Source organism: Hyunsoonleella sp. 2307UL5-6, assembly GCF_047345485.1.
Lineage (GTDB): Bacteria > Bacteroidota > Bacteroidia > Flavobacteriales > Flavobacteriaceae > Jejuia.
Genome location: NZ_JBLFEN010000009.1, coordinates 57672 through 115342, shown reverse-complemented (window position 1 = coordinate 115342; position 57671 = coordinate 57672). Strand labels below are relative to the sequence as shown.

Annotated in this window: 54 protein-coding genes and 2 tRNA genes (2 of these 56 cut by a window edge); 22 read left to right on the top strand and 34 right to left on the bottom strand. The window is 31.9% G+C overall.

The window, feature by feature from the left end; genetic code table 11:
- From ACKGJY_RS14660 to panC, 7 genes are all read right to left on the bottom strand, one after another.
- Positions 1-3128: the 5' portion of a LamG-like jellyroll fold domain-containing protein gene (locus ACKGJY_RS14660; RefSeq protein ID WP_413974649.1), read on the bottom strand. Its footprint begins 1234 nt before the window's first position; 3128 of the gene's 4362 nt are visible here — the first part of the coding sequence; its start codon is at positions 3126-3128; its stop codon lies beyond the left edge, outside the window.
- Positions 3129-3426: 298 nt separating this feature from the next.
- Complete coding sequence (locus tag ACKGJY_RS14655) at positions 3427-4101, bottom strand: hypothetical protein (protein WP_413974648.1); 675 nt, start codon at positions 4099-4101, stop codon at positions 3427-3429.
- Between the two features lie 4 nt (positions 4102-4105).
- Positions 4106-5464 carry a DNA repair protein RadA gene (gene radA / locus ACKGJY_RS14650; protein WP_413974647.1) on the bottom strand — a complete coding sequence of 453 codons (1359 nt, stop codon included), beginning with the start codon at positions 5462-5464 and terminating at the stop codon, positions 4106-4108.
- 54 nt (positions 5465-5518) lie between these two features.
- Positions 5519-6670, bottom strand: a complete 1152-nt coding sequence (locus ACKGJY_RS14645) for an alpha/beta hydrolase (protein ID WP_413974646.1) — start codon at positions 6668-6670, stop codon at positions 5519-5521.
- A gap of 74 nt (positions 6671-6744) precedes the next feature.
- On the bottom strand, positions 6745-7704 hold the full coding sequence (locus ACKGJY_RS14640) for a lysylphosphatidylglycerol synthase transmembrane domain-containing protein (protein ID WP_413974645.1): 960 nt from the start codon (positions 7702-7704) through the stop codon (positions 6745-6747).
- A gap of 4 nt (positions 7705-7708) precedes the next feature.
- The gene (panD, locus tag ACKGJY_RS14635) at positions 7709-8059 is read right to left on the bottom strand and encodes an aspartate 1-decarboxylase (RefSeq protein ID WP_238675327.1); all 351 of its coding nucleotides are present in this window, start codon (positions 8057-8059) and stop codon (positions 7709-7711) included.
- Positions 8060-8072: 13 nt separating this feature from the next.
- Positions 8073-8924: a pantoate--beta-alanine ligase gene (gene panC / locus ACKGJY_RS14630; protein ID WP_413974644.1), complete on the bottom strand. Its 852-nt coding sequence runs from the start codon at positions 8922-8924 to the stop codon at positions 8073-8075.
- A 109-nt stretch (positions 8925-9033) separates the two neighbouring features.
- On the opposite strand from panC, the gene ACKGJY_RS14625 reads away from it, so the two are divergent.
- The 7 genes from ACKGJY_RS14625 (at position 9034) to odhB (ending at position 22440) form a co-directional block, all read left to right on the top strand.
- Positions 9034-9843, top strand: coding sequence for a glycogen/starch synthase (locus ACKGJY_RS14625; protein WP_413974643.1), 810 nt, complete (start codon positions 9034-9036; stop codon positions 9841-9843).
- A 24-nt stretch (positions 9844-9867) separates the two neighbouring features.
- Positions 9868-11616, top strand: a complete 1749-nt coding sequence (locus ACKGJY_RS14620; protein ID WP_413974642.1) for a DUF4270 domain-containing protein — start codon at positions 9868-9870, stop codon at positions 11614-11616.
- Between the two features lie 153 nt (positions 11617-11769).
- Entirely contained in the window at positions 11770-13617 is a 1848-nt protein-coding gene (glmS, locus tag ACKGJY_RS14615) for a glutamine--fructose-6-phosphate transaminase (isomerizing) (protein WP_413974641.1), read from the top strand.
- Positions 13618-13829: 212 nt separating this feature from the next.
- Positions 13830-16676 (top strand): TonB-dependent receptor, encoded by a 2847-nt coding sequence (locus ACKGJY_RS14610; protein WP_413974640.1) that lies wholly within the window; start codon positions 13830-13832, stop codon positions 16674-16676.
- Between the two features lie 10 nt (positions 16677-16686).
- A complete protein-coding gene (locus tag ACKGJY_RS14605) occupies positions 16687-18222 on the top strand; it encodes a G-D-S-L family lipolytic protein (RefSeq protein ID WP_413974639.1) in 1536 nt (511 codons plus the stop codon).
- Between the two features lie 227 nt (positions 18223-18449).
- The gene (locus tag ACKGJY_RS14600) at positions 18450-21191 is read left to right on the top strand and encodes a 2-oxoglutarate dehydrogenase E1 component (RefSeq protein ID WP_413974638.1); all 2742 of its coding nucleotides are present in this window, start codon (positions 18450-18452) and stop codon (positions 21189-21191) included.
- Positions 21192-21225: 34 nt separating this feature from the next.
- The gene (gene odhB / locus ACKGJY_RS14595; RefSeq protein ID WP_413974637.1) at positions 21226-22440 is read left to right on the top strand and encodes a 2-oxoglutarate dehydrogenase complex dihydrolipoyllysine-residue succinyltransferase; all 1215 of its coding nucleotides are present in this window, start codon (positions 21226-21228) and stop codon (positions 22438-22440) included.
- A gap of 56 nt (positions 22441-22496) precedes the next feature.
- Here odhB and ACKGJY_RS14590 read toward each other — a convergent pair whose 3' ends face one another.
- The 8 genes from ACKGJY_RS14590 to ACKGJY_RS14555 all read right to left on the bottom strand — a co-directional run bounded on the left by ACKGJY_RS14590 (position 22497) and on the right by ACKGJY_RS14555 (position 27450).
- On the bottom strand, positions 22497-22937 hold the full coding sequence (locus ACKGJY_RS14590; protein WP_413974636.1) for a LexA family protein: 441 nt from the start codon (positions 22935-22937) through the stop codon (positions 22497-22499).
- A gap of 145 nt (positions 22938-23082) precedes the next feature.
- A complete protein-coding gene (locus ACKGJY_RS14585) occupies positions 23083-23562 on the bottom strand; it encodes an ExbD/TolR family protein (protein WP_413974635.1) in 480 nt (159 codons plus the stop codon).
- Positions 23563-23577: 15 nt separating this feature from the next.
- On the bottom strand, positions 23578-24186 hold the full coding sequence (locus tag ACKGJY_RS14580) for an ExbD/TolR family protein (RefSeq protein ID WP_413974634.1): 609 nt from the start codon (positions 24184-24186) through the stop codon (positions 23578-23580).
- Between the two features lies 1 nt (position 24187).
- Entirely contained in the window at positions 24188-24622 is a 435-nt protein-coding gene (locus ACKGJY_RS14575) for a hypothetical protein (RefSeq protein WP_413974633.1), read from the bottom strand.
- A gap of 21 nt (positions 24623-24643) precedes the next feature.
- A complete protein-coding gene (locus ACKGJY_RS14570; RefSeq protein WP_413974632.1) occupies positions 24644-25414 on the bottom strand; it encodes a MotA/TolQ/ExbB proton channel family protein in 771 nt (256 codons plus the stop codon).
- A gap of 74 nt (positions 25415-25488) precedes the next feature.
- Positions 25489-25576 (bottom strand) — tRNA-Ser (locus ACKGJY_RS14565).
- A 75-nt stretch (positions 25577-25651) separates the two neighbouring features.
- Positions 25652-26686, bottom strand: a complete 1035-nt coding sequence (locus ACKGJY_RS14560; protein WP_413974631.1) for an asparaginase — start codon at positions 26684-26686, stop codon at positions 25652-25654.
- Positions 26683-27450 carry a TatD family hydrolase gene (locus ACKGJY_RS14555; protein WP_413974630.1) on the bottom strand — a complete coding sequence of 256 codons (768 nt, stop codon included), beginning with the start codon at positions 27448-27450 and terminating at the stop codon, positions 26683-26685. Before ACKGJY_RS14555 ends, ACKGJY_RS14560 begins: the two co-directional genes overlap by 4 nt.
- Before the next feature lie 72 nt (positions 27451-27522).
- On the opposite strand from ACKGJY_RS14555, the gene ACKGJY_RS14550 reads away from it, so the two are divergent.
- Positions 27523-27966, top strand: a complete 444-nt coding sequence (locus ACKGJY_RS14550) for a TIGR02281 family clan AA aspartic protease (RefSeq protein WP_413974629.1) — start codon at positions 27523-27525, stop codon at positions 27964-27966.
- A gap of 50 nt (positions 27967-28016) precedes the next feature.
- Positions 28017-28646, top strand: coding sequence for a response regulator (locus ACKGJY_RS14545; RefSeq protein WP_413974628.1), 630 nt, complete (start codon positions 28017-28019; stop codon positions 28644-28646).
- A 493-nt stretch (positions 28647-29139) separates the two neighbouring features.
- Here the strand turns inward: ACKGJY_RS14545 and ACKGJY_RS14540 are convergent, their stop codons facing one another.
- The 4 genes from ACKGJY_RS14540 to ACKGJY_RS14525 all read right to left on the bottom strand — a co-directional run bounded on the left by ACKGJY_RS14540 (position 29140) and on the right by ACKGJY_RS14525 (position 32921).
- Positions 29140-29415, bottom strand: a complete 276-nt coding sequence (locus ACKGJY_RS14540; protein WP_413974627.1) for a F0F1 ATP synthase subunit epsilon — start codon at positions 29413-29415, stop codon at positions 29140-29142.
- 103 nt (positions 29416-29518) lie between these two features.
- Complete coding sequence (gene atpD / locus ACKGJY_RS14535) at positions 29519-31027, bottom strand: F0F1 ATP synthase subunit beta (protein WP_413974626.1); 1509 nt, start codon at positions 31025-31027, stop codon at positions 29519-29521.
- A 165-nt stretch (positions 31028-31192) separates the two neighbouring features.
- On the bottom strand, positions 31193-31834 hold the full coding sequence (locus ACKGJY_RS14530; RefSeq protein ID WP_413974625.1) for a 50S ribosomal protein L25/general stress protein Ctc: 642 nt from the start codon (positions 31832-31834) through the stop codon (positions 31193-31195).
- 145 nt (positions 31835-31979) lie between these two features.
- Positions 31980-32921: a ribose-phosphate pyrophosphokinase gene (locus tag ACKGJY_RS14525; protein ID WP_413974624.1), complete on the bottom strand. Its 942-nt coding sequence runs from the start codon at positions 32919-32921 to the stop codon at positions 31980-31982.
- Positions 32922-33065: 144 nt separating this feature from the next.
- Here ACKGJY_RS14525 and ACKGJY_RS14520 point away from each other — a divergent pair.
- Positions 33066-33147, top strand: a tRNA-Leu gene (locus ACKGJY_RS14520).
- A 96-nt stretch (positions 33148-33243) separates the two neighbouring features.
- The gene (locus ACKGJY_RS14515) at positions 33244-33582 is read left to right on the top strand and encodes a hypothetical protein (protein WP_413974623.1); all 339 of its coding nucleotides are present in this window, start codon (positions 33244-33246) and stop codon (positions 33580-33582) included.
- Positions 33583-33789: 207 nt separating this feature from the next.
- Here the strand turns inward: ACKGJY_RS14515 and ACKGJY_RS14510 are convergent, their stop codons facing one another.
- The 9 genes from ACKGJY_RS14510 to ACKGJY_RS14470 form a co-directional block, all read right to left on the bottom strand.
- The gene (locus ACKGJY_RS14510) at positions 33790-34521 is read right to left on the bottom strand and encodes a transglutaminase-like domain-containing protein (protein ID WP_413974622.1); all 732 of its coding nucleotides are present in this window, start codon (positions 34519-34521) and stop codon (positions 33790-33792) included.
- A gap of 35 nt (positions 34522-34556) precedes the next feature.
- On the bottom strand, positions 34557-35153 hold the full coding sequence (locus ACKGJY_RS14505; RefSeq protein WP_413974621.1) for a hypothetical protein: 597 nt from the start codon (positions 35151-35153) through the stop codon (positions 34557-34559).
- 2 nt (positions 35154-35155) lie between these two features.
- The gene (locus ACKGJY_RS14500) at positions 35156-35602 is read right to left on the bottom strand and encodes a carboxypeptidase-like regulatory domain-containing protein (protein ID WP_413974620.1); all 447 of its coding nucleotides are present in this window, start codon (positions 35600-35602) and stop codon (positions 35156-35158) included.
- A gap of 489 nt (positions 35603-36091) precedes the next feature.
- Entirely contained in the window at positions 36092-37180 is a 1089-nt protein-coding gene (locus ACKGJY_RS14495) for a DUF6371 domain-containing protein (protein ID WP_413974619.1), read from the bottom strand.
- 229 nt (positions 37181-37409) lie between these two features.
- A complete protein-coding gene (locus ACKGJY_RS14490) occupies positions 37410-38741 on the bottom strand; it encodes a DUF3987 domain-containing protein (protein WP_413974618.1) in 1332 nt (443 codons plus the stop codon).
- 73 nt (positions 38742-38814) lie between these two features.
- Positions 38815-39108, bottom strand: coding sequence for a helix-turn-helix domain-containing protein (locus ACKGJY_RS14485; RefSeq protein WP_413974617.1), 294 nt, complete (start codon positions 39106-39108; stop codon positions 38815-38817).
- Between the two features lie 77 nt (positions 39109-39185).
- Positions 39186-40196, bottom strand: a complete 1011-nt coding sequence (locus ACKGJY_RS14480; RefSeq protein ID WP_413974616.1) for a hypothetical protein — start codon at positions 40194-40196, stop codon at positions 39186-39188.
- Positions 40193-41473, bottom strand: a complete 1281-nt coding sequence (locus ACKGJY_RS14475) for a tyrosine-type recombinase/integrase (RefSeq protein ID WP_413974615.1) — start codon at positions 41471-41473, stop codon at positions 40193-40195. Before ACKGJY_RS14475 ends, ACKGJY_RS14480 begins: the two co-directional genes overlap by 4 nt.
- A 239-nt stretch (positions 41474-41712) precedes the next feature.
- Complete coding sequence (locus ACKGJY_RS14470) at positions 41713-42861, bottom strand: formylglycine-generating enzyme family protein (RefSeq protein WP_413974614.1); 1149 nt, start codon at positions 42859-42861, stop codon at positions 41713-41715.
- 134 nt (positions 42862-42995) lie between these two features.
- Here ACKGJY_RS14470 and ACKGJY_RS14465 point away from each other — a divergent pair, with 134 nt between their 5' ends.
- The 4 genes from ACKGJY_RS14465 to ACKGJY_RS14450 are packed head-to-tail and all read left to right on the top strand — an operon-like array spanning position 42996 to position 46008.
- A complete protein-coding gene (locus ACKGJY_RS14465) occupies positions 42996-43853 on the top strand; it encodes a YicC/YloC family endoribonuclease (protein ID WP_413974613.1) in 858 nt (285 codons plus the stop codon).
- A gap of 44 nt (positions 43854-43897) precedes the next feature.
- Entirely contained in the window at positions 43898-44482 is a 585-nt protein-coding gene (gmk, locus tag ACKGJY_RS14460) for a guanylate kinase (RefSeq protein ID WP_413974612.1), read from the top strand.
- 7 nt (positions 44483-44489) lie between these two features.
- Positions 44490-45068: a nicotinate (nicotinamide) nucleotide adenylyltransferase gene (gene nadD / locus ACKGJY_RS14455; protein ID WP_413974611.1), complete on the top strand. Its 579-nt coding sequence runs from the start codon at positions 44490-44492 to the stop codon at positions 45066-45068.
- A gap of 40 nt (positions 45069-45108) precedes the next feature.
- Positions 45109-46008 carry a sugar phosphate isomerase/epimerase family protein gene (locus tag ACKGJY_RS14450; RefSeq protein WP_413974610.1) on the top strand — a complete coding sequence of 300 codons (900 nt, stop codon included), beginning with the start codon at positions 45109-45111 and terminating at the stop codon, positions 46006-46008.
- Positions 46009-46088: 80 nt separating this feature from the next.
- On the opposite strand, the gene lysM is transcribed toward ACKGJY_RS14450, so the two are convergent.
- Together lysM and ACKGJY_RS14440 are read right to left on the bottom strand one after the other, a co-directional pair.
- Positions 46089-46574, bottom strand: a complete 486-nt coding sequence (lysM, locus tag ACKGJY_RS14445; RefSeq protein ID WP_413974609.1) for a peptidoglycan-binding protein LysM — start codon at positions 46572-46574, stop codon at positions 46089-46091.
- 165 nt (positions 46575-46739) lie between these two features.
- Entirely contained in the window at positions 46740-47681 is a 942-nt protein-coding gene (locus tag ACKGJY_RS14440) for a nicotinic acid mononucleotide adenyltransferase (RefSeq protein WP_413974608.1), read from the bottom strand.
- A gap of 129 nt (positions 47682-47810) precedes the next feature.
- Between ACKGJY_RS14440 and ACKGJY_RS14435 the strand changes: the two genes are divergently transcribed.
- Entirely contained in the window at positions 47811-48812 is a 1002-nt protein-coding gene (locus ACKGJY_RS14435) for an NAD(P)H-dependent glycerol-3-phosphate dehydrogenase (RefSeq protein WP_413974607.1), read from the top strand.
- 313 nt (positions 48813-49125) lie between these two features.
- On the opposite strand, the gene ACKGJY_RS14430 is transcribed toward ACKGJY_RS14435, so the two are convergent.
- Entirely contained in the window at positions 49126-49521 is a 396-nt protein-coding gene (locus ACKGJY_RS14430; RefSeq protein ID WP_413974606.1) for a hypothetical protein, read from the bottom strand.
- An 83-nt stretch (positions 49522-49604) separates the two neighbouring features.
- Here ACKGJY_RS14430 and ACKGJY_RS14425 point away from each other — a divergent pair, with 83 nt between their 5' ends.
- The 4 genes from ACKGJY_RS14425 (at position 49605) to ACKGJY_RS14410 (ending at position 53540) form a co-directional block, all read left to right on the top strand.
- Positions 49605-50330, top strand: coding sequence for a hypothetical protein (locus tag ACKGJY_RS14425; RefSeq protein ID WP_413974605.1), 726 nt, complete (start codon positions 49605-49607; stop codon positions 50328-50330).
- A gap of 362 nt (positions 50331-50692) precedes the next feature.
- On the top strand, positions 50693-51577 hold the full coding sequence (locus ACKGJY_RS14420) for a sce7726 family protein (protein WP_413974604.1): 885 nt from the start codon (positions 50693-50695) through the stop codon (positions 51575-51577).
- Complete coding sequence (locus tag ACKGJY_RS14415; RefSeq protein ID WP_413974603.1) at positions 51559-52494, top strand: sce7725 family protein; 936 nt, start codon at positions 51559-51561, stop codon at positions 52492-52494. The genes ACKGJY_RS14420 and ACKGJY_RS14415 overlap by 19 nt, the downstream gene beginning before the upstream one ends.
- A gap of 2 nt (positions 52495-52496) precedes the next feature.
- Complete coding sequence (locus tag ACKGJY_RS14410; RefSeq protein ID WP_413974602.1) at positions 52497-53540, top strand: RES domain-containing protein; 1044 nt, start codon at positions 52497-52499, stop codon at positions 53538-53540.
- A 220-nt stretch (positions 53541-53760) separates the two neighbouring features.
- On the opposite strand, the gene pheS is transcribed toward ACKGJY_RS14410, so the two are convergent.
- Both pheS and ACKGJY_RS14400 read right to left on the bottom strand, forming a co-directional pair.
- The gene (gene pheS / locus ACKGJY_RS14405) at positions 53761-54780 is read right to left on the bottom strand and encodes a phenylalanine--tRNA ligase subunit alpha (RefSeq protein ID WP_413974601.1); all 1020 of its coding nucleotides are present in this window, start codon (positions 54778-54780) and stop codon (positions 53761-53763) included.
- Between the two features lie 316 nt (positions 54781-55096).
- A complete protein-coding gene (locus ACKGJY_RS14400; protein WP_413974600.1) occupies positions 55097-55453 on the bottom strand; it encodes a hypothetical protein in 357 nt (118 codons plus the stop codon).
- A 119-nt stretch (positions 55454-55572) separates the two neighbouring features.
- On the opposite strand from ACKGJY_RS14400, the gene ACKGJY_RS14395 reads away from it, so the two are divergent.
- Positions 55573-56091 carry a CvpA family protein gene (locus tag ACKGJY_RS14395; protein WP_413974599.1) on the top strand — a complete coding sequence of 173 codons (519 nt, stop codon included), beginning with the start codon at positions 55573-55575 and terminating at the stop codon, positions 56089-56091.
- On the opposite strand, the gene ACKGJY_RS14390 is transcribed toward ACKGJY_RS14395, so the two are convergent.
- Positions 56088-57014, bottom strand: a complete 927-nt coding sequence (locus ACKGJY_RS14390; RefSeq protein ID WP_413974598.1) for a LysR family transcriptional regulator — start codon at positions 57012-57014, stop codon at positions 56088-56090. The genes ACKGJY_RS14395 and ACKGJY_RS14390 overlap by 4 nt on opposite strands.
- Before the next feature lie 88 nt (positions 57015-57102).
- Between ACKGJY_RS14390 and ACKGJY_RS14385 the strand changes: the two genes are divergently transcribed.
- Positions 57103-57671 carry the 5' portion of a sodium-dependent bicarbonate transport family permease gene (locus ACKGJY_RS14385; protein ID WP_413974597.1) on the top strand. Its footprint extends 400 nt past the window's final position, so 569 of the gene's 969 nt are visible here — the first part of the coding sequence; the start codon lies at positions 57103-57105; its stop codon lies beyond the right edge, outside the window.

The following is a 57671-nucleotide window of genomic DNA, read 5'->3' as shown; positions in this document are numbered from 1 at the left end:
AGCAATGGAGAGCCTGTACCTTTTTGGGTGTAACCTATGCCTGGGTTTATGGCGGTACTCTTGCTAATTTGTTCCCAATCATAGTATGATAAACCGTTAATATAAGTATATAACCAAAAAGTACTAATTCTGCCATTTGCTGTATAATCTGTAGTGAAACTTATGTTTGTACCAGACTCGTCTTTGAGCATTTGCAAGTTGTAAGTTGAATTATTTGTATTATTACTAGACGAATTATTATCTCTGTAACTTGTAGCACGAAGTGTACCTATTGGAGAAGACCAATAGTTATACCAATAAGGATTAGAGGTACCTTCTTGTCTTCTTAATATCTTTCCTTGAGATGAAGTTACTAAATTACTGGTAGATGTTTGTACTAATTGTGAGTCTCCTAACAAATCTATAGTACCACTTAGGTTTAGATATTTAGAAACATTTAATTGTAAATCAATAGTTTCATTACCTACAGTAAATACAACATCATCATTATCAAACCAATCTTTTTCATCTACAATAACAGCCAATGCATGTATACCTTGTAAAACTCCGGGTTTATTGGGTTGACTTAACGACGTTGATAAGGTTACGCTATTTCGTAGATGATAAATACCCCATGTGTAATGCTCATCAGAGTTTGAGATATTTTGAGATACTTCATCTCCTGGTAAAGCCCATACGTCACCATGCAACCAAGTACTCTTATCGTGCCAATTACCATCTTGTTTTGTTTTAAATGGCATTGGAGCAGTTTGTAACTGTATTGAACTAATATGGTGTAGTGTAGCAGAATTATTATTACCAGATGCATCTGGTAATGTAGAATTTAGGATATCTGTAATAGGATAGTATAATTTTAAATTACTCCAATTTAATGAAGAAATTTGATCTGGTATAACGACACCATTTAATTGTCCGCTATTATTTTCAATTTCTTGAAACACCATTTCTTTAATTTCAGTTTCGGTTAAAACCTTATTAAAAACACGAACTTCGTCTATACTACCGTTATAATAGGCAGAACTACTCTGGTTTTCTCTACCTAACATAAATTTTTCTGATTGTGGTGTTACTTCACTATAAAAACCAACAATATCATGACCTCCAGGATACGCTAAGTTTCGTGTATGTACCCATTTGCCATCTATAAATATACTAGCATCATCATTAATAAAATCAACAGTTACTGCTATGTGTCTCCAAATGCCTTGTTTAAGTCCGTTTGATCTTGAAAAATTTGATGTTTGAGAACCTCCTACAGAAGTTTTAAATCGGCCAGAAAATTGTAGTTTAGAACCTGTTGCTTTTACCTCTACAGCATTATCTTCTCCAAATAAAAATACAGTAGATGTATCACTATCATTTAAATCGTTTTTAACCCAACCCATTAAAGTAACACCATTTGCATTACTTTCATTAAAATTAGACATTAATTCTTTACCTAACACGTAATCATCTACACCATCAAAATCTATTGTAGCGTCTCCAGGGGGGTTAATATTAAATAAATCTCTATAATCTAAATCACCTCCAAAGTTTAAATCTGTATCAGTATCTGGCAAGACTGATAAATCTGAGGGGTTATTAATTTCATCATTAACATCATAACCATCATTAATATTGATACCCTCAAAAACATCATACAAACCATCATTATCAGTATCAACTCCTGATACAGTATTAACCATTCCGTTTTCTTCTATATCTGGTGTACCATCGTTATCACTGTCTAAATCTAAGTAATCTGGTATGTTGTCTCCATCAGTATCTACAACAGTAAAACCATTTCCGTAGTTAGTGTAAAATCCTGTTAACGGATCTACTGACATTGATGGCGCATTGTAACCATTAGTTGTTTGAGCTTCGATGTTATCTGGGATACCATCATCATCAGCATCAATATCTAAAAAATCTTTATCTCCCGTTCCATCTGTATTTACAGGAATTGTGCCTGTACCCGAAGAGCCTGGTATGCCATTGGTAGTTGGAGTTATGCCTATTGCACCATCTGCTAAACCATCATTATCTAAATCGGTTCCGCCAGATTCTTTTACGTCTGGTATGCCATCATTATCACTATCTAAATCTAAATAATTTGGAATACCATCGCCATCTGCATCCATATTTTCACAATACCCTAAAGTACCAAGGCTACAAAAATCAGAATCTTTACTATTTGGAATACCATCCAAATCATGATCGCCAGAAGGATCAACGCCGTTAGATTCATCTATATCTTTTATACCATCGTTATCATCATCTAAGTCGTCTACATCACTATACCCATCTTCATCTTCGTCATCTAAAGTGAATATAAATAGCTTACCATCAGCATGATCATTTGTAGAGGCTGTTATTTGGGCTTTAGTAATAACAGATCCATTTGGTGCAATGTCATCAAGAAAAAATAGAGCTATACCTATGGTACCTCTATTTTCAACAACGCGATCGCTCAACCAATAATCTGAGTTTGGGTTAGGAGGATTTAATGCTCCGGGTGTTCCAAGTCCATTAGGTCCTCCTGCTCCAGTGCCTCCAAATCCTATTTGATTGGAAGTTGGATTTATAAAAGTCTCTCCCAAAGATTGTTCAGCACCTCCACCCTCGGGTATTCCAAAAAGTTCTAAATGTATACAATTATTGGCATTACGCTCTGTAACTGCTACCACACCACTTGATGTTGCCAAAATACCAGTACCATAAGTTAATGTTTGTCGTTGGGCAGTAGTTGTAGACTCGCTAGTGTAATTATTACAAATATTCCTTCCATTGTTACTAGAAGTAAAATAGTGATTTAAATTTAAATCTTGAAAAGCAAACAATGCGGAAGATGCCCATGTACCACTAGAACTTGTGTTTTCTATACTATTATTATTCTCTATAATGTTATTGGAATTATGCCCATTTGGTCCAAGTTGTGTCATTTCATACCCTGTTGGTAGTCCAAAATTTAAATAAACAATACCGTTTACTGTAACGCTTTGTATTGTGGCAGATTGGTTTGCAGCAGTTTGAGTATCACTCCATTGAAACGTTACCCCTGTTTGAATACTTGGGGCATTTGTTTGAGCGTTTCCTAAAAAAAAATAACAGCACGTTATAAAAAACGTTACCAGTAGTTTTAGCCTCATAATTAATAGATTTGGGGAAATCGAATTAATTCATCGTATCACCTAAATTTTTACATTGTTCAATTTTTGTACTAAATTGACAAGCAAAAGCTTATAGCATAGTTTTATACAACAATGGATAGTTTGTGAAATAATGTCTTGAGGGAAGCATATACAATTATTTCGATTATAGATAGAATGATACCTATAATAATTGCAAATTTAGATAAAACAACCGATAAAAACAATAAAATACTAGACAAAATGCATTTTTTATCGACAAAAAGGTGTTTTTATAAAAAAGTTAAATTTGTGTAATTTATAATTCTGTACAAAAATCATTATAATAATAAACTATTTCAGGAATTGTAGTTCTATTAAAATCTCCTGAATCTAACTTGTTCTTAATACCCTCGCAATCGTGAAAAAACTTCTTGACCTTTTTTTTAAAATTAGAAAATATTGCCCTTACAGTTTCGGAAAGCGTGTTTGCAGGTGAGAGCATTAAAGATTTACCATCTAAATTACGAACCAAAAAGTAATACGTTTTTTCTTCCTTGTAAGAACCTAATGGAAATCCAGTTCGTGGATTTACACCTGAAGAAACCAAATATGTATCTATCTCTATGTAAAGATTAACGGCCCCCTCTTCTAACACTTGAAGCAAACGCCGATATCTACTTCTGCTTAGCTTAACATATAAGTATGTAACGTCATCAAAATCATAATGAAATGTAATACCCTTTACCATTAAATCCGTCCAAATATCTACTTTACCATCTTTAGAAGCTTTGAATTTAATTTTATACTTTTCAGTTGAAACTACAGCAAATCCAACTAACTTACCGTAACCCCTAATGGATGTTCCATCTAAAAAATGAATAGTTGCTTTTTCATATTTTTCAAATACTTCAAAATGCCCTTTAGAGCAAAGAGCGTTACTGTAATTTAATACGAAAAGACAAAGAAATACAATGGATAGTTGCTTCTTCATTCTACTAAACAATATAATCTACAACATCCTCAATTTTAGAAATCAATTGAATTTTAATAGCTGTATTTTTAAGTGAAATTTTATTGTATTTAGATACAAAAATTGTGGAGAATCCTAATTTTTCTGCCTCTGTGATACGTTGCTCAACACGTTGTACAGGTCTAATTTCACCTGAAAGTCCAACCTCAGCAGCAAAACAAAAGTCGTTTTGCAATGCTTCATCTTCATTTGAAGATAAAATAGCCGCTACAACAGCTAAATCTATAGCGGGATCATCAACAGTTATGCCGCCCGTTATATTTAAAAACACATCCTTAGCACCTAGTCTAAAACCTGCTCTTTTTTCTAAAACGGCCAAAAGCATATTTAACCGTTTTGCATTAAAACCTGTGGCGCTGCGCTGTGGTGTGCCATAAACTGCTGTACTCACCAAGGCCTGCACTTCAATCATTAACGGTCGCATGCCTTCTAAAGTTGCTGCAATGGCATTACCTGAAAGCTCTTCGTCCTTTTTAGAAATAAGGATTTCTGACGGGTTGGAAACTTCGCGCAACCCTGAACCCTGCATTTCGTAAATCCCCAATTCATTTGTAGATCCAAATCGGTTTTTATGTGCTCTTAATATTCTAAATACGTGGTTACGGTCGCCTTCAAATTGCAGTACCGTATCAACCATATGTTCCAGGATTTTTGGACCAGCAATGTTTCCATCTTTAGTAATATGGCCTATTAAAACAACTGGCGTTGCAGTTTCTTTAGCAAATTTTATAAGCTCTGTAGTACATTCTTTTATTTGAGAAATACTGCCAGAAGACGATTCTATATAATCACTATGTAGTGTTTGAATGGAATCTACAATAACAATATCTGGCTCTAAAGCGGCTATCTGTTTAAATATATTCTGAGTTTTGGTTTCTGTAAGAATGTAGCAGTTATTGTTTTCAGGATTGATGCGTTCTGCTCGCATTTTAATTTGTTTTTGACTTTCCTCACCCGAAACATAAAGTGTTTTATAGGGTAATTTAAGTGCTATTTGAAGTAGCAAGGTGCTTTTACCAATCCCAGGTTCTCCTCCTAAAAGTGTCAAAGACCCTGGAACAATTCCCCCTCCTAATACTCTGTTAAACTCATTATCTAAAGTATCTAGTCGCGCTTCTTCAGAAACATCAATATCTTTTATTTGTAAGGGTTTAGAAACGCGTTTTGTTGTACTAGCAGCTGTTTTCCAATCACTCTTTTCAGGTTTTTGTAAAACTTCTTCAGCTATAGTATTCCATTCTTTACAAGCGTTACATTGCCCTTGCCATTTGGCATACTGTGTGCCACAATTTTGACAAAAAAATGTAGTTTTTACTTTTGCCATTCCTATTTTAACCTCTCTATAAAAGAGGGATTTATTTGATTTTTAAAAATTAAACTAATATCCAAAATCTTCTTTTATAGCATCAGCTAATTCCAAAACCATATCTTTTGTAATACCTGCTATTTCATCTAAAGTGTATGCAGACTGATAGGTTTTCATTGCCTTTTTTGGTTCCCCTGTCTCTTCATAAAAACGAGCTAAGTAGTAATTTCCCAATAATGTTTTCGGGTAGTGTTTACGTGCAAGCTTGCCTAATGGTTCATAATATTCAAATAATTCGTTTTTATTAATAGCAGCAGCTATAGCTTTAAAGTCGTTAATTAAAATTGTTTTATCAATAGCAAATAAATCTTGGATAGCCTGGTACTTTTCTTCTAAATATAGTACTGGTGAAATTTCTAATTCTAATATCTCATCTTTATATTCTTTTTTACTTATAGGCTGAAATACTTTAAATATATTTTGAAGTGCATTAGGAATGGCATGCGCAGGTGCTGAGTAATGTGTGGAATTCTCAAAACTATTAAAACTGTAAGATAAATTTTTATTTTCAATAGCAGATATATCAGCATGTAATGCTTCAGACATTTGCTTAAGAGACTTTTTATCTGACCCAGAATTTGCTAAATAATAGAATATTTTAGATTCTACTTTCGATAAACTTTCAGGAATATACTCTAACATTTGAGGTGCTAGTTCTGGACTAACTACAATATAACTTTGAAATAAGGGTTTAGATTTTAATAAATAATAATTAATAAAATTAGCCGTATTACCATGGCCTACTGCTACTTTAAAATTAACGGTTCTATAATTGGTTTCAATGTAAGGCAATAGCTCCATTCCTATAAACTCAAAAAAACTAGCCCCAGTTTCTACAGGCAAAGAGTTTTGCTCAGAATATAAACAATCGTCATACTCTGTTTCTACTTGGTTTATACCAACAATAATGGCTTCTGGCATATCTTCCCAATAGGAATAATAATCTACATTTCCTGCTACAACTTCAAACAAATAATCGCCATCTAGAATCACAAAAACAGGATAACTCTTTTCTTCATTTGAAGTATAACCTCTTGGTAATTGAATTTTTATTTGACGCTCTTCTCCAAGTTTTGAAGACTGAAACATCTCATACTTTACTTGAGCTTCAATACAATTAAAACCTAATATAAAAAGACATAGTAAGGTGATAGTTTTTTTCATTTTAAAATGATTTGAGTATTAATATGGGCAAGGTAATAAATAAACCTAGAGATTAAAAGTAGAGTTAAAAGTCTCTAAGAAGCTTTTTTTCTATTAAAAATTGGCAAATAAATAAGGGATAAGCCTCCAAAAATAATAATGAGTAAAGTTTGAGACCCCCACATAATCCATCCAAAAGCGCGACTGGGATCATCAGGAAGACTAAATAGCGAAAAGGCCAAAACGATAGCTTCAGGGTAAGAACCTATACCACCATTGGTAGCGGCAATACTAAAACTTGCAGCTATAAACCCAATTAAAATTGCAGCAAAGGGTATATTGCTTGTATCTTCTAAAGCAAAAGATGTAACATAAAACATAAGTACATACATACTCCAAATAAATAGTGTATGAAAAATAAATACCCACTTTTTCTTCATTTTAAAAATACTCATTGCGCCTTCAACTAAACCATTTACAAAGCTTTTAATTTTTAAGGCAAGTTTAGACGAGCTCTTTTTTACGAATCTTAAAAATAAAACAACTATTATAATTACAACAACTGCTACAATCGCAATTTTTGAGGGGTTAAATTTTTTGATTAAAAATCCATAAATAAAATCGAATTGGAGAAATAATGTTACAGTAATAATGCCTAGCATTACAATTAAATCAGCAATACGTTCTGCGAGTATTGTACCAAACCCTTTTTCAAATGGCACACTTTCATAATTTGTTAATATTGATGCTCTTGCAACCTCTCCGGCTCTGGGAATTGTATAATTAATTAAATAAGTTGCAAAAACCGCCATAATACTGTTACCCAATTTTATATTGTAACCCATAGGCTCCAACTGAAATCGCCAGCGATAAGCTCTTGATAAATGACTAAGTAAACCAAAAAAGACACCTAATAAAATGTAGGAGTAATCTGTCTTTTCAAAGTATTCAATAAGTTTTTCTATTGAAATTTGGGATAATGAATACCAAACCAAAAAAACTCCCAACAATAGTGGTAGTGTAATTTTTAATAGTTTTGTTACTTTAGGATTCAACCTTTTATTTTAATAAATTTGTAGCCTCATCAGGAAATACTAAAGAAGGTTTAAATACTTTAGCTTTTTCAATATCCATAAAGGCATAAGTAATTAAAATAAGTGTATCACCAACTGAAACTTTTCTAGCAGCAGCACCATTTAATGTAATTTCACCACTTTTTCGTGGCCCAGGAATACAATAGGTTTCTAAGCGCTCACCATTATCATTATTTACAATTTGAACTTTTTCGCCTTGAATGATATTAGCAGCATCCATTAAATCTTCATCAATAGTAATACTACCAATATAATTGAGTTCTGCACCTGTGCACTTAACTCTATGAATTTTAGATTTTACGACTTGAATTTGCATGTGGTAAAGGTAATTAATTTAATGCGATATTATCAATAAGCCTAATTTCGCCAGCATATACAGCAATAAATGCTCTATACTTTTTTTTATTTGATTTTCGTTTAACAGGTTTTAAAGTATCAACATCAGCAACCAAAAAATATTCTAATTCTAATAAATTATTTGTTTTAAATTGATGCTCAACCCATTCCGAAACTTTAGTAGCACTTTTTGTGCCAAATTTTTCTCTGGCAGTTTGCAATGTTTTATAAATAAAAGGAGCAGCGTCTTTATACTCTGGTTCTAAACGCATATTTCGAGAGCTCATAGCTAAACCATTAGCTTCCCTATGAATTTTACAACCTACTATCTGTACAGGAATAAGATACTTTTCTACTAATTTTTTTATGATTTGTAATTGCTGAAAATCTTTCTCTCCAAAGTATGCTTTATGTGGTTTTACAATGTCGAAAAAACGTTTTACAATAGTGCCTACACCATCAAAATGTCCATGACGAAATTTACCTTCCATCTCAAACTCTAAGCCATCAAAATCAAACGATTTAGACACCGTATTTCCTTCATAAATATCATCTACAGTTGGTGCATAAACCATAATTTGTGTTTTGCTAACTGTTTCTAATAACCGAACATCTTTATCTAGAGTTCTTGGATACTTATCTAGATCTGATGCATTATCAAACTGTGTAGGGTTTACAAATATGCTAACAACAGCAATGTCATTTTCGTTTAACGCTTTAATTACTAATTGCAAATGCCCTTGATGAAGTGCGCCCATGGTTGGCACCATTCCAACAGATAAATTTTTAGATTTTAATGCAGAAATGGCCGCGGTAATCTTATGTTTATTAGTATAAATTTCCACGTTTACATAAAAAATTAACGGGTGCAAACTTATGATTTTACAAGGACTTTCCATAAATTTTTGTACTTTTGCGTGTTTTTATTTTTGAATCTTCAAAAACAAACCATATATGAAAGATAAGAGGATATTGTACGTATCATCTGAAGTAGTGCCTTATTTACCTGAAACTGAAATTTCTTCAATGTCGTTCGAGGCACCTAGAATGGTTAATCAACAAGGTGGGCAAATCCGAATTTTTATGCCACGATATGGCAATATTAATGAAAGAAGACATCAATTACATGAAGTTATCAGGCTCTCTGGTATAAATTTAGTAATTAATGATTTAGATATGCCACTCATCATAAAAGTAGCCTCTATACCTAAAGAGCGTATTCAAGTCTACTTTATTGATAATGATGAATACTTTAAAAGAAAAGCGACATTAACAGATGAAAATGGGGAATTATTTTCAGACAACGATGAGCGTGCTATTTTCTTTGCAAAAGGTGTTATAGAAACGGTTAAAAAATTAAATTGGGCACCAGATATCATTCACGTTCATGGATGGTTGGCTTCTTTATTACCATTATATTTAAGAGAGTATTATAAAGATGAGCCTCTTTTTAACGAAAGCAAAATAGTTACTTCGGTATACAATCAAAGTTTTAACAATACGTTAAACAAAGATATGGTCAATAAGATTAAATTTGACAATATAAACGAAGAAGCTATTAAACCGTTAGAAGAGCCTACATACCAAAACTTAATGCAAGTTGCTGTTGATTACTCTGATGCTTTAATTATGGGTTCTGAAGTTTTACCCGAAAATTTAGAAAAATATATTAAAGATTCTGATAAACCTGTATTAGAATATAAAAGTAAAGACGAATTTGGTGAAGCTTATACTCAGTTTTTTAATACTGAAGTATTAGGATAGTCGTCAAAAGGTTCTTAAAGATTTATGAAGAAGATATTTAAAGCCCTAAGTAGCGTAGTTATACTCGCAATACTAGCACTTACACTACAAAGTTGTAATGAAGAGTTTAGCTCTATTGATAGTGATGTATTAAATGAAGATAACTTTAATTTTAATACTGATCAGTTTGAAATTCCAATTAAAACTTACAATCAAAATTTATCTGGGCAACAAATAGATGGTTTACCTTCAAATTTAATAGGGTATTATAACGACCCTGTTTATGGTGCTACCACAGCAAGTATTATTGCCCAACTTTTACCAAATAGTTTTGAAACTACCGCTAATACATTTGGTACTGACCCTGTTGTAGAATCCGTTAAATTAACAATACCTTACTTTAGTACACAAATAAGTGTTGACGAAAATGGGAAGCCAGGGTACAGAATAGATTCTTTGTACACCGAGAATAACGACATTACCAATGTAAAAAGTATAAAATTAACTATTTATCAAAATAATTACTTTTTAAGAAATTTTGATGTTAACGGTGAGAGTAATCAGAATTATTATTCCAAAGCAGACGCATCTATTAATGATACTGACAACTTCTCTGAGATAGAAACAGAAGTTATAAATTTTGATGAACATACTGGTTTTCTAATTTACAATAACGAAAACTTTCAAATTAGTAACGCACCAAGAGAAACAATAACAACAACAGACGGTGTTGAAACTAGTACATTTTTACCACCTGCTATGGAGATAGATCTTCCTGAAACAGATGAGAGCAAAAACTTTTGGAAAAACTTAATTTTAGACCAAGAAGGCTTACCTACGTTAACTAACGCCAATAATTTCTTAAATCATTTTCGCGGTTTATATATAAAGGCTCAAGCAGTTAATAACGATGGAAGTATGGTAATGGTTAATTTAGCCGATTCTGGTGCCAATGTAGTTATTAATTATTCTATTGAAGATGGTACTGATGCAGATAGTGAAAGAGACACAGGAAGTTATACGTTAAATTTTTCAGGAAGTAGATTAAACACTTTTATAAACAATTATAATTCGCTTTTGCCATCAACTCCCGATACCAATACTGGAGATGCAGCACTATTTTTAAAAGGTACTGAAGGTTCAATGGCAGTTATTGAATTATTTGATGGTTTGGTAGATTGTGATGGAGATGGACAAGTAAATGATGACGCCTTAGAATGTTTCAAGAAAACATTTAGAAAAACGGATGATAATGGTGAATTTATTATTGAAAATGATCAATTTGAATTAAAGAGACTAGTTAACGAAGCTAATTTGGTTATTTATGAAGAAGATACTTTTATACCAGCTACCCAACCAGAAGTATTTAATGCACATACCTACGACAGATTATATATTTACAATTTAGAAAACAACATACCTACAGCAGATTATATTAACGATTTTTCTGCTGACGCGAACGACCCATTAAACTCAAGAAGATTTAGTTTAGGTGCGAGAATAGTAGATGATGAAGGACAAGCAAAGTATAAAATTAAAATTACAGACTTACTTAATAATATTTTAATTAGAGATACAGACAACCCCAAACTTGGTTTAGTCCTATCTAATAATGTGAATATAAATTTAAATAACGAACTACTAAACAGCGATGGTAATGTAATTGGCACTCCAGCAACTGCAGTTATTGCCCCTAGAGGCACTGTGCTATATGGCAATAATACAGATGCCACTACATCTGATGGGAATAGTAAAAAGTTACGTTTAGAAGTGTTTTTTACAGAGTCTAGATAAAACATCTTAAACACATATTTTATTTTCTATTCTAGCACCTAAAATGATTTTTATCGTGTAAATACTACGTTTATACAATAAATTATAAGAAATAAATATATATTTACATATTTGTCGCCAATTAAATAAACCCCAGAATCAAAACAAATAATTATGTGTGGAATTGTCGGATATATAGGCCATAGAGATGCTTACCCAATTGTAATAGAAGGACTTAAACGTTTAGAATATAGAGGATATGATAGTGCTGGTATTGCTTTGTTTGACGGTACAGAACTTAAAGTATCTAAAGCCAAAGGTAAGGTCTCTGATTTAGAGGAACGTGTAGAAAGCGAAATAACCAAAACAGGAAACTTAGGTATAGGCCATACACGGTGGGCAACTCACGGTGTACCAAACGATGTAAATTCTCATCCTCATGTATCAAATTCGGGAGAATTAGTTATTATTCATAATGGCATCATAGAAAACTATGAATCTTTAAAGAAAGAATTAATAAAAAGAGGGTATACCTTTAAATCTGATACAGATACCGAAGTACTCATAAATTTAATAGAAGAAATAAAAACTAATGAAGGTGTAAAACTTGGTAAAGCAGTACAAATTGCATTAAATCAAGTTATAGGTGCTTATGCCATTGCGGTGTTTGACAAAAATAAACCTGAGGAAGTAGTAGTCGCACGTTTAGGGAGCCCACTTGCTGTGGGTATTGGAGAAGACGAGTTTTTTATAGCTAGTGACGCCTCTCCTTTTATTGAGTATACTAAAAATGCTATTTATCTTGAAGATGAAGAAATGGCAATTATTAGATTTCATAAGGGTATTAAAGTAAGAAAAATTAAGGATGACTCTTTAGTAGACCCATACATTCAAGAATTAAAACTTAATTTAGAACAAATTGAAAAAGGGGGTTATGAGCATTTTATGCTCAAGGAAATTCATGAACAACCAAAAGCAATTACAGATACTTATAGAGGTAGGTTATTAAGAGATGAAGCTATAATTAAAATGGCTGGTGTTGAAGATAATATGAAAAAATTTCTTAACGCTAACCGCATAATAATAGTAGCTTGTGGTACATCATGGCATGCTGGTTTAGTTGCAGAATATATTTTTGAAGATTTAGCTAGAATTCCAGTAGAAGTAGAATACGCCTCAGAATTTAGATATAGAAACCCAGTTATTACAGAAAATGATATTTTAATTGCAATTTCTCAGTCTGGAGAAACAGCAGATACATTGGCCGCTATTAAAATGGCTAAATCTAAAGGTGCATTTGTTTTTGGTGTATGTAACGTTGTAGGTTCTTCTATAGCTAGAGAAACTGATGCTGGAGCTTATACACACGCTGGACCAGAAATTGGGGTAGCTTCAACTAAGGCTTTTACTACGCAAATCACTGTATTATCATTAATAGCACTTCGTTTAGCAAGAGCAAAAGGCACAATATCAAGTTCAGATTTTAGAAACTACTTATTAGAAATGGAAATGATACCAGCTAAAGTAGAAAAAGCTCTAAAGGCAGATGCACACATAAAAACAATATCTGAAATATATAAAGACGTACCTAACTTTTTATATTTAGGAAGAGGTTATAACTTTCCAGTTGCATTAGAGGGTGCTCTAAAGCTCAAAGAAATATCATATATACATGCAGAAGGTTACCCCGCTGCAGAAATGAAACATGGTCCTATCGCACTTATTGATGAGAATATGCCTATAGTTGTAATTGCTACTAAAGCAGAACACTATGATAAAGTGGTAAGTAACATTCAAGAAATAAAATCTAGAAAAGGAAAAATAATTGGTGTTATTACAGAAGGTGATACTATAGTTAGAGATTTAGCAGACCACGTTATTGAAGTTCCTGATACTATTGAAGCACTTAGTCCTTTATTAACAACAATTCCTCTTCAATTATTATCATATCACATTGCAGTAATGCTCGACAAAAACGTAGATCAACCTCGTAATTTGGCAAAATCTGTTACTGTAGAATAAAAATTCAACTAGAAATTAAATAGGAACTTAAATCTTGGTTTCTATTTAATTTCTAATATTCTTAATTTTTTTTCGTTTTTTTTCATAAAAACATAAAATTTAACGCATATTTTTATCAAAATATACTATGCATGCATAATTTTTTTATATTTTTAGCCTAAACTTGTTTATTAACGAAATAAACATACTCCTAAATTTAACTAATTATATAAATGAAAACAATTTTCAAGATTACTTTGATGTTGTTTTGTGCTGTAACTTATGCACAAACAACAATCACTGGAACCGTTAATGATGATAGTGGTCAACCTATTCCTGGAGCTAATATTATTATCCTAGGAACAACAACAGGTACTGTTACCAATTTTGATGGTGAATTCACCCTAACATCAAACCAAAACCCACCTTTTACGATACAGGTGAGTAGTGTTGGTTTTGAGACATTTTCGCAAGAAATAACATCAAATAACCAGAAAATAGATGTTATTCTAAATGAAGGTACTGCACTAGATGAAGTAGTTATTTCTGCATCAAGAACTCCTGAACGAATTTTTGAATCACCAGTTACTATTGAACGTTTTGGCCTTAAAGCTATAAAAAACACAGCATCAGCTGAATTTTATGATGGCTTAGAAAACCTAAAAGGTGTTGACATTAACACCAATAGTTTAACCTTTAAGTCCATTAATACTAGAGGCTTTGCAACATTCATGAACACACGTTTTATGCAACGTGTTGATGGCATGGACAACGCTGCACCAGCACTTAACTTCCCTTTAGGAAACTTATTAGGTATGGTAGAAACCGACGTGCAAAGTGTGGAATTACTCCCTGGAGCTGCTTCTGCATTATATGGCGCAAATGCCTTTAATGGCGTGTTATTTATGACAAGTAAAAGCCCTTTTGACCATACTGGTATTAGTGGCTATTTTAAAGGTGGTATAACTTCACAAGAAGTAGCTGGTAATAATGAGTATAAAGATTACGGCATTAGAGCAGCACACAAATTTAGTGATAAATTTGCTGCAAAAGTAAACTTTAGCTACTTACAAGGCACCGATTGGGCTGCTAATGACACCAGAGGTAAGGATAGAAATAGTACGTTTATAAAGCCTAATAGCACCAGAGAAAATGATATAGATTATGACGGTGTAAATATTTACGGAGATTTAGTATCTACTAATTTAAGTAATGTCAAAGGCAGTCCTTCTTTTTTAGCAAATTTGCCAAATCCTGCTTTAGCAAATTTAATACCTGATGTTAATGTAAGTAGAACTGGATATAACGAACAAGATCTAACTAATTATGATGCTAAAAGTATTAAAGCAGACTGGGGACTATTTTACCGCCCTTGGGAAAATGATTTTGAGATACAATATGTTGGAAAAATAGGGTCTGGTTCTACCATTTATCAAGGATCAAATAGATATTCAATCAATAATTTCTTTTTACAACAACATAAAATAGAAGTAAGAAATGATAATTTCTTTGTAAGGGGTTATGTTACTGCTGATAATGCAGGAGACTCTTATGATATGGTATTTACAGGTGTAAATATCAATAGACAATGGAAATCAGACGACCAATGGTTTGGTGAATATGCCGGAGCATTTATTCAAGGTACACTAGGAGGTTTAACTGCAGACCAAGCCCATGCAGCTGCAAGACAAGCAGCAGACACAGGAAGGTTTGAGCCTGGGACTCCAGAATTTCAACGCGCATTCGAAACCGTAACTAACGATTCTGATATTTTAACTGGAAGCCGATTTAGAGATGAATCTAAAATCTATCATGCTGATGCAAATTATAATTTTAGTCATTTAACCGATTTTGCTGAAATTCAAGTAGGTGGTTCTTACAGAGATTATGCTTTAAATTCATTTGGATCTATATATACCGATAGAGAAAGTAGAATTCCAACGTATACCGAAATTGGGCTTTATACACAAATTCAAAAGAAATTTTTAGAAGATGAGCGTTTAAAAGTAACTGCCTCATTACGTTATGATAAATCTGATTTATTCGATGCGTTCTTTTCACCTAGACTTTCACTAGGATATAATATTGGCGAAAATAATAATCATAACATAAGAGCATCTTTCCAAACTGGTTTTAGAAATCCTGATACTCAAGCGCTTTATATTGGTTTTAATGTTGGTCCAATAACTTTATTAGGTAGTGCATTTGATAATCCTGAACGATTTAGTAGAACCGTTAGTGGCACTGAGATATCACCAACTGGTCAAGCTGTTTTAGGAGGTAGTTCATTTACGTACAATGGAACTGGAGCTTACAACAACTCATTTACTAGAAGCTCTGTCGCAGCCTTTGCAGCATCACGAAACCCTACTGATTTACAAATTGCAAATCCAGGATTAGTAAATCCTGAACAGGTAAGTTCTGTAGAGGTTGGTTATAGAGGTAAAATAGAAAGAATAATTATTGATTTTAGTGCGTATTATAATCAATATCAAGATTTTATTACCACTGTAGATGTTGTTAATCCTTTTTATGGAGACGTGGAGTTGTCTCAAACTTTTCCAGTTGGAGGTAATCCAACACCATTAGCTTTAATTGCATTAGCTAATGAAGATTTTCAAGCTTACAGAGCCTATACAAATACAACAGAACAAGTAAATTCTTTTGGTGCTTCATTAGGCATGAGTACTAAAGTTTTTGGTGATTTTGATTTAGGAGCCAATTATACCTATGCAAAACTAGATTTTGATCGAGAGGCTAATGCAGATTTTCAAACTAACTTTAATACACCAGAACATAAATTTAAAGCAACTTTTGGAAACACAGATTTATTTAAAAACTTCGGTTTTAATCTTGCTTGGAGGTGGAGTGATAATTATGTATGGGAAGCATCATTTTTAACTGCTGACGTACCAGCATATCACGTTTTAGATGCACAGGTTAACTTTAGAGTACCAAGTTTAAAATCTTCTTTTAAAGCTGGGGCTACCAATCTACTTGGTGATGAATACTTTACTGCTGCCGGAACAGGATTTATAGGCTCTCAATACTATCTATCTTGGACAATTAATAACTTATAAAATAAAAATTATGAAATTTAAATATATATGGCTGTTTACCCTTCTTGTTGGTGTTTTATCCTGTGAAGAAAACGAAAGCCCAATTCCAGAAGAAGTTATGCTTCCAGAACTCTCTTCAGGTACTGCAGATTTTTCAAACTATGTAGCTGTAGGTGCATCATTTACAGCAGGATTTACAGATGGTGCTTTATTTAGAGCAAGTCAAGAAAATTCGTTTCCAAACATCTTATCTCAGCAATTTATAAAATTAGGAGCTGGTGAGTTTTCTCAACCTTTAATGAATGATAATATTGGAGGTTTACTCATAGGCGGCATGCCAAACGACAATTTTTTACCAAGATTATTTTTTAATGGCGCAGGTCCTGCAAGACTGCCTGCAACCCCCACAACCGAAGGAGCTGCAAGCCTAGGAGGCACATTTAAAAACATGGGCGTGCCAGGAGCTAAAAGCTTTCATTTATTGTTTGATGGTTATGGTAATCCTGCCAATTTATCGCTTGGTTTAGCTAACCCATACTATGTTCGTATGGCTTCAAGCCCATCAGCAACAATACTAGGTGACGCCATTGCGCAAAATCCAACATTTTTTACACTTTCTGAAATTGGAGGAAATGATGTATTAGGCTTTGCTACAACTGGTGGAGATGGCTCAAACCCTATAACAGACTCATCTACTTTTGATGCTTCATTTAATGCTTTAGTAAATACATTAACATCAAACGGCGCTAAAGGTGTTGTTTCCAATGTACCTTACGTTACAGACTTACCATTTTTTACAACAGTACCTAACAACGCATTAGTTTTAGATGCTGCTACCGCAGGACAGCTAACAGGTGTTTTTCAAGCTGTAAGTGGTATATTTCTTCAAGGTGCTATATTACAAGGAGTACCTCCAGCACAGGCACAAGCTCTAGCTACTCAATATGCTATTACGTTTAACGAAGGCCCAAATAGATGGATAATTGATACACCCGTAAGCGCAACAAACCCATTAGGGTTTAGACAAATGACTGAAGATGAATTACTAGTTTTAACCATAGATCAAGCCGCTTTAGCACAACAAGGATACGGCACAGTGGCATTAACGCCTGAAGTACTACAAGTACTTGGTTTACTACAACAAGGAGGCACACCAACACCACAACAAGCAGGATTGGTAATTGCTGCTGTTAATGGTATTGATGATAAAGATGTTTTAGATACAGATGAATTGACAGCTATTAGAACAGCTACTGATGCCTATAATGCAACAATGGCTGCGGTAGTAAATGCTAACGAAAATATAGCTTTAGTTGATTTAAATACAACGCTAAGCGAAATAGCTAGTAATGGAATTAATTTTGATAGCTTTAATCTTACAGCAGATTTAGTTACAGGCGGTGCTGTAAGTTTAGACGGTATACACTTAAATGCACGAGGATATGCTTTTATGGCTAATAAGTTCTTAGAAGCTATTGATGAGAATTTTGGTTCAAATTTTGTAGCATCAGGAAATGTTGCTAAGGCTGTAGATTTTCAAACAAATTATTCGGCTACCCTGCAATAATAAAGTTATCCTCTAATATACAAACACCTTCATTTTTTTGAGGGTGTTTTTTGTTTTTCTTAATTTAAACTATTGTTTCCATTTATTGTTAAAATTTTAACGTCAATTCCATAAGTTTCGTTAAAAGTTCAACAAACATTTACAAATATCTTCAAACGAGTATCTAATTTTAGTAAAAGTTGTATTTTTGAAGAATGTTTTTCAAAAAGTGATAGCTCAAAAAAACAATGGATAAATTTTCCTTTTTAAATGCTGCTCATACAGCATATTTTGCAGATTTGTACGAGCAATATTTGCAAAACCCCGATAGTGTAGAACCTAGTTGGAGGGCCTTTTTTCAAGGGTATGATTTTGGTACTGAAAATTATGGGCTTGATGGCGAAATTGTAGATGGTGTTAGTACTCAGATACCTGAACACATTCAAAAAGAATTTCAGGTAGCACGATTGATAGATGGTTACAGAAGTCGTGGGCATCTCTTTACCAAAACAAACCCTGTTAGAGATAGAAGAACTTACGACCCAAGTTTATCAATTGAAAATTTTGGTCTTTCTCAAAACGATTTAGATACTGTTTTTAATGCAGGTGAAGTTTTAGGTATAGGTGCGCAAAGTCTTCGTGTTATAATTAAACATCTTGAAAGTATTTATTGTGATTCTATTGGAGTAGAATACATGTACTTACGTAACCCAAATGTTATTAAGTGGTGGCAAGATAAATTGAATGTGAATGATAATCATCCAAATTATTCACCTGAAACAAAAAAATATATTCTTTCTAAATTAAACCAAGCAGTAACTTTTGAAAACTTTTTACAAACAAAATACGTTGGACAAAAACGATTTTCTTTAGAAGGTGGTGAATCATTAATTCCTGCCATAAGTAATACATTATACAACGCCGTAGAAAAATATGGTGTTAAAGAATGTGTACTAGGTATGGCACACCGCGGACGCCTTAGCACATTGGTTAATATTTTTAGAAAACCTTTACATGAACTTTTTAGTGAATTTGAAGGCAAAGACTTTGAAGACCAGAACATAGATGGAGATGTTAAATATCATTTAGGGCTTACTCTAGATAAAACATATCAAAATGGGAAGTCTATAAAAATGAATTTAGTACCAAACCCGTCTCACTTAGAGACTGTTGGCCCTGTTGCAGAAGGTATAACTAGAGCAAAAATTGATGATGATTATGATGGTGATGATTCTAAAATATTACCAATACTAGTTCATGGAGATGCCGCAATAGCTGGCCAAGGCATTGCTTATGAAGTTGCACAAATGAGCCAATTAAGCGGTTATAAAACAGGCGGTACTATACATATTGTTGTTAATAATCAAATAGGGTTTACTACAAATTACTTAGACGGTCGCTCAAGTACCTACTGTACAGATGTAGCTAAAGTTACTTTATCTCCTGTAATGCATGTAAATGCAGATGATGCAGAAGCTGTTGTGCATGCTGTAGAAATGGCGCTGGACTACAGAATGCGCTACAAAAAAGATGTATATATAGATTTGTTAGGCTACCGTAAATATGGTCATAATGAAGGTGATGAGCCGCGTTTTACTCAACCTAATTTATATAAAAACATATCTAAGCATCCTAACCCTTATAAAATATATTCTGATAAATTAATTGCAGAAAATACAATTGATAAATCATACTCTGCGGATATAGTTGCCGAATTTAAAAGTACTTTGGAAAGTGAATATGAAAAGGCAAAAGAAGCTGATTCTTCTAAAGTCCGTGAATTTATGCAAGAACGCTGGCAAGGTTTTACCCGAAAAGGTGTTGATGCAATGTTAGAAGATGCTGATACTAAATATCCGGAAGATCATTTAAAACAAATTTCTAAAGTTGTATCTACAGTGCCTGAAGGGCAAAAGTTTTTACGTAAAGCAGAACGTATATTACAAGGTAGAGCTAAAATGGTTTTTGAAACTGACAATTTAGATTGGGGAATGGCCGAAACCTTAGCTTATGGAAGTTTACTTGAAGAAGGTTATAATGTGCGTATTTCTGGGCAAGATGTAGAGCGTGGTACTTTTAGTCACCGACATGCTATTTTAAGAGATATTATTTCTGAAGAACGAGTTAACCTTTTAAATACAAACCCTAGCAATAAAGGTAAAATGGATATTTATAATTCATTTTTATCAGAGTATGGTGTTCTTGGTTTCGATTATGGTTATGCCATGGCTAATCCAAATACATTAACCATATGGGAGGCGCAGTTTGGAGATTTTAGTAATGGTGCTCAAATTATTTTTGATCAATACCTGTCGGCAGCTGAAGATAAATGGAAAGCACAAAATGGTATAGTAGTATTATTACCACACGGTTACGAAGGACAAGGTTCTGAGCATTCATCAGCAAGAATGGAGCGTTACCTTCAATTGTGCGGTAATGATAATATGATTGTAGCCGATTGTACTACACCAGGAAATATGTTTCATTTATTACGTAGACAAATGAAACGCGATTACAGAAAACCGTTGATTGTTTTCACCCCTAAAAGTTTATTAAGGCATCCTAAAGCTATATCACCTATAAGTGAATTAGCATCTGGTAGTTTTAAAGAGGTTATTGACGATACTATAGCGCCTAAAAATGTAGAGAAACTAGTATTTTGTACTGGTAAATTCTATTATGATTTGTTAGCCAAACGAGAAGAACTGGATACAAATAATGTTGCATTAGTAAGAATTGAGCAATTATTTCCGCTTCATTTAGAAAAAATTCAAAATGTTATCAATCGTTATCCTAATGTTAAAAAATATGTTTGGGCTCAGGAAGAACCTGAAAATATGGGTGCATGGAGTTATATGTTGCAGCGTATGAATTTAGTGAAGCTAGAAGTAAACTCTAGAGCATTTGCATCAGTGCCTGCACCTGGGTCTAGTACTAGAGACAAAAGAAGGCAGCAACGCGTTATTAATAAAGTTTTTGATATTAAATAAAATAAAATTACAATACAATTAAAATTATATACACATGATTTTAGAAATGAAAGTACCGTCTCCTGGAGAATCTATTACAGAAGTAGAGATAGCAGCTTGGTTAGTTGAAGATGGAGATTATGTTGAAAAAGATCAAGCTATTGCAGAAGTAGATAGTGATAAAGCTACGCTAGAACTTCCTGCTGAAGAAAGTGGTACTATTACATTAAAAGCAGAAGAAGGTGACGCTGTAGACGTTGGTGCGGTTGTGTGCCATATTGATACTAGTGCTACAAAGCCTGAAGGTGATACTTCTACTAAAGAAGACAAGAAAGAAGATACTTCTAAACAAGAATCTACGCCTGCACCCAAAGCTTCTGATACAAAAACTTATGCTACGGGAACTGCTAGTCCTGCTGCTAAAAAGATTTTGTCTGAAAAAGGTATGGATGCCTCATCTATTAAAGGCACTGGAAAAGACGGTAGGGTAACTAAAGAAGACGCTGTACAAGCTGTTCCATCTATGGGTACACCAACGGGTGGTGCTCGTGGTACTTCAAGAAGTAAGATGTCTATGTTACGTCGTAAAGTTGCCGAACGCTTAGTTGAAGTTAAAAATACTACGGCAATGTTAACTACATTTAATGAAGTTGACATGTCTCCAATATTTGAATTAAGAAAAGAGTATAAAGAAACATTTAAAAGTAAACATGGTATAAGCCTAGGTTTTATGAGTTTCTTTACTTTAGCTGTTGTAAAGGCTCTTAAAATGTATCCTGCAGTAAATTCTATGATTGATGGCAAAGAAATGCTTTCTTATGATTTCTGTGATATTAGTATTGCTGTTTCTGGCCCCAAAGGATTAATGGTCCCAGTAATCAGAAATGCTGAGAACTTGAGCTTTAGAGGCGTAGAGTCTGAAGTTAAACGTTTAGCAATAAGAGCAAGAGAAGGTGAAATTACTGTTGATGAAATGACTGGTGGTACCTTTACAATAACTAACGGTGGTGTTTTTGGCAGCATGCTATCTACACCAATTATAAATCCTCCACAAAGTGCAATTCTAGGAATGCATAACATCGTTGAGCGCCCTGTTGCTATTGATGGTAAGGTAGAAATTAGACCAATTATGTATGTTGCCTTATCTTATGACCATAGAATTATTGACGGAAAAGAAAGTGTAGGCTTTTTAGTAGCTGTTAAAGAAGCTCTAGAAAACCCGATTGAATTATTAATGGATAACGAGATTAAAAAGGCTTTAGAACTTTAGTACAAAAACATAAAATGAAAAAAACGCAGAGTTATAACTCCGCGTTTTTTTTCATTTTATACTTTTTTAATGACGTTTGTTACTATACCCCAAATAATAAAATTATTTTCTTCTGTAATCATTATTGGGTTATAATTAGCATTCTCTGGTTGCAACCAAACACTATCACCTTTAACTTTTAAGCGTTTTACGGTGAATTCTCCATCAAGAAAACATACTGCTATTTTATTATGTGAAGGCTCTAAGCTTCTATCTATAACCAACAAATCATTATCGTCAAGTCCTGCTCCAATCATGGATTGACCGCTTACTCGAGCAAAAAAAGTGGCTTCTTTATTTTTTATAAGCTCATTATCTAAAGACAAGCGTTGTCCTTTAAAATCATCAGCAGGGGACGGGAATCCAGCCGATATGCCCATATCAAAAAAAGTAGCATTAAAACTATTAGAAAACTGAGGATTAAAGAAGGTTAAATTCTTAGATGTATGTAATATCATTTATATATAAATATACTGAAAAATTGTTTTTTATAAAGTTAATAAAATATTCTCTCTATTAACTAATACTTCCAAAATCATGTATAAAAAAGAGTCGAGAATATAATATTCTCGACTCTTTTTTATATTAAGATATTATTGATTATTATTCCATGTTTGTTGATACATCTCCTGTACCCGTAGTATAATTAATTTTTAGAGCATTTACTTTTCTAAGCTCTTGTTTTACATCACCTACTATACCCATATTTGCTTTTCTATCAACTTTAAGCGATACAGTTAGAAAAGGAATTAACTCTTCCCTTAAAGCAGCTCGCTCTGCTGCGATAAAAGCAGCAACATCGCTTACAGATGCAAAATCATCATTTAATTGTATTCTAGCTTCTGTACCATACTTTAAATAATTTTCACTTGGTTTACCCATGTATATATAACTTACAGGATTTTTCTTATCAAGCTTCTCTATTTGGTCTGCTACTGGTAGTGCATTTTTTATTTTAAGGGTATCCTCTCTCATTACAGTTGCAACCATAAAAAAGAATAATAACATAAAAACAATATCTGGTAGGGATGCTGTATTAATAGGCGCTAAACCTCCACCTTTTTTCTTTTTAAACTTAGACATATTATTAAGTTTTATTTATTCAACTACTTCTGAAAGCTTCTGAGGAATCTCAAGTTTTATCTGGTCTATAAGAGCTTTTAATTTTTTCTTATTTCCATTCCATCTTACATCTTTATGCAACGCTTGCATTTCCGTAAAATTCATTTTTGGGAATCCTTTAGATGCACCTAATTCTAAAGCACGTCTATTTCTTAAAACATTATAAGCAGCAACTAATTCATTCTGAACAGATATATAAGCTGCATAAGATGTTTCTCTATCGTTTTTTAAAGATATAATTGCTTTATCAGGATTATCTGAAGATTTTTCATCTTTTTTACCTTGGCAAAATTTACAAGAACCATCTCCATTATTATCTAAAAATTCAATTGCTGCCTGACGCAGATCTTTAATAGCCATTGGCTCATCTTCAACAAGCAAATCATCTTTCTTGTTTACTAAAACTGTAAAGATATTTTTCTGCTTAATTACTGGTGGTTCTGTATTGTCTTCCATTGGAGGAAGTTTTCGGTTAATACCCGAATCTTTCTCTATAGTGGTTGTTACCAAGAAAAATATCAATAATAAGAAGGCAATGTCGGCCATAGAGCCTGCATTAACTTCAGGTGCTGCGCGTTTTGCCATATTATTTAATCATTTTTTTAATTCCGTAAAATAACATTGATCCACCTGCAATTAGTATCAGAAAGTAAAACAAATACAATCCTGCACCTAATAGTTTTGAACCTGATGCTGACAATGTATCGCCATCCTTCAATACAGTTTCTTCACCTTGTGCTAATCCAAAATAACATATCAAAGCTAAAATAGCAAAGATACCAACACCTCTTAAAGTGCTCTTTAGCGTATCTGGATTAGTAAATATGTTTTTCAAACTAAATACAACTACAAACAACAAGGTTAGACCTAGAATAAGATATGCTATAAACATGATACCATTTACAGAACCATCGCCTTCTCCTAGTTTTACAGCCTCATCACCTGTCGATATTATCATAGCTAGAAATACTATTGAAAGTATTCCTACTATTGCTAATACTATGGTTAATATTTTTTTCATAATAGTTACAATTTTAAATTATTACTTTTTGTATTTGATAAGCATATCCATTAATGTGATAGAAGAATCTTCCATATCATTAACAATGCTGTCAATTTTAGCAATAATATAATTGTAAAAAATTTGAAGAATAATTGCTACAATAAGACCAAATACTGTTGTTAAAAGTGCTACTTTAATACCACCTGCTACTAACGAAGGGTTCATATCACCTGCAGCTTCAATCTTATCAAATGCTTGAATCATACCTATTACAGTACCCATGAAACCAAGCATTGGTGCTAATGCAATAAATAAAGAAATCCAAGACACATTTTTTTCTAACTGTCCCATTTGAACACCACCGTAAGCTACAACAGCTTTTTCAGCAGCTTCAACGCCTTCGTCTGTTCTATCTAAACCTTGATAGAAAATAGAAGCTATAGGCCCTTTTGTATTTCTACAAACCTCTTTAGCAGCTTCAACACCACCAGAAGCTAGTGCATCTTCTACGTTTTGAGTTAATTTTTTAGTATTTGTTGTAGATAAATTTAAAAAGATAATTCTCTCAATAGCAATTGCCAAACCAAGAATTAAACATAATAATACAATTCCCATGAAACCTGGGCCACCTTCAATAAAACGTTTTTTTAATCCTTGGTGAAAACCAAGTTCTTCAGCTGGCGCTGCATCTGGCTCTTGTGTAGTTACAACAGTTGTTGCAGCAGCATTAACCGTTGCACTAGTAGTTGCATTTGCAGTTCCAAATACCATCATTCCTGTAATGGCGAGGATAGAAAATAATCTTTTCATGTTCTAAAATCTTAATTTATTAGTTAAAGTGTTAAAGATATAAAAAATACAATTAAAAACTAAATATAATTGTGCAGAGAGGAAGGGATTCGAACCCTCGATACCCTTTTGAGGTATACACACTTTCCAGGCGTGCGCCTTCGACCACTCGGCCACCTCTCTGTGACTTAATCGTAAATTTTAAGGATCGCCAAATAACAAAAAAAAAACTAAACAATAAAACCTTTACCGTTAATTTTAGGTTATTTCGCCTCTAAGCGCAATTTCAAACTCATGTTTAAGTGATTTTTCTAAATAAGATTTACCTAATAAATACATTAATTTAGTAATTGCAGACTCTGTAGTCATGTCTTTTCCAGAAATAACACCTATTGATTTAAGATGGCTACTAGTTTCATATTGCCCCATATTTACGCCACCACCAACGCATTGGGTAACATTTATAATTTGTATCCCGTTTGCTATGGCCTTTTTTAAGGCATTTAAAAACCATTTTTCTGTGGTGCAATTTCCAGAACCGTAAGTTTCTAGTAGTACTGCTTTTAAATTAGGTGTTTTTAAAACACTATTTAGATGCGAAGCTGCAAAACCAGGAAATAATTTTAACAATGCAATATTATTATCTAACTTTTTATGTACGATTAGGGGCTGGTTTGGTTTTGTTTTTAGTAAATACTGATGATTTATTTTTAAATGCACTCCAGATTCTGCCAAATAAGGATAGTTTAAAGAATTAAAGGCTTGAAAATTTTCTGCATTAATTTTAGTAGTACGATTTGCTCTATATAATTTATATTCAAAATATAAACCCACTTCCTTAATTATTGGTTCGCGCTTTTCATTCTGTAATGAAGCAATTTGTATAGAAGTGATTAAATTCTCTTTCGCATCTGTTCTTAAATCTCCAATTGGTAATTGCGCTCCAGTAAATATTACTGGTTTCGATAAATTTTCTAACATAAAGCTTAAGGCAGAGGCTGTATAACTCATGGTATCACTTCCATGCAGCACTACAAAACCATCAAATTCATTATAATGCAACTCAATACTATTGGCAATTTGTATCCAATACTCTGGTTTCATATTACTAGAGTCAATTGGGTTCTCAAAAGACATGGCTTCTATCTTACAATCTATAAGTTTTAACTCTGGTATTTGTTTTAATAAGTTTTTAAAATTGAAAGCATGTAAAGCTCCTGTTTTTATATCTTTTACCATACCAATAGTACCACCAGTGTATATCAATAATATATTAGGCTTCACATTACTCATATTTTAAAAATGTCTTTTGAATTTTGGGTCGTAATTTTTGCTATAACTTCTGTAGGTATATTGTAAAGCTCAGATAGTTTTTCTAGTACTTTAGTGATGTAAGCGCTTTCATTCCGCTTTCCTCTATAGGGTACTGGTGATAGGTATGGTGCATCTGTTTCTAGCACAATATGTTTTAAATCAATTTGATTTAGAAATTTATCAATCTTACCATTTTTAAAAGTAACTACACCTCCAATACCCAACTTCATATTATAAGCTATAGCCTGATGTGCTTGTTCTAAAGTTCCAGTAAAACAATGAAAAATACCGTATAAGTCATCACTTTTTTCAGTTTCTAAAATTTCAAAAATTTCATCAAAAGCTTCTCTACAATGAATTACTACAGGCAACTTATAGTGTTTGGCTAATTTAATTTGATACTTAAAGGCTTCCTTTTGAATAGTTAAGGTAGTTTTATCCCAATACAGATCTATCCCAATTTCTCCAACAGCATAAAATTTTCTTTTAGATAGCACCTCGTCCACATGTTTTAGCTCTTCCTTATAGTTTTCTTTTACATGCGTTGGATGTAAACCTGCCATTAAAAATACGTACTCTGAAAACTCTTTTTCTAATTGAAACATAGCTTTAGTATACGTAGAATCAATAGCTGGAACAAAAAATCGTGTTACACCATTATCTATAGCACGATGTATCATCTCATGCCTATCTTCGTTAAAAGCTTCACTATATAAATGGGTATGTGTATCTGTTATAATCAAGAATATCGTTTTAAATAATTTAAGTGTAAAAGTAAATGATTTTATAGATTATCTTTGGTTAAAATTAATTTCATGGACATCTCTCTTCAAAGTTTTCTTTTAAATAAGGGTTACACCAAGATAAAATTGAAACTTACTAAAACAAATCATTTTGAAATGAAAGCTACGATTAATGGCATTAAAGGTCATTTTATTTTAGATACTGGTGCTTCCAGTTCTTGTGTTGGTTTTGAAGCCATTGAAACGTTTAATCTTAAGGTAAAAGACTCCAAAATATTAGCAGCAGGTGCAGGCGCTACAGATATGGTTACAAAAATGTCTAAAAAAAATAAAGTTAAAATAGGCAAATGGCAACATGATAAAGTTATATTAGTTCTATTTAACCTTGTTCATGTAAATACTGCTTTAATTAATCATAATTCTAAACCTGTAGATGGTATTATTGGTGCCGATATTTTAAAAAAAGGTAAAGCTATAATTGATTACGAAAAAAAATATCTATATTTAAAATTGTAAAGTTGTTGCAACGCTTTACAAGTTATTAATAGCATATATCCCTAATATAAATGCAAACATCTATAGTAATAGCTGATGACCATCCGCTAATGCTTCGTGGTTTAACAGACTTTTTAACTTCTAAGGGTTACAATATCTTAGGAAGTGCAGAAGATGGAAAAAACGCTTATAATCTTATTGTTAAATTGAAACCAAAAATTGCAATTCTTGATATAAGAATGCCCTATAAAACTGGCTTAGAAATTGCAGAAGAAGTACAAAAACATAACTTGCCTACAAAAGTTATTCTAATTACGTTTGATAAGGAAGAGGAAATCTACGATAAAGCATTAGAGTTTGGAGTTTATGGTTACATTTTAAAAGAATTTGCTATTGAAGAAATAGAAACTTGTATTTCTCATGTAGAAAATAATAAACCTTATTTTAGTGAAGAAATAGCAAATTACTTGAAGCACAATAGTAATAAAAGGCCAAAAGAATTAGAACTGCTTACAAAGTCTGAACTTAAAATTGTAACGCTAATCTCCGACAGTAAAACATCTCAAGAAATAGCAAACGAGCTTTCAATATCACCCCGTACAGTAGATAAACATAGAAGCAATATTTTATCCAAATTAAATTTAGATAATAAACCAACGTCATTGTTTATTTGGTCTACTATAAATAAGTCTTTTTTATAATATACGTACAAGTACGTATTTTTTTTAACCTTTACATCAATTACCTTTACAGTGCTATTAATTAGTTCTTAGGGAGAATTATTGGAGTCCTAGATTGAAAAATCTAGGGCTCTTGCATTTTATGACTAATTGAAATAAATAAAAAATACGTACTACTGCGTATTTTTATTTTAAGTTCTAACTTATATTTTTACAGCAGCTATTAATCAAATCCTTTTAGGTAATAATTAGCTTAATCTTTATTTTTTTAAGTATAAGTTAACTTTAATTAACATCTTAAAGGACCCTAACCTCATTATTAATCCATTATGAAAACAACAGAGACTTTGCTGGACACCTCATTAGCAATTGGTCTAGCAATTTTAGTAATTGCAACCATTGCTATAAACGTACTGGTTATTATTTTTTAAACCTTTATTTTTATTTAGTTAGTTGAAATGAAAAGCCCCAAAACAGTTTGTTTTGGGGCTTTTTTATATATTTAAATTGGATATTAGTCCGCAAGTACAATAATTTTATTGTCTTTCATTTCTAGAGTGCCAGAGTGTATTGGTAACCAAAATCCATTATCCTTTTTTATAAATTTAGCTGCTACGTTTTCATCTAAAGTAATACTTCCAGATATTTTAACATTACCCGCCTTTAATAATGATACGGTAGGCGCATGGTCTTTGAGCATTTCGAACTCACCATTAATACCAGGAACAGCAACAGCATCTACTTCTCCAGTAAATAATGTAGCTTCAGGTGATACAATTTCTAAATACATAGTAAAACTTGTTTTACTACCCTAAATTTAGTTCAGGGTCTTTTTAATGTTTGTTCTAGTTTCAATTATAGAGATACTGAAACAAGTTCAGCATTAGCTTCGACTACGCCTCAGCTAACATTTTCTCTCCAGCCTCGATAGCTTCTTCAATGGTTCCTTTAAGGTTAAAAGCTGCTTCAGGTAAGTGATCTAGTTCACCATCCATAATCATATTAAACCCTTTTATTGTTTCCTTAATATCTACTAAAACACCTGGTATACCTGTAAACTGTTCAGCAACATGGAAGGGTTGTGACAAGAAACGCTGTACACGTCTTGCTCTACCTACTGCCATTTTATCTTCTTCAGATAATTCTTCCATACCAAGAATAGCAATAATATCTTGTAATTCTTTATAGCGTTGTAATAGCTCTTTTACTCTTTGAGCACAGTCGTAATGATCAGCTCCTAAGATATCAGCAGTTAATATTCTTGATGTAGAATCTAATGGATCTACCGCAGGATAAATACCAAGCTCTGCAATTTTACGAGACAGTACTGTCGTTGCATCTAAGTGTGCAAAAGTTGTAGCAGGAGCAGGATCGGTTAAATCATCCGCAGGCACGTAAACCGCTTGTACAGATGTAATAGATCCCTTTTTAGTTGATGTAATACGTTCTTGCATTGCACCCATCTCTGTTGCTAATGTAGGTTGGTAACCTACCGCAGATGGCATACGCCCTAGTAACGCAGACACCTCAGAACCAGCTTGTGTAAAACGGAAGATATTATCAACGAAAAATAATACATCTTTACCTTGTCCATCACCAGCGCCATCACGAAAATATTCTGCTATAGTTAATCCTGAAAGTGCTACACGAGCACGAGCTCCAGGAGGCTCATTCATTTGTCCGAATACGAAAGTTGCTTTAGAATCTTTCATTGCAGATTTATCTACTTTAGATAAATCCCATCCACCTTCTTCCATAGAATGTAAAAAGTCATCACCATATTTGATAATTCCAGATTCTAACATCTCTCTTAAAAGGTCGTTTCCTTCACGCGTTCTTTCACCTACACCAGCAAATACTGATAAACCACCGTGACCTTTTGCTATGTTATTAATCAGCTCTTGTATTAATACTGTTTTACCTACACCAGCACCACCAAATAAACCAATTTTACCACCTTTAGCATAAGGTTCAATTAAATCGATAACTTTAATCCCTGTAAATAAAACTTCTGTAGATGTTGATAAATCTTCAAACCTAGGTGCTTGCCTGTGTATAGGTAAACCTTCTTTACCAGCTTTAGGCAAATCTCCTAAACCATCAATTGCATCTCCAATTACGTTAAATAAACGTCCATATACATCATCACCAATTGGCATTTGTATTGGAGCGCCTGTTGCAGAAACTTCAGTCCCTCTACTTAAACCATCAGAAGAATCCATGGCAATAGTACGCACTGTATCTTCACCAATGTGAGATTGTACTTCTAATACCAAGATTGAACCGTCTGGTCTATTAATTTCTAATGAATCGTAAATTTTTGGAAGTTCAGAACCTGCTACGAACTCTACATCGATAACTGGTCCTACTATTTGTGCAACTTTACCTGTAACTTTAGACATTACTTATGTGTTTAAATTATGCGCCTTAATTGATAAAAGCCTCTTTTGGTTTTCGCGTGCAAAGATATATTTTTTAATTGAGAAATAAAGTTGTTTTTTAAGGTTTTTTGCAACAAAAAAGCACCTCTTAAAAAGAGATGCTTTTTACAATTATTAAAATTGATTTTATTCTTGAGAAGCTTCAGCTGCTTCAGTTGCTGGAGCATCTGCACCACCTTCTTCTGTACCCTCTTCTTCTTCGTCCTCATCATCAACAATAGCAGTTCTTGCAGTTTTAATCTGGCACACTACCGTGTTATCTGAATGTAAAAATGTATAGTCTCCATCAGGTAAATCACCTACAGCTACTTTATCACCAATTTTTAGAGGCGTAATGTCTATCTCTATAAAATCTGGTAAGTTAGCAGGAAGCGCCTTAATACGTAGTTTTCTATTATTTTTTCTTAAAACACCACCATTTTTAACACCTTTTGAATTACCAACAAGGTTTACTGGAATATTTAATGCAATTTCTTTATCATCAAATAACTGATAGAAATCTACATGTAGAATATTATCAGTTACAGGATGAAATTGAATATCTTGGAGTACTGCGTTTAAAGTTTCTCCATTGCTAAGCTCAATCACAACTGTATGCGCGTTTGGCGTGTATACAAGTTTTGAGAAAGCTAATTCTGGTGCAGAGAAATGCACTGGCTTGTCTCCTCCGTATAATACGCAAGGAACCTGACCAGCATTACGTAAGGCTTTTGTTGCTTTTTTGCCCACGCTTTCTCTTTGAGATCCGTTGATTGTAATTGATTTCATAAATTCTAATTTATTGTTGTTAAATTGTATTATGCAAACACATTGAATATAAGTTTAAAGGTGATCTAGAAATTTATAATTCATTTTGTTTTCATAATTGTTTATATAAATAATTTAATTAATATTCTATTATCATTGTGATGAGTTACATCACGAATTTTGAACTGATTGATCTGTTGTGATGCACTTTGTCCATGACTTCAGCAAATAAATCTGAACAACTTAACACTCTTATTTTATCACTTTTCTGTGTTAAAGGAATAGAGTCTGTAACAATTAATTCTTCTAGTTTAGAATTTTCTAGCCTCTCGTATGCATTCCCTGATAAAATAGGATGTGTACATATTGCTCTAACACTTAGAGCACCACGTTCCATCATTAAATCAGCTGCTTTTGTTAATGTTCCTGCAGTATCAACCATATCATCTACTAAAACCACATTTTTACCTGTAACATCTCCAATTAACTCCATATGAGATATCACATTAGCTTTTGCGCGTTGCTTGTAACAAATAACAACATCACTCTCTAAAGCTTTAGAATAAGCATAAGCTCTTTTAGAACCACCCATATCAGGAGAAGCCACCGTTAGGTTTGGTAAATTTAAACTCCTTAAGTAGGGTAAAAATATAATAGAAGCATATAAATGATCCACTGGTTTTTCAAAAAACCCTTGAATTTGGTCTGCATGTAAATCCATGGTAATTATCCTTGTAGCCCCAGCAGCTTCAAGCATTTTAGCTACCAATTTAGCTGCTATAGGCACACGAGGTTTATCTTTTCTGTCTTGCCTTGCCCAACCAAAATACGGCATTACTGCAGTAATATGTCTTGCAGATGCACGTTTAGCTGCATCAATCATTAACAACATTTCCATTAAATTTCTTGGTTCAGGATTAGTTGAACCAATTATAAAAATTCTAGTACCACGAATAGATTCTTCGTAAGAGGGTTGAAATTCGCCATCACTATATGTAGACGTAATTACCTTACCTAATTCTGTACCAAAAGCTTTAGCAATTTTCTCACCTAGGACTGTACTTTGCGTACAAGCAAAAATTTTAGCTTCAGTTTTTACAACACCCATGGTTAACTAGTTGTTTTTTAGTATTTAATGAATACTTTTTTTTAACGAGGTGCAAATTTAGACATTTATTTTAACCTGAAAAGTTTATTCCATGTAATTTTGATTGTATTTCAATAAAAAAAATTATTTTTGCAATCCAAAATTGCTCAAGTGGCGGAATTGGTAGACGCGCTGGATTCAAAATCCAGTTTCTTCGGAAGTGTGGGTTCGATTCCCACCTTGAGTACTTAATAAAACCGTAATTATTTGAAATACAAATAATTACGGTTTTTGTTTTTATATTTTGCCGATTTATTGCCGATATTAACAAAAAAACATATCTATGGAATCTAAAGAACAACGTTACAAAAGACTACAAGAGAAATTAATACAATCTGAAAAAGATTTAGAAAGAGATGAACTTTATCTTAGAATTGAAAAAAGGAAAAGAATTAAAGCAGAAAAACTTTTTGATAATAAAAAAAATCCAGAATTTACAAATCACTACAGTAGAAGATTAGATCTACTTATTTCTAAACAAATAATACTTAACCCTGACGTTTACTTAAAGAAGTTGAATGAATTGCGAAATGAAATTATATTGAGTATAACTCACCATTTCGAAATACAAAAATCTGAAGATGTAATAATTAAATCAGTCAATTCTATAATAAACGGATAAGTGAATACTATTTTAAAACACACCACACACATAAATTGTGGTGTATTTATGTTTTAGTATTGTTAATCATTCCAATATTAAAATTGGAGAGGATAATTTGCTAAAATCAGTACATATAATTAATGATTAAAAATTAATAAGTTTTACAAACTTTCGTTAGAAGGGTTTAAAATAGATGAGTTGTTTAAATGACGTAGGAGTTAATTTTTATATTTTTTTCATTAAAATTGCTGTACCTAACAAAAGTAGACCGTAAAGAACTATTTTTTTGTTCGAATTTTTTCCGATACCATACATCTCCTCCATTGAAGGAATGTCTGGTTGATGTGTTAAACTACCATCCATAAATAGATCGTGTATTACCCGATCATAATATTCCTTTTCATTAGTTTTCGTTGTTCCTTCGATGATATAATAGTCTTTCTTCAATTTTGCTTTTTTGCTCAGATATCCTTTATGTTGCTCTTTAGGTATTACTACATAAATGTGTGGATATTTGTCCTGAGTAATGACAGACCTTAAATAATGTTTAATACCTAAATTTAATAAAATAGAGCTTGCAAAAGTTGTGAAGCCCATACAATCCGCTTTTTTACTTGCCCATATACACTCTGGACTTTTCATCACATAATTATCTGGATCTGTGTAATAACTAATATGATTATATAAGAATTGTTGGATACTGTCAACTGTTTCTAGTAATGTATTACCTTTTAAGCACTTAGACAGGTGATGTGTTTGACTAGAGTTTTCTTTGATCCATTTATGTAATTCATGTTTCGAAGCATAACCAGGGTGCTGATGAGAGATAACTTTTACCACCTCACAATTATTTGGATGCATTAAAGACTCATAAAGAGGTGAATACCTAACTGTCCGTTGACTCCTTGAGTTCATTTCTTCAAAGATTTCTTTATTAAAGAAACGTTGGCTATTCAAATGCATTTTATGTTTGGATTCTAAAACCATAGTCATTAAAAAACGAACACTCCTGTACTTTCTACGCGTGTTCTAACTTTGTTGTATAACGTTGGTTCAAAAAAACTTGAAAGTTCACTTTGAAGCCAATAGTTTAAATCTCTCTTTTCATAACTATCAAAGTTACTCCAGAAACCTTCAGGTGGTGAATTGTAACCATTGTAATCCTTTTTACCAAAAGCCAGATACACCTTCATATAATCATCCCCATTCATTAGCCTATCAAAAACCAAATCAATGGTATCAGTATCTGTGCCGTAAATAGGTCTTTTAACGTTCATTGCATCTAAGAGCTGTTGAGCATAATTATTTGCAGCTTGATTGCTTATTGTTGCATTACTTGTATTACCGCCAACATCATCTACTTGGTTATCAATATCACTATCTCCATTAAAAACTCTATCAATACCTTTTGATGCGCTTTTATATATTTTGTACCCCAACACCAAGCCTACAACACCCAAAACCACATATAGTGTTTGCTTAGGATTGCTTTCTACGTACTCACCAGTTTTTTTGATGGTGTTTTTAGCTTTTCCCACTAAATCTTTATTTTTAGTGTTCTTGATTAGAGTAACTGCTTTTGATTCCATAACTAAACCGATTTATTGTTTTTACTATCGACCAATGAATAACCAAGAACAATTCCCAACACACCAAGACCTAAATAAAGTATGGTATTGTTTTTAGGATCTCCTTTTTTATTGGTAATATTTACTTCATTAAGCTGTTCATATTTTGGTTGCATATATTCAATTTGATTTAGTTCTGAAGCTCTAGCTTCAATTGTTTCAAACCCCAAAAATGATATTATTACTAAATCGTTAGGTTCTGCCAGTAGTGTAAATTCTCCTTTTTGATTGGTAATTACACCCATTTCATCACCATTTTTTATATAATATACATGAGCTGCCGATAATGGCTTATTAGTACTTGCATCCATTACCTTTCCAACGTAGGTATGTAATCCGTTATATACTGGAGGAATGAAAAACCCCAACTGATAAATATTATGGCCACGACCATTTGCTTGATTATTCATAATAAATATTTTTTGAAAGTGGTAATTGAGAAGGTTATTCAAAGATAATAAATTAATTCTATAATAATCTAATTTATAATAGTTTATGATTATTATTTGTAGGTATTTTAATACTTAAAAAGGGTTTAATTTTTTTGGTTTGTGTGGTGTGTTTTGAAATATCTTTTTGCTATTTATTATGAAATACTAATAAAATACATACCACACACCATTAAATATGTGGTGTGTGGTTTAGTCATAAATACTGTATTACTTTGGTTTTAGGTATTATATTGAATGTTTACCCAGAACACCACACCTTTTTGGTGGTGTATTTTTACTAAGAACGAGATTTTACCGACTTTCTTACACACCACACAACAAACTCTTAGGTGTTTTTTGTACTTTTGTTTTGTTCTTTTGAACTAGAAGGCAATTTAGCACGCTTTAACGGCTCTGATTTTTCAACCGGTACGCTAAATTGTCTTTTTAGTATTAATATCATACAAACTACAAGATATTATCAGTGTCAAGATCAAAGGTTTTTATAAGTAATTTAACTGCTTGATTTTTTGATATCATCTTTTGTATTATTTTTTGATTTTTAGTCAACATCCTTACAACAGGCATTTCCTTTATATTTTTTTCAGGTAATAAAAATTTACCCTCTTTAATTTCACTTATAAAATAATCTGCTATATCAAAACCGTTTTCTTTACCTGAATATGGAGTAATTTTATAAAGAAATTTAGATACGGTTATTTTAAAACCTTCAGAGTATAATATATTGGCTTTATCTACCCATAAATCAAAAGCATTTTGATTCCTTTTATTTTTTATAGATAAGTCTGGATATAAAACTATATCCTTTGACCTTATGGGTTCAAATAGGCGAATATTAATATTGGATAATGAACCACACGATAGCCATAAAAATTTAGGGTAAATAACACTCATTATACACGCAGACTTCTCGCTTTCAACAATCGCTATTGGCTTGTTTGGAAATTCATTTATTAAATGTAAGCCGAATAAGCATTGCCCTAAATTAAAATCCTTAATTTTTAATGTTTTATGAATCCAACTCACATGATTATATGGCTTTTTAATTCTATTTCCAGTAATCCTATTGTAATTAATAATTTTCCCAGAACGCACCCTTTGTTTATCGTCAATTTGCCAAAAAATTACTGACCCCTGCCATGGGTTTGATGTAGTTCCTAAAAGGTATTTAGATATTATTTGTTTAATTTGTTCATCATTGAAAATCATTTTCAATGATTGAATGAAATTATTTTTCTTGAAGCTATTGCCGTGTTTAGAAATTAAATATTTTTCAAGACTACTGATTTTCCTGACTTTAGGTTTAATTGTTTCGCCAGAATATTTAGTATGACCCACTAAAGTTCCATTATTTTTATAAAAATCTTTTGGAGTTAGGTGATACCCACAATTAAACTCTCTATCACATCGACCAACTTTATCACCCACATAGATATTCTCTTGCGTGTCAACATATCGAACAAACCGTTTTTTATTACAGTTTGGGCAAACATATTTTTTTGAAGTAGCTTCTAATGTAAATCTATAATTTGACATAAATGACTTTTTTGAACTTATGACACAAACACACTAAAAACACCTTAAAACAGTAGAGAAACTTGATTTTTAATAATGTCTTAATAATATCAATAATGTCATTTTTTTATTTTCTACTGAATTAATTTTTGACACTACTGAACCAATTATGACATTTTATTTTCCATAATCAAGCCCCGTAAACATTACATAAATGGTTTTTAAGTGTTAAAAGTTCAAAAAGTTCATACTAAAAATCTTTTTTAATGTAATTCCCATGACCAGCTTTAGTATATAGTTTTTCATTCTTAATAGCTCTTTTAATAGTGGAATCACTTATTTTAAGACTTGTACCTATTTCTATTGCGTCTTGAGTTTTGAACTTACTAGGTAGTTTTTGAAATAGTTTTTTTTGGTTCGTACCGATTCCCTCTAGTGGCGAATCTCCTTTTTCTTTAACTTTTATAGCTGTTCTTTCAAAATATTCAATAAGAAGTATAGACTTTTCTAGGCTAGAAATTGAAACGCTTCTTATATTTTTATCTAAAGAAATATTATCCACTACTTCAATAAGCAAAGCTATTCTGTGGCAATAGGATTTTAACTTACTGGCCATAGAAATTAATGCTTCCTCATCATTCAAATATTTTTGAGTTATTTCGTTTTCCCAATCACAAGCTCTATCAAATGCTTCGTTTGTATATTCAATTTCTGTTAGAAATTTATCATCATTATATAACTCAAAAATTCTCTTAAATAAAGCTTCATAATTTGAAAAGACTATGGGGTTTGCCTTTTTTTTGTTAAGTTTAATTGGTAAAACATCTTCAGGATAACAAAACAATATTCTATCCAAAAAACCGCTATTCTTTCTATCTCCTTTGAATAACTCTTTTAATCTCGCTCTTTGTGTACCCCCAATAACATTTAAAAAAGAGTGTTTAATAAAAACATTATTACCATTAGTTTTCCTATTAATTTTTAATTCCCAACCATTCCATAAACTTAAATAATTGTTTTCTTCAGAAGAACCGCTATATCTACCAAAACCATTTAACCAACTTAAAATCTCATCCGAATAAATACATAATCCATTTTTATTTTTCTTATGTTCTTTACCTATAGTTTCAAATGTTAAATCTTCTAATATTCTAGTTTTAAATTCTGGTTTTGGGTCCGGGTTTTCGGGAATTGATTCCCATTGCTTTAGAGCAAGAATATATTTATCATATTCTTTAGATTCAAAATTTCTAAGTGGTTTCATAGGTAGTTTCATTGAGGGACTTTTTCCATCACCAGCACTACCAATTATAACAAGCCAAAGAATACATTTCTGATTATAGCCTTCCTTTATTTTTAAAGTAAACAGATTCCCTATAGCGGTACTTAGCGCAACTAATGCAGAACCGCAAAGAAAATCTTTATTTAAATCTAATGTTCTTGATATTTCTTGAATAAACTCCCTTATCACTAAAGGAAAAACATCAATTGGAAAAGGATTTTTTTTATTTCTATAATCTTTATCTAACCCATCAATAATATTACTGCTTATTGAATCTTGTAGTTTTTTAGTATCTTGCATCTGTTTATTGCTTATGGTGCTATAAATAATATTAAACCCCACCACATGTGGTAATGTGGTGGGGTTGTTTTTTTTAAAATTGATTCATCTTTTTTAAAGCGAGTAGTATTTCACTTTTCTTGTACCTCACTTTAGACCCAATACGATAAGCTGGTATTACGTCATCTTTTGTGTATTTCCATAAGGTTGGCAAGGATATTGAAAGTAGTTTTGCCGTTTCTTCTCTAGTTAGTAGAATTTCACGATCAGCATTCCTACCACCTAATTCTTTATAAAATTTATGTAAAACTGACTTAAATCTGTTTTCTATTTTATCGAGGTATTCTTTCGACTCCTCGTTTTCAATTTGAAGAATTTGTTTTGCCATTGCCTTGTATTTTTATTTTATACAAGCAAACTTAAATGGTGTTTTGAGTGTTTAATGCGTTAGGGTAACCCCACAGACTACCCCGCTACATTAAATTTGGAATTCAAAAAGTCTCTAACAGATTTTTGGCTTAACTTTATATGTTCTGAAGGAGTCTTCTCAAAAGACAAGTAATGAGTTTTAATATTATCGGCATTTTTATCAAATAACGGTTCTAAAACCTCTCCTTTTTTTGTTGCGGAAAGATTATCCCATTTTCCACTTTCAATTTTCATTAAGTCTTCAAACAACGCCACTTGTTTTATTGTAGTAAACCGCAACTTTTTCTTATTCCTATTTGAAAGTGTGTTTTGATTAGTTTTACTACAAGTTGTTTCTTTTCCTAATGCTTCTATTCGATTCAAACAATAACTAGAAATTTCTTTAACTTCTTTAAATTTGTGCCATTTTAAAACAATTTCAAATTTCCTAGAATCATTATTACGGATAATAGGGGTATGATTTTGAAGTTGAATGAGTTCGTATAAATTGGGCATGATTTTATAAAATAATGATTTAGATTTAATTGAAAATAATTTATTGTCATCATAAAACTCATAAAATTCGTTATTTAAGTGTTTTTCTATTAATGCATGCTCCAATCTAATATATTCAAAAACATATTCTTGCCAAGTATATTTACTATCCTCCCCTATGTAGCTTAAATAGCTGAAATCCGTTTCAATTATAGCTAAAGTTTGTTCATATAAATCTTCAAGAAATTCAATCTTTTGTTTATCTCTAAAAAATTGTACTAATCTAACATCAATTATTTTTTTTTCTTCATAGAAATCACAAATAAATTCACATTCAAACTCCATTAATTTATATATCTCATAAAGAACATCATCGCTAATAGAATAATTTTTGCCATCGTAAGCAAAATCTTTTCCTATTTTAAAGTCATTTTCATTAGTATAAAAACACTTATTAAAATCACTACACTCATAATAAACACCAGTATCGACCAACATCTTTATAGCTTTGGAATCTATCATATCAAAACTGGTCCCCTTTAAAACTCCTTTAAACTTAAATTCAAAATTCATACTGCTTTTCTGTTTTTTTCTGTTTTTCCCCAATATTCACTCAATTTTTCTATATGCTCATCTTGAGATAATTTTATATACCTTATGAATTGCGCTTCGGATTTATGCCCTGTAGCTTTCATAATTACAGGAATTTCAAACCCAGCTTTATAAAGATTGCTAGAGAAACTTCGCCTACAACAATGGCTTGAGATCAATTTATGTTTTGGATAAATTTTAGCTTCTTTTCGCTTAGTTTCTGGATTCATTATTGACCCAAAAGTTGGCTTATTTATTCCAACAGCTTCACATACATCTTTTATGTATTTATTAAATTTTTGATCTGATATCCTATTAGGAAAACGTCCATTTCTTTTATCTAAAACACTTTGAAATTGTGGGTGTATGGGTATTGTTAAGTTTTGTCGTGTTTTTGTAGTAGTAATATTGAAAACATTATTATCTAAAATATTATCTGTATTAATTCTTAAAAAGTCAGAAACACGTAATCCTGTTCTTAATCCTATTATAAATAAATCTCGAACATTATCAAGTCTTTCATTATCACTAAAATCATGGTTAAAAATAATGTTAATTTCATCTTCATTTAAGTAAGTATCGTAAGTTTCATTTTTAGGTGCATTAAAGTTACTACTCTTAAATTGCGGATTTACAGTATAACCATCCATTTCAATTTCTCTACAAAACGTTTTAATTCGAGATATAATTGAACCAATAGAGTTGTCATTAAGTTTAGCTACATCTCTACAATATGTTACAAATTCTTGATGAAAGTTTAAATTAATATCTTCAAACCGATATCGCTTCTCCTGGTGTGCTTCAAAAGCAATAAGTTTATTTAAAGCCGATTGATAATTTTTAACAGATCTAGGTTTTATAAGTTTTCCCCTGTATAATCTTTTTGGTGCTTCTTTAATGAATTTTTCAACCCATGATACTAAATAAACTTTGTATTCTTCATTTTCAGGAACTCTTCCAAAAAACTCAATTACAGCATCTTTAAGCCATGTTTTTGTTATAGTTTGTCTATTAGCATTGTCTAAGTTATATTTATTAATAATAAAGTCTTCAAGCTTTATTAAATTACTGTTAAGCTCATCCGCTTTATTGTCAATATTTGCCTTAACCTTAATTCTTTGCTTTTTTTGAGACCAATTATCAAAAACAACACTAATTCCCGTTCTAGTTTTTTGATCTATTCTATTACTATCCCAGAAGCGCACGTAAACACTTAAATATTTTTTTTTACCTTTAACTATGAAGTATTTTACGTTCACTAATGAAATATTTTGCCGAATTCTTGCCGAAAAATACTTAATTTTATTTAATTTAGCTTAATCTATTTTAATAACTTATTAACCTAAATTATTAACAAGGCATTAAAAACAAAGAGATAACAACGGTTTTATTATAAATAAAAATTAGAAGACATTAAGGGTGTTTATTACCACCTTGAGTACAAAAGGTAAACTTAAAGTTTACCTTTTTTTATGTAATTTCATTAAATCATACTATATTACTTCAACAACATATCGGGAGTAACTACAGTTCTAAACCCTACATGTTCTGAAGAAGAATCTATACTATTACCCATTCTAGAAGACACTCTATAACTAGCGCAATAAGAATCGCTACACAAAAAAGAACCACCTTTAATAATTATCTCTTTAATTAATGGATTATTTGGATTAAAGGGTTTGGATGCACCTTTAGGGTTATCTGCAATGTTGCCTGAGGACGTTAGAGTGTTGTAATATTCTAAATTATACCAATCACCTGTTATTTCCCAAACATTACCTGCCATTTCGTATAGTCCAAAAGCGTTTGGTGTATAAGTTTTAACAGGAGCTGTTCTTTCAAATCCATCTTCTAAAGTATTACTTACAGGAAATTCTCCTTCCCAACTATTTACCATTCTAGGCAATTTAAATTTATCATCTCCCCAAAAATAAATAGTGTTTTTTTGTTTACCTCTAGCTGCATATTCCCATTCTGCTTCTGTTGGTAAACGTTTTCCAGCCCATGTACAATATGCTTTAGCGTCTCCATAACTAACATGTACAACAGGGTGATTCATTTTTTCTTTTAAATCACTATTTGGTCCTGCTGGATGCCTCCAATTCGCACCAATTGTCCACCGCCACCATTGTGAAAAATCATATAAATTAGGAACAGAAGATTTTGTTTTTTTAAATAATAAAGAGCCTGGTTTAAGTACACTATCATGTGGTTTTGGTGTACCCTCAGGAACTTGTTTTTTTAATTCTTCCCAATCTAAATCTCTTTCTGCTAATGTTATATAACCTGTTTCGTCTACAAATTTCTTAAAATCGCTATTAGTTACTTCAGTAATATCCATAAAAAACCCACTAACACTAACTGGGTGTTGTGGTTTTTCGTGTTGCATAGCTTCTTTATCCTGTGGTACTGCACCTTGTAAAAAAGTACCTGCTGGCACCCAAACCATACCTTTCGGTGGGTTTGCTATAAGACTATCTATTATTACTTTGTCTATTGCTTTAAATCCTTCTTTTCCCTCTGTTTCAAAATTATCTTTAGGCACTTCACTTGTAGTTATGTTTGCTTCAACTTTATGTTTACAACATAACACGCTAGTTATTATAAAACATATAATAGCACATTGTATCAAATACTTCAATTTCATTAAAATTAAATTTTATCAAAAGTATTTATTAATTGCCGTTAATACTACTGTGTTTCGTACAAAGTGTTTTTTTAACACAATTTTATCCGTTTTCACTGTTTCATAATTACCTTTGTAATTCTAAAATGTTTTGTATGATTTATTCAATGACAGGTTATGGAAAATCTGTTTTACAGTTGCCAACTAAAAAAATAACAATCGAATTAAAATCTCTAAATAGTAAAAATTTAGATTTAAATGCTCGTATGCCCTCAATTTACAGAGAGAAGGAATTAGCTATTAGAAAATCTTTAGCTGATAAATTGGTACGTGGTAAAGTTGATTTTTCAATATTTGTTGAAACCACTGCAGAAGACACATCAACCCAAATAAATACACCCGTTGTAAAACAATATATTTCTCAATTAAAAGCCATTGCAAATACTGATGATGCTAAACTATTGGAAATGGCTGTTAAATTTCCTGATGCACTAAATACGGTAAGAGAAGAAATTGATGATAATGAGTGGCAAGCCATTTCAAAAGGTATTGATTTAGCAATAGAAGATTTACTAAAACACAGATTAAATGAAGGTAAGGTTTTAGAAAAAGATTTTAATAATCGTATTAAAAGTATAGATAAAATTTTAGACGATGTTATTAAAATGGATCCTGAGCGCGTTGAAGGCGTTAGAGAGCGTCTTAAAAAGGGTGTTGCTGAACTTAGAGAAAAATATGATGAAAACCGTTTTGAACAGGAGTTAGTATACTACATTGAAAAATTTGACATTACAGAAGAAAAGGTACGTTTAAAAAATCATCTTAATTATTTTATTGAATCTATAAACTCTAAAGATTCTAACGGAAAAAAGCTTGGGTTTATTAGTCAAGAAATGGGAAGAGAAATAAACACTATAGGCTCTAAAAGTAATTATGCCGCAATGCAGCAATTGGTAGTACAAATGAAAGATGAACTTGAAAAAATTAAGGAACAGTTATTGAATGTTCTATAATTTAATTTGCACCTTTTTGTCTCAGTAAATAGTGAAATGAAAATATGAATACAGATAAAAAACAAGGTAAACTTATTGTGTTTTCGGCACCTTCTGGTTCTGGAAAAACTACTATTGTAAGGCATTTATTAGGTGTTAAAGATTTAGATTTAGAGTTTTCTATATCTGCAACATCACGAGATAAACGCGGACAAGAAATTGATGGGAAGGATTATTATTTCTTAACAACAGAAGCATTTAAATCAAAAATAAAAAACGATGAATTTTTGGAATGGGAAGAAGTATATAGAGATAATTTTTACGGTACTTTAAAAACTGAAGTAGAACGCATTTGGGCATTAGGTAAAAATGTGATTTTTGATATTGATGTTTCAGGCGGGCTACGTATTAAACGCAAATACCCTGATGAAACGTTAGCAATTTTTGTAAAACCCCCAAGTATTGATGCGCTTAAAATAAGACTTAAAAAACGTAAAACAGAAAGCGATGACAAAATAAATATGCGAGTTGCTAAAGCTTCAGCAGAATTAGCTACTGCGCCGTTATTTGACACAATTATTGTTAATGATACTTTAAAACAAGCACTTTTGGAGGCCGAAGATACCGTTAGTAAGTTTATTAATTCTTAAGTATTTTATGAAGATTGGTTTGTTTTTTGGTTCTTTTAACCCGATACATATTGGGCATTTAGTTATTGGAAATCATATAGCAGAATATAGTGATTTAGACCAAATTTGGTTTGTAGTAACCCCACATAATCCTTTTAAAAAGAAAAGCTCTTTATTAGATAATTATCAACGGCTAGAAATGGTTTATAGAGCAACTAAAGACTACATTAAACTAAAACCTAGCGACATTGAATTTAATTTACCACAACCTAATTACACTATAAATACACTAACATATTTACAAGAGAAACATCCTGATTATGAATTTGCCTTAATAATGGGAGAGGATAATTTAAAAAGCTTTCATAAATGGAAAAATTATGAGCTTATTTTAAAGAGGCATCATATTTATGTGTATCCAAGGATTTCTAAAAATACTATTGAAACTCAATTTCATAACCATAAAAACATTCATTTTACAGATGCGCCCATTATGCAATTGTCTTCTACATTAATACGAAAGTCCATAAAAGAAGGAAAAAATATTCAACCTATGTTACCACAACATGTTTGGGAATATCTGGATGAGATGAATTTTTATAAATAATCAATAATTGTTAATTTAAACTACTTAAAACGTCTCTATTTTGAAAAAATCAAGAAGAACCTTTCTACAAAATATAGCATTAACACCTTTTATCTTAGGTGCAGGAAATTTAATGGCATGTTCTAATAACAAACACCCTGAAAAAAAGAGTAGAATGCAATATAGTGTTAACGCCTATTCTTTTAATACGGAGTTGAGAAATGGGGAGATGACTTTTTTTGATATGATGGAATTTGCTGCAAATATTGGTTTAGATGCTGTAGATATAACAGGGTATTATTTTTCTTCGTATCCGCAAACACCAAACAATAAAGATCTTTTTGCTCTAAAAAGAAAGGCTCTAGGATTGGGTTTAGATATCCCTTGGACTGGTGTAAGAAATAATTTTGTAACTCCCGACACTACTGCTCGAAATACTGATAAGGCTTTAATAAAAGACTGGTTAGAAGTATCCTCAAAACTAGGTGCTACAATCATGAGGGTGTTTACAGGTAAAAATAAAAGTAAAAATATCTCAATAGATGAGATAAAAGAATGGCTAGTTGAAGATTATAAAACGTGTGCCAAATATGGAGAAGAACATGGAGTAATAGTAGGTTTACAAAATCATGATGAATTTTTATTTACTGGCGAAGACATCATTGATATCATTAAACGCGTAAATTCTGATTGGTTTGGTCTTGTTTTAGATTGTGGTAGCTTACCATCTGATGACCCATACTCAGAAATTGAAAAACTTGTACCCTATGCTAATTATTGTTTTGTAAAAGAACATGTAAAAACAAAAAACAGTAAAAAAGTACCTGCTGATTTAACAAAAATTGCAACCATATTAAAAAAACAAAACTACCAAGGTTATGTAGCTTTTGAAAGTCTTTCTGAAGGAGATCCAAAAGAAATCATTGCAGATATGTATACTACCTTTAAAGCAGTCCTTTAATCTCTTAATATTTTTAAATAAAAAAAGAGCTAATTTAAAAAACTAGCTCTTTTTACGTAACATAAATTATGTAGGTAATTTTAGTCTAAGGCAGGAATACGCAATACTTGTCCGGGATAAATTTTATCAGGATCGGTAAGCATTGGCTTATTCGCTTCAAATATTACTGGGTACTTCATAGCATTCCCGTAATACGTTTTTGCTATTTTACCTAAAGTGTCTCCGCTAGCTACGGTATGAAACTGTGCCTCTGGAGCAACATTTTCAACCGTCATCTGGTCATCAACAAAAGCAATGCCGTTAGAGTTACCCACTACTAAAACTACTTTTTCTTTAGTAGCTTGATCGTAAGCAGCACCACTAACTGTAGCAGTTTCATCGTCTATAAATACACTTAGGTTTTCAACTTGTAATTGTAAATCGGTAATAGTCTCTTCTAAATTTTTTGCAGCAACTTCTTCTAATTTTAATTCTTTTGCAGTAGCATCAGCAGCTTCTTCTGCATCCGTTTTGCCAATACCAAATACCTTTGCTCCTGCATTTTTAATAAATGAAAATAATCCCATGTTAATTAGTTTAAGGGTTAATAATTTGTTTTAGTTTTTAAAGCTACACATTTTTTAGACACAATAATAACTCAAACGTCACATATATTTATCTTAAAACAGAAACCGCTTAAAGTATAGTACTTTAAACGGTTTCTAAACTAAATAACCAACCAAAATCTTATCTTAAACCCTAGAGTTTTCTCTCGGGTTTTCTATACGTTCTTTTTTAAATTTACGTTTCTTTACTTTACTATCACCAGTTTTTCCTTTTGTATTATCAGTCTTTAAATACTGTATATATCCTCTACCTTCAAATTCATATATCGTTTCTGATGATGGATGAAACAACTCTATCGTTCTGTCATTTATAACGGTCAATTCAAAAAATTCATTGTCAAAGAAATCATAATCTAATGTTAAAGTTTTTAAATTCAAATTACCTGCCACATCACCAACTCCATAAACACCTGTATAATCCCAAATTAAATTATTAGCATTTGTACCAAAACTGTCTTGCGAGCTTCTAAACGTAGCATCGTTTCCACCGGCTAAAAATTGTAAATAATTTTCGTTGTCAAACTCATTTAATGCTCCTATATCACTGGTATAAATCTTTTCCCAAGCCTCATACTCTTGTAAGAAATAATGAATATTATCATAAAACACAAAATCGTAATCAAAATTTCCACGCTGGTAGCCTTCTAAAAAATACGAGGTATCTGTGGTTGGGTTGTAAAGCTCTATGGTTTTATTATCTTCAATAAAAACATCAAAAGTTACAAATCCATCAATATCATGATTTACATCTAAAATCATATCTGCAGCATTATAACTAGCCACGTCAATCCCAAATCCATCACCATTGCTCCCAATACCTACTAAATTATTATTAGCAAATAAAGTTCCATTTACAAAGGATACCGTAAACGCTTTTTGTAAAAAAGGAATTTCGCCAAAACCTACAGTCTCATTAATATCTACATACCAAAGGTCATGAGAATTTAATACTTGGTTTACGTTAATTATCGGTTGCTCTACAAAGTCATCAACAATAACTTCTGTATAACAAGACGTAAACAGTGTTGTTACAAACACTAAGCTTAAAAGTAATTTTACAGTCTTCATAATCATTCATTTTAGGGTTTCTGTTTATAGATATCCAAACAGCGTGCCAAAAAAAATCTGAAAACATTGTATATCCTCAATTCTTCCATATTTTATGTACTTTTGAAATAGAAAAAAATTAGCTAGTATATGAGTAAACCTTTAAAATATGCTGTTTTTGGAGCAGGAAGTTGGGCTACAGCAATTGTAAAAATGCTTAGTGAAAACTTAGATGAAATTGGTTGGTACATGCGTAGTGCGTATACTAAAGAGCATTTATTAAGGGAACAACACAATCCTAACTATTTAAGTTCGGTAGAGTTTCATTTAGAACAGTTAAAACTTAGTAACGATATTAACGAAATGGCAGCTTGGGCCGATGTGTTAATTTTTGTAATCCCTTCTGCATTTATTCATACCGAACTAGAAAAACTTACAACAGATATATCTAAAAAAACTGTAGTTTCAGCCGTAAAAGGTATAGTTCCAGAATCTGGATTATTATTAGGCGAACATATAAATGAACATTACAAAGTACCATTTAAAAATATTGCAGTAATCGCAGGACCATGTCATGCAGAAGAGGTAGCGCTAGAGCGTTTATCGTACCTCACTATCTCCTGTTGGGACGCTAAAAAGGCGCAATACATTGCAGATAGTTTGTCTAGCGACTACATTAAAACTAAAATAAGTGACGATGTTATAGGTATAGAATACGGCGTAATGCTTAAAAATATTTACGCTATTGCTGCCGGAATTGCGCATGGTTTAGGCTATGGCGATAATTTTCAAAGTATTTTAATGAGTAACGCCATTAGAGAAATGAAACGGTACATAAAAAAGGTACATAAAACAAAACGCAACATTAATAACTCTGCGTATTTGGGTGATTTATTAGTAACAGGTTACTCCACATTTTCTAGAAACCGCATGTTTGGTAATATGATTGGTAAAGGCTACACTGTAAAATCTGCACAAATGGAAATGAGTATGGTAGCCGAAGGCTATTACGCCACAAAAAGTGCATACCACATTAATAAAGACAACGAAAAACAAGCACAAACACCCATAATTGATGCTGTTTACACCATACTTTACGAAAATAAAAACCCCAAAAAAGTATTTAAAAAACTAACCGATTTATTGGATTAACTATCACTTAGAATAATTTTAATAATTTTTTAAATAATATCAACACGTTGGGCGCCTGCCTACCTGCGGTATCGCAGGCAGGTTACCCTCATAAAGTCGGGTCAGGCTATCCACTATATCTTTTTAATACATCATTGCTACTAATTAGCAAAGTACTAATCCAATTACATAAAAGTCTTACCTAAAGTGTATTACAACTTATATTAAAAAGGATGCCGTTTCTATCCTTAACGCGGGCTTATCCGCCAATATCACCTCTTAAAACAAAGGAGTTTACTTGTTTATATAAAGAGATTTCTTTTTTAAAAACATTTTACTTCACCAAAACACCTTTAGCGTCAAGTAAAGGCAAAGGTTGCAACGCTTTTAAATTAATCGTATTTTTTCTAAATACAAAGGTTTTATCAAACATGGTATTGCCTTCAAAAAAAGATACTTTAAAACTATTATTCAACGCAAACAGCGCCTCTTGCATTAATTCAATTTTAGCATAACTCTTTGCGGGTAGTTTATCTATACGCTTTCTAAACGTAGCTGTTTTTTTTGTTTCAGAATACCCCTCAGATACTATAATTACTAGCTCTAAATCTACATCTTTATCATTAATAATATAAGCATTCCAATCTTGAGCTTTATAAATTTTATTATACTCGTTTACAACGGCAATATAAACGCCATCTACTTTTGGTATCTCAATATCTTTTTTCACAACTTGTATTTTAAGTTGTAAAAATAATCTATTTCTAAAAGTTTATGTAATTTTCCAAAATACAGATTTACACCTCTACAATTATGAAAACCGCTGCACACTCTAAACTCTTTGTATTCATACTTTTTTTAAGTTATTTTACTTTTAATAGCAACGCACAATCTTCAAAAAACGTAGAGCGTATTGTAAAAAAAGTTGAAGCTGCTATGGGTGGCGTAACCAACTATAACAATACAAAATTTATAAAATGGGATTTTGCAAAACGTGTATTGTATTGGAATAAATGGACAGGCGATGTACGTATAGAAAGCCCAAAAGACACACTAACTATTTTAGTAAATGTAAATACTTTAAAAGGAAAAGCCTTTAAAGGCAAACAACCTGTTACTAACCAAGCAACACTAAAAAAACTGTTACAAAAAGGTAAAAACTGGTGGATAAACGATTCCTATTGGTTAGTAATGCCTTGGAAATTACAAGATCCTGGCGTAACCCTAGCATACAAAAAAACCGAAACGCTAAAAAATGGAAATACAGCCGATGTATTACAACTTACCTTTAACGCTGTTGGTGTTACACCACAAAACAAATATTACGTGTATGTAGACCAAACGGATAATTTAATAAAGCAATGGGCATTTTTTACAAATTTTAATGATGAAACACCAAGATTTACGATGCCGTGGGATAATTACCAAAACGTAGGCACTATTTTATTATCCTTTAACCGTAGCGAATTTGGCCCTACAAATGTAGTTGTAAAACAAGCGTTTAATGAAAAGCTATTTACCGATGTGGTGTATGAGTAATACTATGTTATAAAGCAAACGCTGAGTATCGTTTATGTTTTAAGCGTTAATATTAATAGAGTTATCAGTTCTGTAGATGTTGAGTGATTTTAAGGAATGAAAAAACGTATAGAGAACCTACTCTAGTGTCATGTAAATCACAATTTGGTAGTTATAATTTTAAAAATTTTATCACTTGACTTTGTCAGAAAAAATCGATAACTTCGTTTAACTTCGGATATAAGTCACCTATGCTGAACTTGTTTCAGTATTAAAACGGACGTATATCTGATGATACGTTGGCAATAATTACGACTAACTCTAAATCAACAATAAAAATTAAGCTTAAAGCGATAATTTAAATTTTGTAACTTTGCTTTTAAATGGAAATAGTAACCGAAATAAGTAAAATACGTAGTTTATCACAAATCATTTCGCTATCAAATTTTAAAAAAATTGTGCGAGAAGACGACTGTTATTCAACATTTTACAAAATAAAAAAATATACAACGGTAACAGATTCTACCACCAACCTTGACGCAATAAATGTTATATATAATTCGCTTTTAAAAAATTATAAGAATGAGTATGTTTATAAAAATATACTTACAAATAAATTGCTTCTAAAAAAGTATAGTTTAAAAAATACAATAGCATTAAACGAATTCAATATTGGAAAGTCAATTGCAGACTTTGTTTTATTGAACGGAGAAGCAAGAGTTTACGAAATAAAAACAGAACTTGATAGTCTTGAAAAATTAAATACACAAGTATTAGACTACTGCAAATTTGGAGACAAAGTTTACATAGTAACTAGCTCAAAACACATAAATAAATTAATTGGGTTTTATGATAATTCTACAATTGGAATCATTGAATTAACATCAAGAAACGCTCTGAAGACAATAAAGGAAGCCACAAGTAATAAGGCTACTTTTAATTACGAAACATTGTTTAAAACCTTGAGAAAACAGGAATATTTAGATATAATTGAGGAATACTTCAACTTTGTGCCAGAAGTTTCTAATACAAGAATTTTCAAAGAGTGTTTAGCACTAGCGAAAAAAATTGAAATTTCTTTGTTTCAAAAACTAGTAGTTAAGAAACTCAAATCTAGAAACATTTCTAATCCAAAAAAAATTCAAGAAAAGGCGATTCCAGAGAGTTTAAAACATATTTGTTATTCATTAGATTTTTCAAAAAATGACTACGAAAAACTAGATACATTTCTTAATCAAAAAAGCAAAATATGTATTTCCCATATTTAAGAGGCAAACAATTTGAATTAATTGCCTTAAGAGAATTGTGTTCTATTTTTCCGCAGGAATTAAATAAAATCTCCCCAATTATTGAACCTGTTAAAGTTTCGAGCACAATAAAAACTACTCTAGCTGAATTCGTAAATCGAAACGCAAATTTCAACTTAATAATAAATCCGAGAGTTGGAGATTTAGAAGGACAATACAAAAGAATTATTGAAATAATTACTTCTTCAATTCCAGCAGAATATAACAACTACCAACTAGCTGTTATTGTTGACACTAAAACTGAAAGAAACCTTGGAACATTAATTGAGTTTGTAAATGCGTTAGATTTAAATTATAACGGAATCACATTAATACACGAAACAGAAATAAACAGCCAAAATATTGAGGTTTTAAATAATCGGTTGAACATAGTTTATAATGTTATTTATTTTCAAAAAACCAGTCGAAGGTATTATCGTGAATTTGAAGCCAACACACTCGTTAGTCTTGATGATTATTTTATAGAACAATCTAGGAATGCAGACTATTTGAACCAAGAAAGTGATTTTTCAAAAGAATATAGATTTTATATTCAAGATGGATTTGTTGGATTTTCAGATTTCCTAACAATTGGTGATAATTATTCAGAATCAGGATTTTTACCAAGAGCAGTAGCAATTCATTTGAGTTATTTAGAAAATAATCAAATTAGAGTAAAACATTTTGTTTCTGACTCTAATGAAGATGTGGCAGATATTGGTGGTAAATTTTCAGAAGCAATTAATAAATTAGTTATTTGGTGCGATCAAAATAATTTAAATACATCTGCAATAAACGTATTTCGAGATTTACAACAAAGAGGTCATTTCCCAGGTTTAGGTACTTTGAAAAAACTATCTATAATGAATCATATAGAATTAGTAATTAATAACATTTAATTATGAACTGTTGCGTTAATTGCTTTACAAGTTCATATCTAATTAGTATTATTAATGGTGATGACAGAACTGGAACTTGTGATTTTTGTAGTACTGAAAACACATCTATTTATTCAGCAAGAGAACTATCAGATTTTTTTAGAAATATACTTTCACTTTACGTTCCAGACGAAAATTCCGTTTTACAAATTTCTGAATCATTAAGAGAAGATTTTAATATTATTAGTGAAATTGTCACAAGTCCAACTAATCTTTTGAAAGCCATTTTTGAAGATGAGATGGATGATTTGAGGGAATTATTTGAAAACAATGTTTCTTTTCAAAATAAATCTCTACTAGAAGTTGAATCTCATAATTTACACAATATATGGAATGATTTTAAAAAAGAAATAAAATTTGAGAATCGTTATCATATTCAGAATACAATTGATTTAAAAAAATTAAAAACATATTTCCTTCACGAAAGCTTTTATAAAAAAATTAAAAAAGGCAGAATATTTTTTAGATGCAGAGTTTCAGACAAAAACGGTTTTTCTTACGAAAAGATGGGAAATCCACCAACACCAGAATTAGCTTCAGCAGGAAGAGCTAATCCAAAAGGGATTTCATATTTGTATATTGCTGATAGTCCTGAAACCTCAATGTATGAGACTAGAGCTTCACTTTTTGACTATGTGACCGTTGGCGAATTTAAATTAAAAGAAGATATTAAAGTATTGAACCTTCGAAACCCAAAAGACGACCCAATGTATTGGTCAGAATTTGAAGAAATAGAAAATTATCTAATTTATATTCCTTTCATACAGACTCTACAAAAGGAATTGTCTTTACCAATTAGAAAAAGAGACAAAATTCTAGATTATATTCCTACTCAATACATATCAGAATTTATTAAATCTTTAGGGTTTGATGGTGTGGAATATCAAAGTTCATTGAATTCTGATGGTTATAACATTGCAATTTTTAATCCTAGAAAATTAGAGTGTTTTAAAACCAATGTTTACGAGATAAAAGATATCAAATTAACACACGGAAAAATAAAATAACTATTGCCAACAATATATATAGCAAATTGGGCGATTGTTGTTTAATCGAAAAGTTGTTGTCTATTTGCTAAGTCGCCAAATTTTTTGATTTGGTATTAAAAGAGAAAAATTAAAACAAAATAAAAAGATTTGACTTGTTGCTTAACCGATAATAATCGCTTATTTATTGCCCAACATGCATATATATACTTAACGTTAAACGAACACCCCAAATCACCTATTACAAAGCACTCTTAAACTGCTCTAAAAACCTAACATCATTCTCACTTAGTAAACGAATATCACTAATTTGGTGTAGTAATAAAGCAATACGGTCTATACCCATACCAAAGGCAAAACCAGAGTATTCTTTAGAGTCTATACCGCAATTTTCTAACACATTAGGATCTACCATACCACAGCCCATAATTTCTAACCAGCCGGTTCCTTTAGTCATTTTATAATCGGTCTCGGTTTCTAAACCCCAATACACATCTACCTCTGCACTTGGCTCTGTAAACGGGAAATAACTTGGGCGTAACCGTATTTTACTTTTCCCAAACATTTCTGTGGTAAAGTGTTGTAGTGTTTGTTTTAAATCTGCAAAACTCACATCTTTATCAATATACAAGCCTTCTACTTGGTGGAAAAAACAGTGCGAACGTGCCGATATTGCTTCGTTTCTATATACACGCCCCGGAGAAATGGTTCTAATAGGTGGCTTGTTATTTTCCATGTATCGCACTTGTACAGAACTAGTGTGTGTACGCAATAATACATCAGGGTTGGTTTGTATAAAAAACGTATCCTGCATGTCGCGTGCAGGGTGATGCTCTGGTAAATTTAATGCTGTAAAGTTATGCCAATCGTCTTCAATTTCAGGGCCTTCGCTGACGTTAAAACCTATGCGAGAAAAAATTTCTATGATTTGATTTTTAACGATTGAAATCGGGTGTCGCGCTCCTATTGCAATGGGTTGCCCTGGACGAGATAAATCGCCATATACACCCTTTACTTCCTCTTTATCTTCAAGTTCGTTCTTTAAGGTGTTTACCTTGTCTTCAGCAGTTTTTTTAAGCTTATTAATGGTTTGACCAAATTCCTTTTTCTGGTCGTTTGCCACATTTTTAAACTCGGCAAAATATTGATTTAATAGTCCTTTTTTACCTAAATATTTTATACGAAATGCTTCTACCTCTTCTTTAGTTTGCGCTTTAAACGCTTCGGCTTCGGCAATAAGTTCTTGTATTTTATCTATCATGATGACTTGAAAATGTTGGCAAATTTAATCAAATTATCTTCATATTTAGGAGGAACTTAGTAAGTAATACCTAAAAATTGAGATTTATAATGGCTTTGGCTGGCAGCTGCGTTAGGGATTGCAGCGGTATCCTTTTTAATGCTGGGTAGGTATTAAGCTGGTTTTTGAACTATAATTTAAGAGATTGCCACGTCGCTAACTTCTCGCAATGACGCATTAAAAAGATATAGCGGAAAGCCCGACCCTTTAGGGTAACGCCCAAATTCTCGATACAATTTTGATAAAAAAATCAAAATCACTAGAAGTGACATGTAGTTTAATGGATATATTGAGTTTCTAAAAAGTAATTTACAATTGCTTCTTTCATTAAAACCGATTGTTCTCCTGCTTTTAAATGTGGTAAGGCTTCTAGTGTTTTGTAATGTGGCCAGCCTTCATCATCCACAAAATCGAGCTCATAATACCCATAAGGACTTAGCAATTTACAAATGGCAATATGCATAAGGTCTAACTTTTGGTCTTTTTTAAAAGCTCTATTAAGCTGCCCTAGCTCTTGCACACCTATAAGATATATAATAGCATCTAGGTCTAAAACATCGCCATCGGCAAATTGATTGGATAGTTTTTTTACCACCAATTCCCAGCGTTCTTTTAATGTTTCGTCTCTAGCCATAGGTTTAGCTTATTTGTGTATTATGTTACTACTATAAAAATTAAGATTAATTACCTTAAAGTTGCAAAGTTACTAAACCTAAATATGAGTATTATTCTATATTTGTTTAAATTTAGCGTATGGCAATTATAGATATTATTTTAGGAGCGTTGATTTTATTTGGACTTATTCGCGGGTTTATGAAAGGGCTTTTTGTAGAGGTAGCATCTCTAGTTGCTTTAGTTGCTGGGGTATATGGCGCCATACATTTTAGCAATTTTGCGGCAGAATTTTTAATGGAAAAGGTATCTTGGGATGAAAAATATATTAACATAGTGGCCTTTGCAATAACCTTTATTGTTATTGTTTTTGCTATTGCACTAGCCGGAAAAGCGCTTACTAAACTTGCTAATTTTGCGGCTTTAGGGATTATTAATAAACTACTTGGTGGTGTTTTTGGAGCACTAAAAATTGGTGTTATTTTAAGTGTAATTGTTATGGTGTTTGATAGCTTAAATAATACGATTCCCTTTACTAGTGATGAGGATTTAGAAGATTCTATATTATATGAACCTGTAAAATCTTTAGCACCTAGAATTTTTCCTAACCTTTTAAAAAAGGATAACGATACTGATGATGCAGCTGCAACAATTGTTTAATACTGCTCCATCCACTTAAAATAGTCGTTATACACCTTATCTTTTTCTTGCCTTACATAGTCTAAAAAAGCGGTTGCTACTGGTGATAAATTCTTTTTCTTTAGCCAAATGAGTTTCCATTGCGATTCTAACGGGAGGCCTTTTACAGGAATTATTTTAAGTTCGTTTTGCGATAATTCGTTTTTAATACCTAGTAAGGATACGATAGACATCCCGATATCTGCAATTACAGCTTGTGTTATGGCTTCGTTGGTGGTTAATTCTAACTTTACTTTTGGTTTAATATGCTCTTCTGCAAAAAACTCTTGCATGGTAAAACGTGTTCCAGAACCTTCCTCACGATATATTAAGGGAATTCTATTAAATATGGATTTATCTTCAACTTTTTTAAGATCTAAATCATGACTAGAGGCTGCCACTAAGTGCAATTTATTAATCATAATAGGCTCTTCGTTTAAATCTAAATGCTTTGGACTGATAGTTACTAAAGAGAAATCTACCTCGTTTTGTTCTAAATCTTTAATCACATTTGTTTTGTTGGATACATCTAAAACCAAATCAATCTGTGGGTGTTGTTTTAAAAATCCATTTAAAAAATAAGGCATTACATAATTACCAGTAGATACTACAGAAATTCTAAGCTTACCAGACAGTAAGCCTTTAAAAGCCTCGGTTCTATATTCTATGGTGCCCACTTGGTTTAAAATAGATTCTGCTATTTCATAAATTTCCATCCCAAAATTTGTAACATACAACTGTCTTCCTAATACCTCTGTAAGTGGAATATCAAACTGATCTTGAAAATTTTTAAGCTGTATTGATGCCGCAGGTTGTGTCATATTTAACTCTTCTGCAGCTTTAGTGATGCTTTTGTTTTCAACAATAACACTAAACACTTTTAATTGATGCAATGTAAAATTCATAAATAATATTTATGCTTTAAATAACAAATTTAAATAAAAATATATGAATATGCTAGTGTAGATTTGCACCCGAATTAAAACCAAACTTATGAATATTGATATACTTATTAGCAATTTAACCAACCCAGTACTTTTGTTTTTTTTACTTGGTATTATTGCTACTTCTTTAAAAAGTGATTTGAAAATTCCTGAAAATTCCTCGAAATTTATTTCACTTTATTTACTATTCGCTATTGGATTTAAAGGCGGACAAGAGTTATCGCACAGTGAGTTTAACGCAGAGATTTTATACTCTATTATTTTTGCAATACTACTGTCTAGCATAGTACCTATTTATACGTTTTTTGCACTTAAGAAAAAAGTAGGCGTACCAAATGCAGGTGCTATTGCTGCAGCTTATGGCTCGGTAAGTGCCGTAACCTTTGTAACAGCTGTCTCTTTTTTAGAAAATCAAGGTATTAGCTTTGGCGGTCATATGGTTGCTATAATGGCCATAATGGAATCTCCAGCCATCATTGTTGGTGTTATTTTAATTATGCTATACGATGCAGATAAAAAATCTGGCGAAAAAAAATCAATAGGTGCTTTAATTAAACACTCACTTACTGGCGGAAGCGTATTAATGCTTATAGGTAGTTTAGTTATTGGATTAATTGC

Coding starts and splice junctions, on each gene's coding strand:
- ACKGJY_RS14655 (WP_413974648.1), bottom strand. CDS start 4,101: ATGAAGAAGCAACTATCCATTGTATTTCTTTGTCTTTTCGTATTAAAT.
- radA (WP_413974647.1), bottom strand. CDS start 5,464: ATGGCAAAAGTAAAAACTACATTTTTTTGTCAAAATTGTGGCACACAG.
- ACKGJY_RS14645 (WP_413974646.1), bottom strand. CDS start 6,670: ATGAAAAAAACTATCACCTTACTATGTCTTTTTATATTAGGTTTTAAT.
- panD (WP_238675327.1), bottom strand. CDS start 8,059: ATGCAAATTCAAGTCGTAAAATCTAAAATTCATAGAGTTAAGTGCACA.
- ACKGJY_RS14625 (WP_413974643.1), top strand. CDS start 9,034: ATGAAAGATAAGAGGATATTGTACGTATCATCTGAAGTAGTGCCTTAT.
- ACKGJY_RS14620 (WP_413974642.1), top strand. CDS start 9,868: ATGAAGAAGATATTTAAAGCCCTAAGTAGCGTAGTTATACTCGCAATA.
- glmS (WP_413974641.1), top strand. CDS start 11,770: ATGTGTGGAATTGTCGGATATATAGGCCATAGAGATGCTTACCCAATT.
- ACKGJY_RS14610 (WP_413974640.1), top strand. CDS start 13,830: ATGAAAACAATTTTCAAGATTACTTTGATGTTGTTTTGTGCTGTAACT.
- ACKGJY_RS14605 (WP_413974639.1), top strand. CDS start 16,687: ATGAAATTTAAATATATATGGCTGTTTACCCTTCTTGTTGGTGTTTTA.
- ACKGJY_RS14600 (WP_413974638.1), top strand. CDS start 18,450: ATGGATAAATTTTCCTTTTTAAATGCTGCTCATACAGCATATTTTGCA.
- odhB (WP_413974637.1), top strand. CDS start 21,226: ATGATTTTAGAAATGAAAGTACCGTCTCCTGGAGAATCTATTACAGAA.
- ACKGJY_RS14590 (WP_413974636.1), bottom strand. CDS start 22,937: ATGATATTACATACATCTAAGAATTTAACCTTCTTTAATCCTCAGTTT.
- ACKGJY_RS14585 (WP_413974635.1), bottom strand. CDS start 23,562: ATGTCTAAGTTTAAAAAGAAAAAAGGTGGAGGTTTAGCGCCTATTAAT.
- ACKGJY_RS14580 (WP_413974634.1), bottom strand. CDS start 24,186: ATGGCAAAACGCGCAGCACCTGAAGTTAATGCAGGCTCTATGGCCGAC.
- ACKGJY_RS14575 (WP_413974633.1), bottom strand. CDS start 24,622: ATGAAAAAAATATTAACCATAGTATTAGCAATAGTAGGAATACTTTCA.
- ACKGJY_RS14570 (WP_413974632.1), bottom strand. CDS start 25,414: ATGAAAAGATTATTTTCTATCCTCGCCATTACAGGAATGATGGTATTT.
- ACKGJY_RS14560 (WP_413974631.1), bottom strand. CDS start 26,686: ATGAGTAATGTGAAGCCTAATATATTATTGATATACACTGGTGGTACT.
- ACKGJY_RS14550 (WP_413974629.1), top strand. CDS start 27,523: ATGGACATCTCTCTTCAAAGTTTTCTTTTAAATAAGGGTTACACCAAG.
- ACKGJY_RS14545 (WP_413974628.1), top strand. CDS start 28,017: ATGCAAACATCTATAGTAATAGCTGATGACCATCCGCTAATGCTTCGT.
- ACKGJY_RS14540 (WP_413974627.1), bottom strand. CDS start 29,415: ATGTATTTAGAAATTGTATCACCTGAAGCTACATTATTTACTGGAGAA.
- atpD (WP_413974626.1), bottom strand. CDS start 31,027: ATGTCTAAAGTTACAGGTAAAGTTGCACAAATAGTAGGACCAGTTATC.
- ACKGJY_RS14530 (WP_413974625.1), bottom strand. CDS start 31,834: ATGAAATCAATTACAATCAACGGATCTCAAAGAGAAAGCGTGGGCAAA.
- ACKGJY_RS14525 (WP_413974624.1), bottom strand. CDS start 32,921: ATGGGTGTTGTAAAAACTGAAGCTAAAATTTTTGCTTGTACGCAAAGT.
- ACKGJY_RS14515 (WP_413974623.1), top strand. CDS start 33,244: ATGGAATCTAAAGAACAACGTTACAAAAGACTACAAGAGAAATTAATA.
- ACKGJY_RS14505 (WP_413974621.1), bottom strand. CDS start 35,153: ATGGAATCAAAAGCAGTTACTCTAATCAAGAACACTAAAAATAAAGAT.
- ACKGJY_RS14500 (WP_413974620.1), bottom strand. CDS start 35,602: ATGAATAATCAAGCAAATGGTCGTGGCCATAATATTTATCAGTTGGGG.
- ACKGJY_RS14495 (WP_413974619.1), bottom strand. CDS start 37,180: ATGTCAAATTATAGATTTACATTAGAAGCTACTTCAAAAAAATATGTT.
- ACKGJY_RS14490 (WP_413974618.1), bottom strand. CDS start 38,741: ATGCAAGATACTAAAAAACTACAAGATTCAATAAGCAGTAATATTATT.
- ACKGJY_RS14485 (WP_413974617.1), bottom strand. CDS start 39,108: ATGGCAAAACAAATTCTTCAAATTGAAAACGAGGAGTCGAAAGAATAC.
- ACKGJY_RS14480 (WP_413974616.1), bottom strand. CDS start 40,196: ATGAATTTTGAATTTAAGTTTAAAGGAGTTTTAAAGGGGACCAGTTTT.
- ACKGJY_RS14470 (WP_413974614.1), bottom strand. CDS start 42,861: ATGAAATTGAAGTATTTGATACAATGTGCTATTATATGTTTTATAATA.
- ACKGJY_RS14465 (WP_413974613.1), top strand. CDS start 42,996: ATGATTTATTCAATGACAGGTTATGGAAAATCTGTTTTACAGTTGCCA.
- gmk (WP_413974612.1), top strand. CDS start 43,898: ATGAATACAGATAAAAAACAAGGTAAACTTATTGTGTTTTCGGCACCT.
- nadD (WP_413974611.1), top strand. CDS start 44,490: ATGAAGATTGGTTTGTTTTTTGGTTCTTTTAACCCGATACATATTGGG.
- lysM (WP_413974609.1), bottom strand. CDS start 46,574: ATGGGATTATTTTCATTTATTAAAAATGCAGGAGCAAAGGTATTTGGT.
- ACKGJY_RS14440 (WP_413974608.1), bottom strand. CDS start 47,681: ATGAAGACTGTAAAATTACTTTTAAGCTTAGTGTTTGTAACAACACTG.
- ACKGJY_RS14435 (WP_413974607.1), top strand. CDS start 47,811: ATGAGTAAACCTTTAAAATATGCTGTTTTTGGAGCAGGAAGTTGGGCT.
- ACKGJY_RS14425 (WP_413974605.1), top strand. CDS start 49,605: ATGAAAACCGCTGCACACTCTAAACTCTTTGTATTCATACTTTTTTTA.
- ACKGJY_RS14420 (WP_413974604.1), top strand. CDS start 50,693: ATGGAAATAGTAACCGAAATAAGTAAAATACGTAGTTTATCACAAATC.
- ACKGJY_RS14415 (WP_413974603.1), top strand. CDS start 51,559: ATGTATTTCCCATATTTAAGAGGCAAACAATTTGAATTAATTGCCTTA.
- ACKGJY_RS14410 (WP_413974602.1), top strand. CDS start 52,497: ATGAACTGTTGCGTTAATTGCTTTACAAGTTCATATCTAATTAGTATT.
- pheS (WP_413974601.1), bottom strand. CDS start 54,780: ATGATAGATAAAATACAAGAACTTATTGCCGAAGCCGAAGCGTTTAAA.
- ACKGJY_RS14400 (WP_413974600.1), bottom strand. CDS start 55,453: ATGGCTAGAGACGAAACATTAAAAGAACGCTGGGAATTGGTGGTAAAA.
- ACKGJY_RS14395 (WP_413974599.1), top strand. CDS start 55,573: ATGGCAATTATAGATATTATTTTAGGAGCGTTGATTTTATTTGGACTT.
- ACKGJY_RS14390 (WP_413974598.1), bottom strand. CDS start 57,014: ATGAATTTTACATTGCATCAATTAAAAGTGTTTAGTGTTATTGTTGAA.